General features: G+C 66.3%; 48 protein-coding genes, 2 tRNA genes and 1 pseudogene (2 of these 51 cut by a window edge). 19 read left to right on the forward strand and 32 right to left on the reverse strand.

Annotation, left to right across the window (positions count from 1 at the left end; all coding sequences use genetic code 11):
* The 9 genes from E4J89_RS07095 to E4J89_RS07140 form a co-directional block, all read left to right on the forward strand.
* Positions 1-31, forward strand: partial view of a metalloregulator ArsR/SmtB family transcription factor gene (locus E4J89_RS07095; protein ID WP_169303936.1) — the end only. Its footprint begins 335 nt before the window's first position; 31 of the gene's 366 nt are visible here — the last part of the coding sequence; its start codon lies beyond the left edge, outside the window; it ends in the stop codon at positions 29-31.
* Complete coding sequence (locus E4J89_RS07100) at positions 28-1,164, forward strand: cation diffusion facilitator family transporter (protein ID WP_136785431.1); 1,137 nt, start codon at positions 28-30, stop codon at positions 1,162-1,164. The genes E4J89_RS07095 and E4J89_RS07100 overlap by 4 nt, the downstream gene beginning before the upstream one ends.
* A 1,120-nt stretch (positions 1,165-2,284) precedes the next feature.
* Entirely contained in the window at positions 2,285-4,615 is a 2,331-nt protein-coding gene (locus tag E4J89_RS07110; RefSeq protein WP_136785432.1) for a glycogen/starch synthase, read from the forward strand.
* 5 nt (positions 4,616-4,620) lie between these two features.
* Positions 4,621-5,763, forward strand: coding sequence for a hypothetical protein (locus E4J89_RS07115; RefSeq protein WP_136785433.1), 1,143 nt, complete (start codon positions 4,621-4,623; stop codon positions 5,761-5,763).
* Positions 5,760-6,785 carry a phosphotransferase gene (locus E4J89_RS07120; RefSeq protein ID WP_136785434.1) on the forward strand — a complete coding sequence of 342 codons (1,026 nt, stop codon included), beginning with the start codon at positions 5,760-5,762 and terminating at the stop codon, positions 6,783-6,785. The genes E4J89_RS07115 and E4J89_RS07120 overlap by 4 nt, the downstream gene beginning before the upstream one ends.
* Before the next feature lie 77 nt (positions 6,786-6,862).
* Complete coding sequence (locus tag E4J89_RS07125) at positions 6,863-8,725, forward strand: ABC transporter ATP-binding protein (protein WP_136785435.1); 1,863 nt, start codon at positions 6,863-6,865, stop codon at positions 8,723-8,725.
* Positions 8,722-9,939 carry a phosphotransferase gene (locus tag E4J89_RS07130; protein ID WP_136785436.1) on the forward strand — a complete coding sequence of 406 codons (1,218 nt, stop codon included), beginning with the start codon at positions 8,722-8,724 and terminating at the stop codon, positions 9,937-9,939. The genes E4J89_RS07125 and E4J89_RS07130 overlap by 4 nt, the downstream gene beginning before the upstream one ends.
* Positions 9,936-10,970 carry a phosphotransferase gene (locus E4J89_RS07135; protein ID WP_136785437.1) on the forward strand — a complete coding sequence of 345 codons (1,035 nt, stop codon included), beginning with the start codon at positions 9,936-9,938 and terminating at the stop codon, positions 10,968-10,970. Before E4J89_RS07130 ends, E4J89_RS07135 begins: the two co-directional genes overlap by 4 nt.
* Complete coding sequence (locus E4J89_RS07140) at positions 10,967-12,004, forward strand: phosphotransferase (protein WP_136785438.1); 1,038 nt, start codon at positions 10,967-10,969, stop codon at positions 12,002-12,004. Before E4J89_RS07135 ends, E4J89_RS07140 begins: the two co-directional genes overlap by 4 nt.
* Before the next feature lie 81 nt (positions 12,005-12,085).
* Here E4J89_RS07140 and E4J89_RS07145 read toward each other — a convergent pair.
* Positions 12,086-12,468 (reverse strand): annotated as a pseudogene (locus E4J89_RS07145) (aldehyde dehydrogenase family protein); the annotation flags it as partial.
* Positions 12,469-12,843: 375 nt separating this feature from the next.
* Between E4J89_RS07145 and E4J89_RS07150 the strand changes: the two are divergent.
* Complete coding sequence (locus E4J89_RS07150) at positions 12,844-13,494, forward strand: hypothetical protein (RefSeq protein WP_136785439.1); 651 nt, start codon at positions 12,844-12,846, stop codon at positions 13,492-13,494.
* 177 nt (positions 13,495-13,671) lie between these two features.
* Here the strand turns inward: E4J89_RS07150 and nrdF are convergent, their stop codons facing one another.
* From nrdF to nrdH, 4 genes are all read right to left on the reverse strand, one after another.
* Positions 13,672-14,649 carry a class 1b ribonucleoside-diphosphate reductase subunit beta gene (gene nrdF / locus E4J89_RS07155; protein WP_136785440.1) on the reverse strand — a complete coding sequence of 326 codons (978 nt, stop codon included), beginning with the start codon at positions 14,647-14,649 and terminating at the stop codon, positions 13,672-13,674.
* A gap of 162 nt (positions 14,650-14,811) precedes the next feature.
* Positions 14,812-16,932, reverse strand: a complete 2,121-nt coding sequence (gene nrdE, locus E4J89_RS07160) for a class 1b ribonucleoside-diphosphate reductase subunit alpha (protein ID WP_136785496.1) — start codon at positions 16,930-16,932, stop codon at positions 14,812-14,814.
* Positions 16,933-16,949: 17 nt separating this feature from the next.
* The gene (nrdI, locus tag E4J89_RS07165) at positions 16,950-17,420 is read right to left on the reverse strand and encodes a class Ib ribonucleoside-diphosphate reductase assembly flavoprotein NrdI (RefSeq protein ID WP_136785497.1); all 471 of its coding nucleotides are present in this window, start codon (positions 17,418-17,420) and stop codon (positions 16,950-16,952) included.
* Between the two features lie 45 nt (positions 17,421-17,465).
* Positions 17,466-17,708, reverse strand: a complete 243-nt coding sequence (nrdH, locus tag E4J89_RS07170; RefSeq protein ID WP_127513743.1) for a glutaredoxin-like protein NrdH — start codon at positions 17,706-17,708, stop codon at positions 17,466-17,468.
* A gap of 669 nt (positions 17,709-18,377) precedes the next feature.
* Here nrdH and E4J89_RS07175 point away from each other — a divergent pair.
* Complete coding sequence (locus E4J89_RS07175) at positions 18,378-19,301, forward strand: LysR family transcriptional regulator (protein ID WP_136785441.1); 924 nt, start codon at positions 18,378-18,380, stop codon at positions 19,299-19,301.
* Between the two features lie 219 nt (positions 19,302-19,520).
* On the opposite strand, the gene E4J89_RS07180 is transcribed toward E4J89_RS07175, so the two are convergent.
* The 3 genes from E4J89_RS07180 to E4J89_RS07190 are packed head-to-tail and all read right to left on the reverse strand — an operon-like array spanning position 19,521 to position 22,680.
* Positions 19,521-20,426: a glycine betaine ABC transporter substrate-binding protein gene (locus E4J89_RS07180; RefSeq protein WP_136785442.1), complete on the reverse strand. Its 906-nt coding sequence runs from the start codon at positions 20,424-20,426 to the stop codon at positions 19,521-19,523.
* A gap of 59 nt (positions 20,427-20,485) precedes the next feature.
* The gene (locus tag E4J89_RS07185) at positions 20,486-21,373 is read right to left on the reverse strand and encodes an ABC transporter permease subunit (RefSeq protein ID WP_136785443.1); all 888 of its coding nucleotides are present in this window, start codon (positions 21,371-21,373) and stop codon (positions 20,486-20,488) included.
* Positions 21,373-22,680 carry a glycine betaine/L-proline ABC transporter ATP-binding protein gene (locus tag E4J89_RS07190; protein WP_240691769.1) on the reverse strand — a complete coding sequence of 436 codons (1,308 nt, stop codon included), beginning with the start codon at positions 22,678-22,680 and terminating at the stop codon, positions 21,373-21,375. Before E4J89_RS07190 ends, E4J89_RS07185 begins: the two co-directional genes overlap by 1 nt.
* 694 nt (positions 22,681-23,374) lie before the next feature.
* Here E4J89_RS07190 and E4J89_RS07195 point away from each other — a divergent pair.
* On the forward strand, positions 23,375-24,574 hold the full coding sequence (locus E4J89_RS07195; RefSeq protein ID WP_136785444.1) for a cysteine desulfurase-like protein: 1,200 nt from the start codon (positions 23,375-23,377) through the stop codon (positions 24,572-24,574).
* 97 nt (positions 24,575-24,671) lie between these two features.
* Here the strand turns inward: E4J89_RS07195 and E4J89_RS07200 are convergent.
* The 12 genes from E4J89_RS07200 to E4J89_RS07255 all read right to left on the reverse strand — a co-directional run bounded on the left by E4J89_RS07200 (position 24,672) and on the right by E4J89_RS07255 (position 37,227).
* A tRNA-Ala gene (locus E4J89_RS07200) sits at positions 24,672-24,747 on the reverse strand.
* A gap of 73 nt (positions 24,748-24,820) precedes the next feature.
* A tRNA-Ala gene (locus E4J89_RS07205) sits at positions 24,821-24,893 on the reverse strand.
* 154 nt (positions 24,894-25,047) lie between these two features.
* The gene (gene rsfS, locus E4J89_RS07210) at positions 25,048-25,434 is read right to left on the reverse strand and encodes a ribosome silencing factor (RefSeq protein ID WP_136785445.1); all 387 of its coding nucleotides are present in this window, start codon (positions 25,432-25,434) and stop codon (positions 25,048-25,050) included.
* A gap of 39 nt (positions 25,435-25,473) precedes the next feature.
* A complete protein-coding gene (locus E4J89_RS07215; RefSeq protein WP_136785446.1) occupies positions 25,474-27,006 on the reverse strand; it encodes a hypothetical protein in 1,533 nt (510 codons plus the stop codon).
* A gap of 34 nt (positions 27,007-27,040) precedes the next feature.
* Positions 27,041-27,685 carry a nicotinate-nucleotide adenylyltransferase gene (gene nadD, locus E4J89_RS07220; RefSeq protein ID WP_276606337.1) on the reverse strand — a complete coding sequence of 215 codons (645 nt, stop codon included), beginning with the start codon at positions 27,683-27,685 and terminating at the stop codon, positions 27,041-27,043.
* 45 nt (positions 27,686-27,730) lie between these two features.
* Positions 27,731-27,964, reverse strand: coding sequence for a hypothetical protein (locus tag E4J89_RS07225; protein ID WP_136785447.1), 234 nt, complete (start codon positions 27,962-27,964; stop codon positions 27,731-27,733).
* Between the two features lie 125 nt (positions 27,965-28,089).
* Positions 28,090-29,406, reverse strand: a complete 1,317-nt coding sequence (locus E4J89_RS07230) for a glutamate-5-semialdehyde dehydrogenase (protein WP_136785448.1) — start codon at positions 29,404-29,406, stop codon at positions 28,090-28,092.
* Positions 29,407-29,486: 80 nt separating this feature from the next.
* Positions 29,487-30,632, reverse strand: a complete 1,146-nt coding sequence (gene proB, locus E4J89_RS07235) for a glutamate 5-kinase (protein ID WP_136785449.1) — start codon at positions 30,630-30,632, stop codon at positions 29,487-29,489.
* Complete coding sequence (gene obgE, locus E4J89_RS07240; RefSeq protein ID WP_136785450.1) at positions 30,610-32,160, reverse strand: GTPase ObgE; 1,551 nt, start codon at positions 32,158-32,160, stop codon at positions 30,610-30,612. The genes proB and obgE overlap by 23 nt, the downstream gene beginning before the upstream one ends.
* A 126-nt stretch (positions 32,161-32,286) precedes the next feature.
* Entirely contained in the window at positions 32,287-32,547 is a 261-nt protein-coding gene (rpmA, locus tag E4J89_RS07245; RefSeq protein ID WP_136785451.1) for a 50S ribosomal protein L27, read from the reverse strand.
* 53 nt (positions 32,548-32,600) lie between these two features.
* Positions 32,601-32,909, reverse strand: a complete 309-nt coding sequence (gene rplU / locus E4J89_RS07250; RefSeq protein ID WP_136785500.1) for a 50S ribosomal protein L21 — start codon at positions 32,907-32,909, stop codon at positions 32,601-32,603.
* A gap of 358 nt (positions 32,910-33,267) precedes the next feature.
* Positions 33,268-37,227: an Rne/Rng family ribonuclease gene (locus tag E4J89_RS07255; RefSeq protein WP_136785452.1), complete on the reverse strand. Its 3,960-nt coding sequence runs from the start codon at positions 37,225-37,227 to the stop codon at positions 33,268-33,270.
* Positions 37,228-37,676: 449 nt separating this feature from the next.
* Between E4J89_RS07255 and E4J89_RS07260 the strand changes: the two genes are divergently transcribed.
* A complete protein-coding gene (locus E4J89_RS07260; protein ID WP_240691778.1) occupies positions 37,677-38,297 on the forward strand; it encodes a vitamin K epoxide reductase family protein in 621 nt (206 codons plus the stop codon).
* Positions 38,298-38,392: 95 nt separating this feature from the next.
* Here the strand turns inward: E4J89_RS07260 and ndk are convergent, their stop codons facing one another.
* From ndk to E4J89_RS07290, 6 genes are all read right to left on the reverse strand, one after another.
* A complete protein-coding gene (ndk, locus tag E4J89_RS07265; protein ID WP_136785453.1) occupies positions 38,393-38,809 on the reverse strand; it encodes a nucleoside-diphosphate kinase in 417 nt (138 codons plus the stop codon).
* A 221-nt stretch (positions 38,810-39,030) separates the two neighbouring features.
* Complete coding sequence (locus E4J89_RS07270; protein WP_136785454.1) at positions 39,031-39,510, reverse strand: DUF4233 domain-containing protein; 480 nt, start codon at positions 39,508-39,510, stop codon at positions 39,031-39,033.
* Positions 39,511-39,518: 8 nt separating this feature from the next.
* On the reverse strand, positions 39,519-40,871 hold the full coding sequence (locus tag E4J89_RS07275) for a cyanophycin synthetase (protein ID WP_136785455.1): 1,353 nt from the start codon (positions 40,869-40,871) through the stop codon (positions 39,519-39,521).
* 13 nt (positions 40,872-40,884) lie between these two features.
* A complete protein-coding gene (gene ileS / locus E4J89_RS07280) occupies positions 40,885-44,235 on the reverse strand; it encodes an isoleucine--tRNA ligase (RefSeq protein ID WP_136785456.1) in 3,351 nt (1,116 codons plus the stop codon).
* A 968-nt stretch (positions 44,236-45,203) separates the two neighbouring features.
* Entirely contained in the window at positions 45,204-45,734 is a 531-nt protein-coding gene (locus tag E4J89_RS07285; protein WP_136785457.1) for a DUF4395 family protein, read from the reverse strand.
* A 617-nt stretch (positions 45,735-46,351) separates the two neighbouring features.
* Positions 46,352-46,762: a four-helix bundle copper-binding protein gene (locus E4J89_RS07290; protein ID WP_136785458.1), complete on the reverse strand. Its 411-nt coding sequence runs from the start codon at positions 46,760-46,762 to the stop codon at positions 46,352-46,354.
* Between the two features lie 185 nt (positions 46,763-46,947).
* On the opposite strand from E4J89_RS07290, the gene E4J89_RS07295 reads away from it, so the two are divergent.
* The 5 genes from E4J89_RS07295 (at position 46,948) to E4J89_RS07315 (ending at position 51,934) form a co-directional block, all read left to right on the forward strand.
* Positions 46,948-47,412: a cation transporter gene (locus E4J89_RS07295; RefSeq protein WP_240691771.1), complete on the forward strand. Its 465-nt coding sequence runs from the start codon at positions 46,948-46,950 to the stop codon at positions 47,410-47,412.
* A 61-nt stretch (positions 47,413-47,473) separates the two neighbouring features.
* On the forward strand, positions 47,474-49,720 hold the full coding sequence (locus E4J89_RS07300) for a heavy metal translocating P-type ATPase (RefSeq protein ID WP_136785459.1): 2,247 nt from the start codon (positions 47,474-47,476) through the stop codon (positions 49,718-49,720).
* Positions 49,721-49,735: 15 nt separating this feature from the next.
* Positions 49,736-50,209, forward strand: a complete 474-nt coding sequence (locus E4J89_RS07305) for a DUF6153 family protein (RefSeq protein WP_136785460.1) — start codon at positions 49,736-49,738, stop codon at positions 50,207-50,209.
* A 113-nt stretch (positions 50,210-50,322) separates the two neighbouring features.
* A complete protein-coding gene (locus E4J89_RS07310) occupies positions 50,323-50,964 on the forward strand; it encodes a DUF305 domain-containing protein (RefSeq protein WP_136785461.1) in 642 nt (213 codons plus the stop codon).
* A gap of 94 nt (positions 50,965-51,058) precedes the next feature.
* Entirely contained in the window at positions 51,059-51,934 is an 876-nt protein-coding gene (locus E4J89_RS07315) for a F510_1955 family glycosylhydrolase (RefSeq protein ID WP_136785462.1), read from the forward strand.
* A gap of 163 nt (positions 51,935-52,097) precedes the next feature.
* On the opposite strand, the gene E4J89_RS07320 is transcribed toward E4J89_RS07315, so the two are convergent.
* The 6 genes from E4J89_RS07320 to E4J89_RS07345 all read right to left on the reverse strand — a co-directional run bounded on the left by E4J89_RS07320 (position 52,098) and on the right by E4J89_RS07345 (position 56,813).
* The gene (locus tag E4J89_RS07320; RefSeq protein ID WP_240691772.1) at positions 52,098-52,664 is read right to left on the reverse strand and encodes a sulfocyanin-like copper-binding protein; all 567 of its coding nucleotides are present in this window, start codon (positions 52,662-52,664) and stop codon (positions 52,098-52,100) included.
* On the reverse strand, positions 52,661-52,906 hold the full coding sequence (locus E4J89_RS07325) for an SHOCT domain-containing protein (protein ID WP_136785504.1): 246 nt from the start codon (positions 52,904-52,906) through the stop codon (positions 52,661-52,663). Before E4J89_RS07325 ends, E4J89_RS07320 begins: the two co-directional genes overlap by 4 nt.
* A gap of 265 nt (positions 52,907-53,171) precedes the next feature.
* Positions 53,172-54,713, reverse strand: a complete 1,542-nt coding sequence (locus E4J89_RS07330; RefSeq protein ID WP_136785463.1) for an HNH endonuclease signature motif containing protein — start codon at positions 54,711-54,713, stop codon at positions 53,172-53,174.
* 254 nt (positions 54,714-54,967) lie between these two features.
* Positions 54,968-55,711, reverse strand: a complete 744-nt coding sequence (locus tag E4J89_RS07335; RefSeq protein ID WP_136785464.1) for an SDR family oxidoreductase — start codon at positions 55,709-55,711, stop codon at positions 54,968-54,970.
* A gap of 168 nt (positions 55,712-55,879) precedes the next feature.
* Positions 55,880-56,239: a hypothetical protein gene (locus tag E4J89_RS07340; protein WP_240691773.1), complete on the reverse strand. Its 360-nt coding sequence runs from the start codon at positions 56,237-56,239 to the stop codon at positions 55,880-55,882.
* 205 nt (positions 56,240-56,444) lie between these two features.
* Positions 56,445-56,813, reverse strand: coding sequence for a DUF488 domain-containing protein (locus E4J89_RS07345; protein ID WP_136785466.1), 369 nt, complete (start codon positions 56,811-56,813; stop codon positions 56,445-56,447).
* Between the two features lie 91 nt (positions 56,814-56,904).
* On the opposite strand from E4J89_RS07345, the gene valS reads away from it, so the two are divergent.
* Positions 56,905-57,671, forward strand: partial view of a valine--tRNA ligase gene (gene valS, locus E4J89_RS07350; RefSeq protein ID WP_136785467.1) — the 5' end (the start) only. Its footprint extends 1,858 nt past the window's final position; the window shows 767 of its 2,625 coding nt (coding positions 1-767); its start codon is at positions 56,905-56,907; its stop codon lies beyond the right edge, outside the window.

A 57,671-nucleotide genomic window follows, 5' to 3' on the forward strand; every position in this document is an offset into this window, starting at 1 on the left:
CCACCGAGTCACCCCGGTCCAGGACTCATGAGCGGGCCACGGGAGGAGGCCGCACTGCAGACCTCGCATCATCATGATCAGACCCATGGCCATGACAATCACGGGCACGGGCACGGGCCTGACGATCACGGCCACGGCCACGGGCCTGACAATCACGGGCACGGGCCAGACGATCACGGGCACGGCCACGAGCACGTGCACCCCAAGGGCATCCGCGGATTCTTCCACGACCTGTTCGTCCCTCACAGCCACGACACAGCAGATTCCATTGACGACGCCTTGGAATCGAGCGCCCGCGGCATCCGTGCTGTCAAAATCAGCTTGGTCGTTCTGGGCCTTACCGCCCTGCTACAGCTGGCCGTGGTGGTCATCAGCGGATCGGTGGCGCTGCTGGCGGACACGATCCATAATTTTTCGGACGCCCTCACTGCCATTCCGCTGTGGATCGCATTCCTGCTGGGAAGGCGCAAGGCAACGCGTCGCTACACTTTCGGATTTGGCCGGGCCGAAGACCTTGCCGGACTGTTCATCGTAGCCATGATCGCTGTCTCGGCCGTCGGTGCAGCGTGGCAGTCGATCGACAGGCTGCTAAACCCCCAACCACTGCACAACCTGGGTTGGGTCCTCGTCGCGGGTCTTATTGGCTTTGCCGGCAATGAACTCGTGGCCGCCTACCGGATCAGGGTCGGCCGCAGCATCGGCTCCGCCGCGCTGGTGGCCGACGGGATCCATGCCAGAACCGACGGTTTCACTTCGCTTGCCGTCATTCTGGGCGTCATCGGCGTTTGGGCCGGCTTCCCGCTGGCCGATCCGATCATCGGGCTGATCATCACTGCGGCCATCGTGGTACTGCTGTGGGGCACCGGCCGCGATATTTGCCGCCGATTGATGGACGGGGTGGACCCGGATCTTGTCGACCGCACAGAAAGCATCCTGCGTGCCGCTGACGACGTCAGGGACCTGAACGAAGTGCGACTGCGGTGGAACGGGCACCGGCTTGAGGTCAGCGCCACCTTGGCGGTGGACCCCAGGATGTCCGTCGACGGCTACCACCGGCTCGAAGCCACCTTGGTCAGCCGGCTACGCGGCGAACTCCCCGGGGTGGGCCACATCACCCTCACTCCCGGCCCTGCCGCACACCGGTTCATCAGCCCCGGCGAATAGACTCGGCCGGACGCATGCCGGGCAGGTCCAGCAGTGGCTCAATCCCGACGTCCCGCAACTCCTCTGCGGGGCCGATGCCGGAACGCAGCAACTACTCGGGCGAATTTATGGCGCCGGCGGCGAGCACGGTCTCCCCCGCGACGAGGGTGTGAAGTTGACCATCCTTCTCGTATTCAACGCCGGTACGGCGCAAACAGTAGCGTCTGTCTTCCTCCCGTGTTTCATGGTCAGCGAAACACATAGTCCACCGCCGTGCCGCTGGGCGTTTCAAGCTACCCGGCCCCATACAGCCCTGCCGGCCCGCCAGCCCAAATTCCAGCGGTGTCCGACTCTTGACAGCAGCGGTGAGCAGTAGGAGCGTGGAGGGACGTTATTACAGTTCTATTGGCCCAAACTTAAAGTTTCATTAGAGGTTTGGCCACTAACTGTTAACCCGCAATCACCCAGCACCAAACGATCCCGGCAGCAGGTCGGCAGGGGCTTCCGGAGCCGTTCCGGAAGACGTCGCCGTTACCCCGAGCGTTCTTGAGGTCCGCATCGGCAAGTCGCGAACGGATGGCGGCAGGTGGCATGGAGCGGGACACTGAATCGTCCTTGTGGAGCGGTCCGAGGGTCACATTCGCCTCGGAGCATCACTGTTCGCGCCAGGCCCAGCCGCGGTGTGTCAGCGAGCAACTGAGCTGGCACGGCACCCTGGTCCACACCCACGCATTCGCCGGTGGCCCGGTTTCGGCCGCCGGAGCACGGTTGGAGGCGGCCCGGCCATGAAGATCGCCTTCCTCGTGCGCAGGCCCGCTGAGGAGGGCCCGTCCATCACCCGGGATGTCGCGCAGCTGCTGCGGGCCTGGCGGGCCGGGGTCGACCTGATCAAACTGGACCCCCCGGCCCGGCAGCCTCGCCGACATCCGGCCGGAGCACGATGTCTACGTGCTGCGGACCGTGACCGATGCTTCGCTCAGCGTGGCCGACATCCTGGAGCGGCAGGGGCCCGCTGCGTCAACCTAACGATCACGTCGGCCCGTAATGGCACGAGACGCGATGAGGTCATGACAGCGGTAGCCATAGGACCAGGACCGGCGGGTATACCGTGATCCGCAGCAACGGAACTACAGGCAGCGCGGTGTCCCAAACCGACCCTGCAGAGGAACTCCCAACTGTCCTGCCGCACCGGGCGCGGCGCATTATGTTCGCCAGTGCCGAGGCGTACCCGTTCATGAAGGTAGGCGGGCTGGCTGATGTCAGCAGCGCGCTTCCGCAGCGGCTGGCTCAGCTGGGCGTCGACGTGCGCCTAGTGATCCCGGCGTACCCGGGACTCAACGGAGACCCGTTGTTGACGTTCGACATGGACTATGGCCCCGTCGCCCAGATGGTCGTCGTCCGCAGCCTCCCGCCGCTGGGCGGAGTGGAGGTCCTCGCGCTCGACCTTCCGGGGTGGTTCGAACGGGCGGTCCCCTACAGCTATCAGGACGACGACGTGATGCCGTTCGTGCTGTTCTCGAAGGCAATCGCCGCTTTGGCGGCGCAAGGCCCTTGGCGTCCCGACGTCATCCATTGCAATGACTGGCACTGCGGTTTGATCGCCCAGGAAGCCCGTCAGGGACCCCATCAGCGAGAACTGGCAGACACGGGCATCGTCTTCACGATCCACAATATTGCCTATCAGGGGCGGGTCGGGGCCGCCACCGACCGGCTGATCGGGTTGCCCCCCGCAGGAACTCTCCTCGAGCGGGGCATCGCTTTCGCCGACAGGGTCAACACCGTCAGCCCCCACTACATGCAGGAAATCCTGACCCCAGCACACGGAGCGGGTGTTGACGGGCTGCTTCGTGCGAGGGTCGAAACCGTGCGGGGCATTCTCAACGGGGTCGATTACGAGGAGTTCAACCCCTGCCGGGACCCGTGGATCGAGACCCACTATGACAATTCCTTCATCGCCGGCAAGCGCGCAAACAAGGTGGCCCTGCAGCGAATCAGCGACTTGGAGCCCGCACCGGACCGCCCGCTGTTTGGCATGGTCGCCAGGCTTGTTGCGCAGAAGGGCATAGGGCTGTTGTCATCGGCCCTCGACCAGTTCGTAGCGCGCGGGGCGCAAGTCGTCGTGATGGGCGAGGGGGCGCACCGGTACCGGCGCGAACTGAAAGCAGCGGTCCGGCGTTTCCGCGGCAGTGTGGCATTCCATCCCACGTCGCGAGAGTCCCTGGCCCGGCAGGTCTATGCGGGTTCGGACCTCTTCCTTGCTCCGTCCGTTTTCGAGCCCTGTGGGCTCACGCCGCTGATCGCCCTTCGGTACGGCACCATCCCCGTTGTCCGCCGAACGGGAGGACTGGCGGACACTGTGAAGGATTACGTCGAGGATCCAGCCGAGGGGCTGGGGTTCGTCTTCGTGCAGCGCCGTGTCTCCTCCATGCTGTCGGCTGTGGATAACGGACTGGCGGTGTACCGGCGAGCGCCGGAGTGGAATCGGCTGCAGCAACGGGCGATGAGGGCTGACTTCTCCTGGCGGGGACCTGCACGTGAATACGTGGCGCTGTACGAGGAGGCTGTGAACTCCCGCCGGGCAGGGAACGTCGTCAGCAGCGCCGAATCACCCGCCATCGCGATGTCCCGGTCGCGGCAGCGTTCCACTCCACTACCACTGGCGCTCGTCCAGCATGCAAATCAGTTCCTGGTCACCGACGGCTATCGGGACCGGGAAGGCCTGACTGCGCTCGTAACCGGTTACGCCGCCCTGCTGCGGCTGCATGAAAAGTACCGCGTCCCACTCAACCTCCATCTGTCCGGGACGATGGTCGAAGCAGCCGCCTGGCACGATCCCTGGTTCCTCGCGGAAGTCCGCCGGCTGCGCGACGTCGGCCTGATCTCACTCATCGGCGGAACGTACTCCGAAAGCATCCTCACGGTCTTCGACCGGGAGTTTATCCGGCGGCAGCTGCATGAACTGTTCTGGCTTTACCGGCGCCACCTTGGATGTCCCCCGGCGGATTTGGAAATCTGCTGGATTCCCGAACGGGTGTGGGACACGGACCGCGTCGCGAAGGTGCTGACTGACCCGGCCCTGCCGAATGGCGGCTACCGGTATGTCCTGCTCGACGACCGGCTGCTGTACCCCACAGATGGCGCCCACGGCGGCAGTGACAGGGCGGACTTTGACGGCGCCGACCCAGCCAGTCCCCCTCCAGCCGACGCCCTGCGCCCTTACCGCATCGAAGGCGGCCACGGCCTGCAGGTGGTGCCGATGTCCACCCGGTGCGCTACTGGATTCCTCCGGATGACCGGAGCCACTGGCGCAGCCTGTCCCGGACAGCCGATCTTCCAACCGCCCCCGGTGACGACACCATTCTGGTTTATGCCGACGACATGGAAAAGAGCGCCGGAGTGGGCCCATGGCACCCCAGCGCCCTTGGGAGGTACGAGGAGTTCCTCCGCTGGCTGGCCACCCAGCCGAACCTGATACCGGTGGATCTGCCGTCTTGGCTCGATCAACGCCGGAGGTCAGCCGGCGCCCGTGTCGTCGAACGCGGCACATTTGTGGAACTGGCCCAGGACTGGCACGCGGGAGAAGACTATGGTGGCTGGAACCGGGACGAGGCGTGGTGCCCCTACCAGAAGCACCTCGCCCGGGCACGCCGTGCAGTGGCCGAGGCAGAGGGGGCAGGGGCCGAACCACGGCTGACGGCACTGGCCTGGAAGCACCTGCTTGCTTCGGCATATGAGACGGCCTGGCACGACGTCGACCGCCCGGACCGGCCGCCTGCAGCCTGGGCCAAGGCAGTCGCGAGCCATGGGCGCGCAACCGGCGTGTTGGTTGCCGCCGCCCAATGGTTTGGCAGCCAGGCGCGCTCCCTCGGGGCCGAGCTGGTCGATATCGACGACGACGGCATTGAGGAACTGGTTCTGAGAAGCGAGCACCTGTTCGCTGTGCTGGCCCCGGCTCACGGCGGTCGGCTGGTCTACCTCGCGTGGCACGGCCCCGACGGCGGCGTCCTGACGGTCGGAAACCCGACCGACGACTGGAACCGCCAAGAGGAAATGAACAGCTACATGGAAGTACCCGCCAACCATCCAGGCGGGCTCGCCGACAGCGGCGGGGTGCACGACCGCCACGAAGTGACCCTCCACCGCGAAGACGGGGTGCTCCGGGCCGAGCTGACCAACGTGCAAGAGGGCAGCCAGTTTCACGGCCTCCGCAAAGAGATCGTCTTGGACAACGTCAGCCCTTCCTTGCTGGTGGCCTACCATCTGCCTGCGGCCGTACCTGCGATCACCGTCGATACGTGTCTGTCACCCGACTACTGCGGATTGCTCCGCTACGGCGCGGCAGAGCTGCAGCGCCAGGGAGGACCGAACTGGCGTGGTGTCCGCAACTGTGGGACGGCGGTGTGGGTTGCGCTGCCCGGCGACGAAGGCACCACCTGGTGCGACCCGGACGGTCCGGATCCCGGGCACGGCGTGCTTGTCCGCATGTGCGCCGAGGCGCGGTCGTTCCATCTGCTCATCGGGATCGGCGACATTGGCGACGATACCGCTGAACGGGCGGTGAGAGCCGGACGGGAACGGCTCTCCTACCTGGCTGCGGAAACGACGGGAGACCTGACATGAGCTACACCGGCGCGGCCGCGCCTGCCACTGCTACTGGGGCCGAACGGCTCGCGATCGCCGAATCATTGCTTGCCTCACCTCCGCCACTCGATGCCCTGCCGCCCAGCCGGGTAAAGGTGCTGACCCGCTCCGTCGTACATGCCTCCCGGAGCCGGCCGGTCGTCCGGTGGACGGTGACGCTCGACCCAGGATCCGGCCCCTCAGCACCGCTCCCGGTAATCGGCAAGGCCTACCGCATGGGTGGCGGCGAGCAAGCTTGGCAACTGCTCAACGGCCTGCGCCATGCCGGCTTCGACGCTCCCCAACTTCGCGTTCCCGCACCGTACGGCTTCGATCCCGCCCGCCAACTCTTCGCACAGGAGGAGGCACCGGCCACCATCCTGCACTCGCTTCTAGAGGGCGATCCACAGGCAACAGCGCTTGAGGCCAGCCGGGCGGGCCGCTGGCTCGCCCGGCTGCACAGTATCCCGGATATGCGGGGCCTTCGGATCCCTGTCCTGGCGGAGGACTTCGAACACGCCAAGCTCACCGAGTACACCAGGGCATTGGCCGACCTGCTGCCGCAGGCCGCCGTCCGGCTGGGAAGGCTCGCCGCGGGGACTTTGGCGGGACTTCAGCGGGTCGATGGAGGCCGCGTGATGACCCACGGTGACTTCCAGCCTAAAAACATCCATTTGGACCGGCACAGCGTTGTTGTCATCGATTTCGACCGGGCCGCCTGGGCCCCTGCCGCACGCGACCTTGGTCACTTCATCGGGCAGACCCTCACGATGGGCGCCGCGCGCCATGGGACCCTGCGAGCCGCCGCACCCTGGGTTGAGGCGTTCGAGGACGGCTATATCACGAGCGGTGGCGATGCGGGTGCCGTCAGTACAGCTCCTGCCTACGTTGCCCGTACTTTCGCAGAGGTGCTCTTCTACCGCCTTGTAGTCCGCCCTGTCAGGAACTCGTCGTTCGTGCCGGACTGGCTTGACGCGTGGGAAGCAGCCGTTGAGGCCGCATCGGGGTGTGGGTACCGGTGAGGCGGTCCCGTTCGGGGGCCAGAGGGCCCGGCACCGCCTCTCGTCGCCACCCATCGGGTACCCCGGGCGAGCCGGTCATGAGTGCCCGGCTGATCCTAAAGACCTTCGGACCGTTCCTGCGGCCGCAGTGGCTCGGGTGCGTGCTGGCCGCGTTGCTGGCAATTGCCGGCGCGGGTGTGGCGCTGCTCAAACCATGGCCGCTGAAGTACCTTTTCGACAAGGTACTGTTTCCCAGCGGTAGTCCGGCTCCCCAGAACGTGCAAACCATCCTTCTCCTCGTCATCGCTGCGTTGGGCGGCATCGCCATTCTGGACTCGCTGGTCAGCTCCGCGCGGAGCTACGTTCTCACGGTGGTCGGCGAACGTGTCGCAGCCTCCGTCCGGACGAAGCTGTACGACCGTCTCCAGCGGCTCCCGCTCCGCTACCACGAGCGGATGCCAACCGGTGAACTGACCACCCGCCTCACCGGAGACGTCGATAAAGTGCAGGCGCTGCTCACCGGAACGCTCGTGGACGCTTCGACGAATATCATGACGCTGGCGGGCATGGCAGGGGTGCTGCTGATCCTTGACTGGCAGTTGAGTCTGGGGCTTCTGCTCACCCTGCCGCTGCTCCTGCTGACCGTCGCCGGTTTCCGCGCCCGTATCCGGGCTGTTGAGGAAAAATCCCGTGTAGTTGAGGGCGACATGGCCGCCGTGGCGCAGGAGGCGTTGGTGGCGATTAAACTCATCAAAGCCACGGGGAAGGAAGATCACGAGTCCCGGCGCTTCCGGGACCGTTCCAACGATTCTGTCGCCGCAGTGCTTCGCTCTGCGCGCACCAGCGCCGTCTTCGGAGCCGCGGTGGATGCTGTGGTGGCCACGGCCACGGCTGGTCTCATCTGGCTCGGCGCCCAGCGCGTACTGACGGGTGACCTTACCCCGGGCGATCTGGTGATCTTCACGTCGTACCTGCGTGACTTCTTCAGCCCAACGCGGGCCTTGTCTAAACTGCCGGCCCAGTTGACCCGGGCCGGTGTCCGCGCAGCACGCATCGCGGACACTCTGCAACGCCCCCTGGAGCTGCAGGACAAGCCCGGGGCCCGTCCCGCGGCTCCGCCAAAGGAGAAGCTGAGCCTTGAGCGCGTAAGTTTCGCCTACACTGCAGACCGCCTCGTTTTGCGAAGCGTGGATTTGACCGTCCCCGTGGGCACCACTCTAGCTGTCGTCGGCCCCACGGGTGCGGGCAAATCGACGATCGCGGCCCTGATGTGCAGGCTTCAGGATCCCACCAGCGGCCGCGTCCTGCTCGACGACGCGGACTTACGCGACCTGACAGGCGAGAGCGTGCACACCCACGTCGGGCTCGTCACGCAGGAGGCATTGCTGTTCCGGGCGACGATCCGGGAGAACATTGCGTATGGGCGTCCTGACGCCTCACTGGACGAGATCAAGCGAGCCGCCCGTGCTGCCCTTGCCCATGACTTCGTGACAGCCCTCCCGCACGGCTACGACACGGTGCTGTCCGAGCGCGGGGCGACGCTGTCCGGAGGCCAAAGACAGCGGCTGGCGCTGGCACGCGCGGTCCTGCAGGACTGTCCGATCCTTGTTCTCGACGAGCCCACCACCGGCCTTGATGCCCGCTCCGAGCATTCCGTGCTGCGCGCACTTCGCCAGGTCGCCTCCGGACGGACGTCAGTAATTATCACGCACCGGATGACCGCAGCAATGGCAGCCGACGATATCGTTGTCCTTGACGGCGGGCAGGTGGTGGAACACGGCACGCACCGCACACTCATAGCGGCGGGCGGACTCTACGCCGAGATGTGCCTGCTACAGGGCATCACAGGTCCACGGCCGGTGCTGAAACGCAAGGGCGCCGGCTACAGACGCCCCGCTAACCCTCCCCGCGAAATCGAAGCGGACGAGCCCACTACCCATTTAGGGGAGTCCCGGCCATGACGGAGCCTAGCTTCCAGCCAGTGCCGGGTCGCGTCGCGGGTTCCACCGGCGGCTCCGCGTCGGACCCCGCCTCCATTGGCGGCGTCGGCAACGCGCCCTCCGGCAAGGCGGAGCCGGGTGCCGGCCTGACCGGCCGGCGGCTGCACAACTCGGTGCCCCGCCAAGACTGGCGCTTGACGGCGGCGGCGGACGAACCACTGCTGTTCCGCGTGTTGGAGGCCGCGTACGACCTTGGCCGCTGGCGGGTGTGGCACCGCGCCAAAAGGGGTACCTCAAACCTCAGTTGGTTTGTCAGCACGGACGCGGGTGAGGTCGTGCTGCGCCGCTCGCACAACCTGAAGACGGTGGCGGGCGCACAGTTCGAGTGTTCGCTCATCGATCACCTGCGCCGCCACGGCTACCCGGCCCCGCCCATCCAGCGCAGCCGTGACGGCGCGATCTGTGTCCAAGTCGGGGGTGTCCTGCATACGGTCATGCACCTGATGCCCGGCCATGCTTTCGATCCCGGCAACACCGACCAACTGGCCGCCGCTGCGCAGGGTCTTGCCCGATACCACGCCATCGTGTCCAAGCTGACGCCGGCGGAGCAGGACCGCTCCTCGGGCCTGGCTGCCCTTGGGCACATGGGCCAGGAGCATCTGTTCGCCGCGATCGACGTCGTGTCGCCACTGCTGGACGTCAACGCCGGAGCGGAGGTGCAGGAAGAAGCCCGCTATCTGGCCGGCAGAATGGAGCAACTGAACATCGGGCTCGGGCAGCGGCAGAAGGACCTAACCGCTCTGGCGATCCACGGATCCTACGGCCAGTCGGCTCTGCTGTTCGACGGGGGCCTGCTGACCGGTGTGCTTGACTTCGACAGGTCAGCCCATGACCTGCTTACTCTGGATCTGGCCTATGCAGTGAGGTCATTCTGCCGCCAAGACCCGGTCGGCGGCCCCGGGGACGACATCGATAAAGACCTCTGCCGGACCTTCCTCCGGCATTACCGCAGCCACACCCCGCTGGCGGACACGGACTTGGCCGCCCTGCCGGAAGTCTTCCAAGCCCACCGGCTGATCAGGATCGCCAAGAAGTGCAACAACTTGCTGATCAAGCAGGTGATCGCGCCCCGGCAGCCCAAGGACGCCCACAGTTTCGCGCGGTTGCTGAAGCGCGAGGGCGCACTGGTGCGCTGGCTCACCGAAAATCCCATCACCTTAGCGGAGGACGCATGAACCGCACCGAAATCCGAGCCCAGAGCCGTCAAGTCAAAGAGGAACAGGTCAGCCGTGCAGCATGGGTCTGCACACCAGAGTTCCTTGACCGCTACATCCGCCCGCACCTCGGCGCTGCAGGCGCAGACGCCACGGCCGACGGCGGCACCTGGACCACAAACGTGATTCAGCTGGACGGCTCGGGGGCCGCCACGGTACAGGTCGAACTCGACGGCAGCGCCCCCGTCTTCGCCAAGCTGTTCCCCTTCGACGACGGACCTGCGGTGCACGCAAAACTGCAGACGATGCGTCACGCCGGGCTGGGAGCAGGGTCACCGTATCAGGTCGTCGAGCCCCTGGCCTGGTACGGGACAGAGAAGATCCTGCTGTGTCAGGGAGCCCCCGGCCGGCCGCTCTCGGCGCTGCTCGACGACGGCGCTGGACTCGTCGAGGGGTGCGCCCGTGCGGGAGCGTGGCTTGCCCACCTGCACGGCATGGAACCGCGGATCGGTGCCCCCCAATCCCTCCTGGTGACGGGGGAACTGACGAGCCTGGCCAAACGCCTCGCCAAAGTGGTGACCGAGCGCCCGGATTATATCGATACGGCTCTGGGCATGCTCAGCCGCCTGGACGCCCTCAGCCACGACACCGTGGACGGCATCCTGGCACAAAGCCACGGGCAGTACCGCCCTATCCATGTTTTCCTCACCGACGACACGGTCACCGTGATCGACCTCGACCGCAGCGCGCCGGCAGACCCCGCCCGCGACGTGGCCGAGTTCCTGCACCGGGTGCGCCAAGGCGTTCACGCTGCCACCGGCGACTTTTCCCGCGCCGATCAGCCATGCGCCGCGTTCCTCGACGCATACCGGGCGGCCGCCGGCGGTGAACGGCTGGCGAATTTGCGCTTCCACTGGGCGCGATACATCTTCCACAGCCTCAACCGGGAGATCAAGAGCGGCGAAGCTGACTGGCGGAACGGCGGTAACACCGCATTCCGGCACTACCGGGACGAGTTCTATCGGGTGGCGGAAGGACGGGCAGGAGCATGACGCCCTCTGTGAGCATGCTGCTGGACCGTGCCGGGCAGGAGTTCCCGCTGGCCGAGCTCGCGAATTTATGGCCCCTGGGCGGCTGGACGTCCGTTACGCCGGTCACAGGCGGCAAAAACGAGCACCTGCGCGTCACCGCCGGAAACGGCATCCACTACCTGCGCCGCTCGTACCGGTCCAAACCGCATGAGGAACTCACCCGTCAGTTGTATTTGATGCGGCTGCTCCGGGACAGGGGATTCCCGGCACCGGAGGTGGTGCCCGCCTGCTCCGGAGAGAATCACGTCGACCTTGCCGGTCGTCTGTGGATTGCTACCCGGGCCGTCGAGGGGACGCCGTTCGACAACGAGTCGCCGGCCCATGTGCGCGCCTTGGGACAGACGCTCGCAAGGTACCACCAGATCGTTGCCGACCTGCCCGCTGTGGTGATCGAGCCGCCGGTACTCATCGAGTTGCGCAGGCTGAGCAAGGAAGAGGGGGTGGATCCGTCACTGCGTGCCCGGACGGCGCACTTGGTGGAGCGGCTGACCTGCCTGTTGCCGGGCCTGCCCCGGGTGGTGGTGCACGGCGGCGCCCGGCGCGGCAGTCTCATCTTCAACGGCGATCAGCTGGCAGGAGTTCTGGATTTCGACAGTTCCCACCCGGACGTGCGGGTTCTCGATCTTGCGGTCGCCGTCCATGATGTCAGCAAGGTGTACACGAGCCAGGGGCAGGAGGACCACAAAGTGGCGCTCAACCTCAACCGGGTTACCGACCTGTTGGCCGCCTATAGCCGGGAGATGCGGCCGACGGCTGCCGAGGTGGAGGCGCTGCCGCTGCTGCTGGAGGCCAAACGCCTGAAGCGGGACCTGGGGCGCCGCAGCCGGGCCCGGAGCGGAGAAGCCCTCTCCGAAAACGATCATGCAAAGATCCGGCTGGAAGACCAGCGGCTCGCCTGGCTTGACGGGCATCGGGACGCTCTGTTGGCCGCCTGCGACAGTGCGCTAGCACGGGTCCCCGAGTCATCCCAGGCACGCCCTCGCGAAATCCGCTAGTGACAGATTTCTGGTTGGGTGACTAGTTGTGTGACGTCATCCACCTTGACAGTTAGGTTCCCTCTGCCCGTCTCATAGGGTTTAGCCGGCGATGACCTGCGGCGAGCCGAGCTGCTTGAGGCCCTCGACGCCGAACTCCCGGCCGCAGCCGGACTGCTTGGCACCGCCGAACGGCACGCGCGGGTCGATCGCACCGTGCTTGTTGATCCAGACCGTGCCGGCCTCGATCCGGGCCGCTACCTCGCGGGCCTTGGCCGGCTCGGAAGGCCAGACCGAGGCACCCAGGCCCACCTTGAGTCCGTTGCCATCTGCACGGCCTCATCCACCGTGGAGTACTTGATGACCGGCAGCGCCGGACCGAACTGCTACTCGGCCACCAGCGTGGCCGGGTAGAAGCTGCCGGCCTGGCCCTCCCCCGGGTTACCGCCGGTCAGCACGCGGGCACCGGAATCCTGCGCGGCCTGTCAGGATCCGGAACTTCTCAGGTTTGCGGACATTCTCAAGCGGGACTTTATTGATAAGGGTCGAATGGGACGAGCCACCGGAAGCAGGTTCTACGACTACGCGTAGTCCCGACGGGACCGGCCTGTCTGAGCGATGTTCAAAAGTCTTGTTGTTCAAACAGGTCGGCGTTTCACGGCGAGGAGGGGACCTGCGACGAGGACTGTAGTTGCCAGGCCATTTGGTCCCAAGGACCATTCCGCTCCCCGCGTTGACGCGGCGGCACGAGCCCGGCCATATCTTCCCGTGGTCAAACTAAAGGAGATTCATTCGACAGCTGCGACCTCGATGTTGCGCAACGGCGTGCGGCGGGCCGGCCGGAGCCGTACGGTAGCCGGATGGAACGCTTTACGGGGTTCATCACGGGTCTGGGCACCAGCGCGGGTCGCAGGCTGGTGGTCGGGCACTGGGTGGACTCGCCGCTCGGCCCCTTCACGGACGTCATGACCGAGGACCGCGACGGGCTGCGGACGCTGCTGGCCCCTAACCGGGCGGTCGCCGACTATGTGTCCGCGACCTACCGCTTCGACGAGGTGGTGGTGGCGCCGCTGGACGCCAGCCTGAGTCCCGCCGGGGAACGGAGGGCGGAACCGGGGAACGAACCTTGGACCGCCGCACTGATCCTCCGCGTTAACGGCGGCCCGCTGGAGCTGCGCGCTGAACTTGGCCCCGTGACAGCGCTGGGCTGGATCCTGCAATTGGTCCCCGCCCGGATCGCCGTCCACCCGGCGTGGCTGACAGCCGTGAACCGCGCCGCGGGCATCCTGCTCCCGGGTGTGTCCACCGCTGGCTCCGCCGGAAGCGGACGTCGGGAATACTATGGCGTGCGCTCCATCCGTGGCGTCGAGCGCGCGGAGGCGAGCTGGAACGGGGCCGGCCTCGGGCCCCTCACGCCAGTGGATCCGCCCGTGCACTTCGGCTTCAGTTCCGTCCCCCGCACGCCGCAGGCCGTGGCCGTTACGACGACGATCCTCTCTGCCCGCCGCTGAGGCGGGACCGGTTGCGGAAGGGTTGGTGGCGTTCGTCGTCGACGGGGCCACGGCGCTGCTTTCGCTTACGTCGTCGCCGCTGCCGCCCCGACAACCGTCGGACCTCCCGACGGCTCTAGGCCGCCGGGAGGAGACAATGGCAGAGGCTAGTCACGACCGACGACGATCGTCGTCGACTTAGAAGTCCCAGTCCTCGTCTTCGGTGTTGACGGCCTTGCCGATCACGTAGGAGGACCCGGAGCCGGAGAAGAAGTCGTGGTTCTCGTCGGCGTTGGGGCTCAGGGCGGAGAGGATGGCCGGGTTCACGTCCGTGACGGTGGACGGGAACATGGCCTCGTAGCCGAGGTTCATCAGCGCCTTGTTGGCGTTGTAGTTCAGGAACTTCTTGACGTCCTCGGCCAGGCCAACGGAGTCGTACAGGTCGTGGGTGTACTGGACTTCGTTCTCGTAGAGCTCGTAGAGCAGCTCGAAGGTGTAGTCCTTCAGCTCCGCGCGACGCTCCTCGCTGACCTTCTCCAGGTTGCGCTGGAACTTGTAGCCGATGTAGTAGCCGTGCACGGCCTCGTCGCGGATGATCAGCCGGATTAGGTCCGCGGTGTTCGTCAGCTTGGCGCGCGAGGACCAGTACATCGGCAGGTAGAAGCCGGAGTAGAACAGGAAGGACTCCAGCAGGGTGGACGCAACCTTGCGCTTGAGCGGATCGTCGCCCTGGTAGTAGTCCATGATGATCTGCGCCTTCTTCTGCAGATTCTCGTTCTCGGTGGACCAGCGGAAGGCTTCGTCGATCTCCTTGGTGGAGCACAGGGTGGAGAAGATCGACGAGTAGCTCTTGGCGTGCACCGATTCCATGAACGCGATGTTGGTGTAGACGGCTTCCTCGTGCGGGGTCAGCGCGTCCGGGATCAGGCTGACCGCGCCCACGGTGCCCTGGATGGTGTCCAGCAGGGTCAGGCCGGTGAAGACGCGCATGGTCAGCGTCTGCTCGTCCGGGGTCAGTGTGTTCCACGACTGCACGTCGTTGGACAGCGGGACCTTCTCGGGCAGCCAGAAGTTGTTGCAGAGCCGGTTCCAGACCTCAACGTCCTTCTCGTCCTCGATCCGGTTCCAGTTGATCGCATCCACGTGGTGCAGAAGCTTGACCTTCTCGGCTGACATCGCGTCCCCTCTTCCCAAAGTCTGTGTTGTTCCATGGTGCCCGAATGCCGGCCGCAGTGCGGCCGGCGGTCGCTCCCGCGGGCCGGATTGCCGGCGCCGCGTCGGTGCAGGTACGACGGCGGGCGGGCACCCGCCGTCGTACTTTTCAGTTGTTGGGGACTGCTACAGCATGCAGCTGACGCAGCCTTCCACTTCGGTTCCTTCCAGCGCGAGCTGGCGGAGACGGATGTAGTAGATGGTCTTGATGCCCTTGCGCCACGCGTAGATCTGCGCCTTGTTGATGTCGCGGGTGGTGGCGGTGTCCTTGAAGAACAGCGTCAGCGACAGGCCCTGGTCCACGTGCTGGGTAGCGGCCGCGTAGGTGTCGATGATCTTCTCGTAGCCGATCTCGTACGCATCCTGGTAGTACTCCAGGTTGTCGTTGGTCAGGTACGGGGCCGGGTAGTACACGCGGCCCAGCTTCCCTTCCTTGCGGATCTCGATCTTGGACGCCACCGGGTGGATCGAGGAGGTGGAGTTGTTGATGTAGGAGATCGAGCCGGTCGGCGGCACGGCCTGCAGGTTCTGGTTGTAGATGCCGTGCTCCATCACCGAAGCCTTCAGCTCCCGCCAGTCGTCCTGGCTGGGGATGTCCACGTTGGCGAACAGTTCCTTGACCCGCTCGGTCTTCGGCAGCCACTCCTGCTCGGTGTACTTGTCGAAGAACTCGCCCGAGGCGTACTTGGACTTCTCGAAGCCGCCGAAGGTCTGGCGGTGTTCGATCGCCAGCTTGTTCGAAGCCCGCAGGGCGTGGAACAGCACCGTGTAGAAGTAGATGTTGGTGAAGTCCAGGCCCTCTTCGGAACCGTAGTGGACCCGTTCGCGGGCCAGGTAGCCGTGCAGGTTCATCTGGCCCAGGCCGATGGCGTGCGACTGCAGGTTGCCTTCGGCGATCGAGGGCACCGAGTTGATGTAGGACATGTCCGACACCGCGGTCAACGCCCGGATGGCGGTCTCGATGGAGGTGCCGAAGTCGGGCGAGTCCATGGTCTTGGCGATGTTCATCGACCCGAGGTTGCAGGAGATGTCCTTGCCGATCTCGGAGTAGGTCAGGTCCTCGTTGTACAGCGACGGCGAGGAAACCTGCAGGATCTCCGAGCACAGGTTGGACATGATGACCTTGCCGTCGATCGGGTTGGCCCGGTTCACCGTGTCCTCGAACATGATGTACGGGTAGCCCGATTCGAACTGGATCTCGGCCAGCGTCTGGAAGAACTCGCGGGAGCTGATCTTGGTCTTCTTGATCCGGCTGTCGTCGACCATCTCGTAGTACTTCTCCGTGACGGAGATGTCCGAGAACGGCACACCGTAGACGCGCTCGACGTCGTACGGGGAGAACAGGTACATGTCCTCGTTCTTCTTGGCCAGTTCGAAGGTGATGTCCGGGACCACCACGCCGAGCGAGAGCGTCTTGATCCGGATCTTCTCGTCCGCGTTCTCGCGCTTGGTGTCCAGGAAGCGGTAGATGTCCGGGTGGTGGGCGTGCAGGTACACCGCGCCGGCACCCTGGCGGGCACCGAGCTGGTTGGCGTAGGAGAAGCTGTCTTCGAGCAGCTTCATGACCGGGATGACGCCGGAGGACTGGTTTTCGATCTGCTTGATCGGCGCGCCGTGCTCGCGGATGTTGGTCAGCGACAGCGCCACGCCGCCGCCGCGCTTGGACAGCTGCAGGGCGGAGTTGATGCCGCGGGCAATGGACTCCATGTTGTCTTCGATGCGCAGCAGGAAGCAGGAGACCAGCTCGCCGCGCTGGGCCTTGCCCGCGTTGAGGAACGTCGGGGTGGCCGGCTGGAAACGGCCGTCGATGATCTCGTCCACCAGCTGGGTGGCCATGGCCTCGTTGCCCCGGGCCAGGTGCAGGGCCACCATGCAGACACGGTCTTCGTAGCGCTCCAGGAAGCGCTTGCCGTCAAACGTCTTGAGCGTGTAGGAGGTGTAGAACTTGAACGCGCCCAGGAAGGTTTCGAAGCGGAACTTCTTCTTGTAGGCCCGGTCGTAGAGCGAGCGGATGAAGTTCATCGTGTACTGGTCAAGCGTTTCGCGCTCGTAGTACTCGTTCTTGATCAGGTAGTCGAGCTTCTCTTCCAGGTCGTGGAAGAAGACCGTGTTGTTGTTAACGTGCTGCAGGAAGTACTGGTGTGCAGCCTCGCGGTCCGCTTCGAACTGGATCTTGCCGTCCGGCCCGTAGAGGTTAAGCATGGCGTTGAGCTCGTGGTAGCCCAGCCCCTTGAAGGCGGCCGGCAGCTCTGCCTTGGCGTCGGCTACGGGCGCGTTTGCAACTGTCGTTTCCAAAAGAGTTCCAATCCTTGCTTGACCCGGTCTACGTCCTCGGACGTGCCCATGAGTTCGAATCGATAGAGAAGGGGCACCTGGCACTTGGCGGCGATTTTCTCCGCCGCCAAGCAGTAGGTTGTGCCGAAATTCGTGTTGCCGCCACCGATCACACCGCGCAGCAGGCGCCGGTTCTCCTCCAGGTTGAGGAATTTAATCACCTGCGGCGGAATAGAGTTCTTGCCGGATTCCCCGCCGTACGTGGGCAGCACCAGCACGAACGGCCGGAGCGCTTGCAGCGTCTCCTGCTGAGTGCGCAGCGGGATCCGTGCCGCCGGCAGTCCCAGCTTCTGCATGAAGCGGTCGGTATAGCCGGAGGCGGACGAGAAGTAGATCAGGTCCGTGTCGGCGATCCCGCCGGCCGCCGGATCTGCCTGCTGCTTCCTGGCGTCCTCACTCATCAGCAGCTCGGTCATGACGTGTGGTTCTGGTTCGCTCGGTCCGGGTCAGGCCACGGAAGCGGCGGCTTGGGCCAGTTCCTCGATCTTGTCGGGGCGGAAGCCGGACCAGTGGTCCTGCTCGGTGACGACCACGGGAGCCTGCATGTAACCAAGGGAACGGACACGCTCCAGCGCTTCCGGATCCTGGGACAGGTCAACGCTCTGGTAAGCGATGCCCTTCTTGTCCAGAGCCCGGTACGTGGCGTTGCACTGCACGCATGCTGGCTTGGTGTAAACCGTTACAGTCATGGTCCTTCTCCCCTAATGATCGGTACGACGTTTCTGCTGTTTTTCTTGGCTGCGCGGCCTCCCCTGGAAGGACCCGGACTCACTGCCCAACAGCTGCTCCAATACTACATCTAGTGGACTCGGCCAATCGGAACCCCAAGATGATGTATTACAAGTATGTCATTCCTTTCCCGGCTTCGTCCACAGCCCGTGGGGATATCTTTCAGCGGTTAAACAGTTGATATTCCGGCCTTCCCGGGCCGCCGTCCACAGCCTGTGGATTCCCTGCCCACAGCTTGGGAAAGTATCGTGTCGCAGCTTCATCGGCGTGTCGCTCGTAGTGCGGCCAGCACTAGATGTTGTGGTCCCTGGTTCTGATGGTGTCCGCCCTCACCGCTCGAGGGATGATCTGGAGGATAACCGCCCGGTCGGACACTTCCGGCACGCCCGGCACCTGTCCGGCACCTGGTGGCCGCGGCGCCCGGGTCCGTTCCAGCCAAAAGGGCCCTCCTCCTGCGGACCCTCCTGCTCCCCATTAATAGAACAAATCAAGGTGCCGGCACATTCCTCCGGACAACCACCAAAGGCACCCGGATCTGCCCGACCTCCGTCCATCTTTTCGGGGGCCTCCGACGCGGCATCAGCCCAAGGTAGGCTTGGCTCAATCCCCCATATGCAACAGGAGAGCTGATGGTCAACACGGTGCACCTGCGGACCCTGCTTGAGGTCACCCGGCGCGGCTCGTTCGCCGCGGCAGCCGCCAACCTGGGCTACACCGCCTCGGCGGTTTCGCAGCAGATGTCCGCGCTGGAGCGCGAAACGGGCGCCAAGCTGTTTGAGCGGTCTGCCCGCAGCGTCCAGCCGACCGAAACAGCGCTGGTGATGTCCCGGCACGCGGCCAAGGTGCTGACGGACATCGATGCCCTGCTGGCCGCCACCGCCCGCAGCCAAGACACCAGCACGCAGGAAGTCCGGCTGGGCATCTTCCCCAGCCTCGCCACGTATGTGCTCCCCCGCCTGCTGCAGGCGCCCGAATGGCCGGGCCTGGGGATCAATCTCAAAGTATCTGTCGCCGAACCCGGACAGACGATCCAGGGGCTGCGCGCCGGCGGTGAACTCGACGTCGCCCTGGTCTTCCAGGTGGGGCAGGGTGGTTTGGCCTGGCCCAACACCGTGAGCCGGCAGTGGATCGGCGACGACAATTTCCGCGTGGTGCTGCCCGAATCGTGGGGCATCCGCCCCGGTGCCTCGGTGACGGCCTCTCAACTGGCCGAGATGCCGTGGATCATGCACCACCCGGGCACGGCCGACGCGACCGTGATCGAGCGGCTCTTTGCCAGCTGCAACCTTCATCCCCGGGTGGTGGCGTACTGCGACGACTTCAACGCCAGCCTGGCCATGGCCGGTGCCGGACTAGGGGCCGCGCTGGTCCCGGAGCTGGCCATGCACAACGGACCGGACGGGATTGTGGTGTTGGACGTTCCGGAAATCCGGCTGGCCCGCAACATCTTCGCGCTGCTGATCAACGACAGGCAGAACGCGCAGCTGGGCCTGTTCATGGACCAGCTCTCCGTGATCCTGCGCGACATGAGCATCACCACCCGGCGCGCCTGAGCGGAATCGCCGCCGGCCATCTGGCGCATCGGTGCGATGCCCGGTGTACTGATCGCTCGACGCGCCGACGCACCGCCGCCCCGACGCCGCTGGTGACGGTTCGCCGTCCCCGGGGCACCGCCGTCGTTATTCAGTGCACCGGGCAACAACAGGCGCCGCCGGTACCCGTGCTAGGACGGGTACCGGCGGCGCCATGTGGTTAACGCTGGCGAAGACGCCCTACTGCGCGGTCAGGCTGTCCACGTACTCCTGGTTTTCACCGATCCACTTTTCCACCACGGGGCCGTAGTCGTCGGTGTCTGCCTCGTTGAACATGGCGTTCTCCAGCGAGTACAGGGTCTCGGAGTCCATCTTGAAGTTCTTCAGCCAACCGGCCAGCGTCGGGAAGTCCTCGGCGAAGCTGGTGCTGGAGTAGGCGTAGATGCCCTCGGCGTCGCCCAGGGTTCCCTCGGGGTCTTCAAGGTCCTTGAGCGGGAAGGCGTCGTAGGCCCAGTGCGGGCGCCACAGCGTCACGGCAATGTTCTCGCCGGCTGCAGTGGCCGACTTCAGCTCGGAGAGCATGGCCGGCGTCGAGGAGGTCTGGTACTTCATTTTGTCCAGGCCGTAAGTGGGGATGACGTTCTTGGTGGTGGCCTCGGTCAGGCCGGCGCCGGGCTCGATGCCCACCAGGCGGTTGTCGAACTGGTCGGCGTTGGCCGCAAGGTCCTTGAGCGAATCGACCGGAGCGTCCTCGTTCACCGCGATGGTCAGCTTGGCTTCGTCGTTCCACTGGCCCAGCTCGGTGATCTTGTCGCCGTACTCTTCCAGGTAGCTGGCGTGCGTGACCGGCAGCCAGGTATCCAGCGTCAGGTCGTAGTCGCCGGTGGACAGGCCGGAGAAAACCGGGGCCGGGTCGGCGTACTCCAGCGTGACCTTGTAGCCCTTCTCCTCCAAGATGGCCTTCCACAGTTCGGACGCGGCGATGCCCTCATCCCAGCCGTTGAAGACCGCGATGGTGACGTCCTGTTGGTCCCCGTTGTCCACCCCGCTGGCTGCCTGGCCACCGGCCTCGCCGCCGCTGCCACAGGCAGTCAGTCCGAGTGCTGCAACGGCGGCCAGGGCCGCAAGCTTGCTGTAATGCTTCATAGTGTTCCTTTCGTAATGCCCACCGAGGGCACGTTGATTGGTCTTGGAGCCGCGCCAGGTCAGGCGTTCTGCAGGCTTTGCTTGGCCAGCCGGCCGGCGCCCGCGCGTCCGCCGGGCTCCGAGGTCTTGCCCACACTGGCGGTGACCCGGTCCAGGAAGATGGCCAGGATGACCACCGCCAGTCCTGCTTCGAAACCGAGGCCGGCGTCGATCCGGTTCAGGCTGGCGACCACCTCGCCGCCCAACCCGCCGGCGCCGACCATCCCGGCGATGACCACCATCGACAGCGCCAGCATGATCACCTGGTTGATGCCGGCCATGATGGTGGGCATGGCCAGCGGAAGCTGGATCTTGCGCAGGATGCTGCCGGGACTGGAGCCGAAGGCGTAGCCTGCCTCCACCACTTCCTTGTCCACGCCGCGGATGCCCAGCTCGGTGAACCGCACGCCGGGCGCCATCGAGAAGATGATGGTGGCGATGATGCCCGGGACCACGCCGACCCGGAACATCACCAGAGCGGGAATCAGGTACACCATGGCGGGCATGGTCTGCATGAAGTCCAGGATCGGCCGGATGATGGCCGAGGCGGTGGCGGAGCTGGCGGCGAGGATGCCGGTCGGGACGCTGAGCAGGATCGCCACCACGGTGGCCACGATGACCAGCGCGAACGATTCCATCGCGTTGTCCCACTGGTTCACGCCGACGATCAGCAGGAAGCCCAGCGCAGTGCCCAACGCGAGCTTCCAGCCCCTGGCCGCGTAGGCGATGGCGGCGAACACGATGATGATCGCCCAGGATGGCGGCGTGGTGAGCAGCCACTCCAGGCTGTCGTAGGCGGCCAGGAAGACGGTGCGGATGAAGGCGAAGACCGCGGCGAAGGTCGCCAGCAGCCAGTCGAGCCCGACGTCGACCCAGTCGCCCAGCGGGATGCGGAATTCGAGATCCATTAGCGGGTTCCCCCTTCGGCCGACGTCTTGATGCCCATCGAGGTCTTGTTCAGCGTCCGCGTGACTTCTTGTTCGGGAATCGGCGCGGGGGCGCTTTCTACGATGGGAATGTCCGTGGTGCTGGAAGGCACGTTGCCCAGGGCGGCCAGCAGCGTGACCCGGGGTATCGCGCCGACCAGCCGGCCCTCGTCGTCGACCACGGGCAGCGGGATGGGACTCTCAACGGCCAGGCCGAAGAGCTCCGAGAGCGGGGTTTCGGCACGAACCGCCCCGTTGCCGTTGCGCACGGCGGCGGCCAGGTCAGGTGCCCGCGATTCGACCAGATGCATCACGTCCCGGTCGCGCACCGTGCCGAAGAAGGTGCGCCGCTGGTCCACCACGAAGGCTGCGGACGTCTGCAGATCGCGCATGGTGCGCAGCGCGTTCCGCGGACCGCCGGAGAGATTGACGACGGCGCGGGCCGGTTCCATCACGGATCCTGCGGTCAGGACGCGGGTACGGTCCACGTCCTGGACGAACTGCGCCACGTAGTCATTTGCCGGGTGCGTGAGGATGTCGTCGGGTGTGCCGATCTGGACAATCCTGCCGTCCCGCATCACGGCAATCCGGTCGCCGAGGAACATGGCCTCGTTCAGGTCGTGGGTGATGAAGACAATGGTCTTGCCCAGATCCGCCTGCAGCGCGACCAACTGCTCCTGCATCTCACGCCGGATCAGCGGGTCCAGGGCAGAGAAGGCCTCATCCATCAGCAGGATGTCCGTCTCGGCGCACAGCGCCCGGGCCAGACCGACGCGCTGCTGCATGCCGCCAGAAAGTTCCGCCGGGAACTTGTCGCCCCAGCCCTCCAGCCCCACCAGCTTCAGCACTTTCTCGGCACGCGCCAGCCGCTCTGCCTTGGCCATGCCCTGGACTTCGAGGGCATAGGCGGCGTTGTCCGCCACGGTGCGGTGCGGCATCAGCGCGAAGTGCTGGAACACCATCGAGATCTTTTGCTGGCGGACCTTCCGGAGTTCCGCGTCGGAGATGGTCGAAATATCCGTGCCGCCGACCACCACGTTGCCCGCGGTCTGCGGCTGCAACCCGTTGAGGGTGCGGATCAGCGTCGACTTACCGGAGCCGGAAAGCCCCATCACCACGAAGATTTCGCCGGCGCGGACGTCGAATGACGCGTCGATCACTGCGGCGGTCCCCAGCGCGGAGACCTCATCCCGCGTCTTTCCGGCCTTCATGCGCTTAACGGCTTCGGCCGGTCGCTTGCCGAAAACCTTGTAGACATTCTGTACGCTCAGTGCGATTTGTTCGTTCACTTCGGCCCGTCTACGCTGCGTCGCCGCCAGGAGCGGGCGGAGTTGCAACGATTGGTGCTTGGTCTTTTGCGGACAAATACACGCGTCAAACTCATAAGCTCCTGGCTGCCGCGGTCACGGCGCCCAGAAAGACGGTTTCGCCGAAGCGATGACGGGAAGCTCCCCCAACCGCCAGTTCGACGTTCAGCACATGTGGACTCCGCCACGGGTCTGCATAGCTCGCCCACATGCCGTTCGTATTACTGGTTGTTCGTCCTCCACCGTAACAATCCGCTGTTCACTGTGAGCTGAATTTTGGACTGAAATCGGTAAAGTCATTGCAGGCTAGCAGCGGTTTGGCCTTGAAATTCCGGGGCTGCGAAGGAGTTATGCCATCGTGACCACCGGCGCAGCAAATCGCACTTTTTCGCAAATGGATGCGTCCTGCGCAACACGCTGGGCCCACTTGGAGGGTGGGTGTCGGGATCCCCCGCGGACGGCACGCATTCCCGGCCAGTCCTCCTCCGGCCCGCTCAGCGATGACACCAGAAGGGCCGCCCGAGCCTGCGCACTTCCGGGCCTGAATACCGGAGAGACACAGAGCAACCATGGAAGGCTCCTTGGCAATGGACGCCGGTAGTGTCACGCTCGACACACGCGAGCAGTCGCGGTCGTCGTCTACAAGCACAAGCGCACTCAAAAACTAAGGAGCAGCATGACGATCGAAGTTTCCGCCCTCCGCGCCGAGTTCCCGTCACTGACGTCTGGACTGGCTCATTTTGACGGCCCCGGAGGCACGCAAACGCCAGCGGTTGTGGGACAGGCGATTGCCCGCACCTTGACCGGTCCGTTGTCCAACCGCGGCACATTGGTCGCCAGCGAACGCAATGCGGAGAGCGCCGTCTCGGGTTTCCGCATCGCCGTAGCCGACCTGCTCGGCGCCTCTCCCGAGGGGATCGTCTACGGGCGCAGCGCCACCCAGATTGCCTACGACTTCTCCCGCACGCTGGCAAAGACGTGGAAACCAGTTGACCAGATCGTCGTCTCCGGGCTCGACCACGACTCCAACATCCGGCCCTGGCTCCAGGCCGCCGAAACAGCAGGCGTCACCGTCCGCTGGATTCCATTCGACCCCGGCACAGCAGAACTTGATCTATCCGCTGTCGACGAGATCATCAACGAGCGCACTCGGCTGGTTGCCGTCACCGCCGCTTCCAACCTGCTGGGCACCATGCCCCCGGTCGCGCGAATCGCGGCGCGCGCACACGAGGTCGGCGCCCTCGTTTATGTCGATGGCGTGCATTACACCGCCCACGCCGCAGTCGACGTCAAGGCGCTGGGTGCGGACTTTTTCACTTGTTCGCCGTATAAGTTTTTCGGGCCGCACTGCGCCGCTCTCGCCGCCGAACCGGGCCTGCTGGAGACCCTGAAACCGGACAAGCTGCTACCTTCTACCGACAATGTCCCGGAGCGATTCGAGCTCGGCACTTTGCCCTACGAAATCATGGCCGGCACAACCGCGGCTGTGGACTTCATCGCGCGCCTCGCGCCGGACAAGGGCCCGCGGCGGGAACGGCTCATCGCTGCCCACCACCTCATCGAGCAGCACGAAGTGCGGCTGCGTCAGCGCATCGAAGAAGGTCTCGCCGACCTCGGGGATCGCATCACTATTCACTCGACCGCAGCAGAGCGCACCCCGACACTGTTCTTTACCTTCCGCGACAAGAACGCCAACGAAGTCTCTCAGTTCCTTGCAGAGCAGGACATCCTCGCTCCCGCCGGCAGCTTCTACGCCCACGAGCCCTTCCAAGCCCTCAGGCTCGCCGTCGATGCCGGCATGCGCATTGGACTCGCACCCTACAACGACGACGCTGAGATCGACCGCCTCATCACGGCACTGTCAAAGTTCCTCTGAGGACGGCGCAGGCCGGACAAAAGAAAAACACCCCGGTCCGAAGACCGGGGTGTTTACCATCAGCGTAGTCATCCGTGCAGAGGATGTCTCACCATCTTGGTGGAGCTGAGGGGACTCGAACCCCTGACCCCCTGCATGCCATGCAGGTGCGCTACCAGCTGCGCCACAGCCCCTTGAATGGAAGTCTCTGCCAACGTGTTGGCGTGTATTCCACAGCGTGAATATCACCGATGGTGTCCTCACGAGTGGAGCTGAGGGGACTCGAACCCCTGACCCCCTGCATGCCATGCAGGTGCGCTACCAGCTGCGCCACAGCCCCGTTATCCTTGCGGATTCCGTGCCGCTTCCTTCGAAGCAACTTGAATATTCTATGCAGAGACCGGCACGGATTCCAAATCAGGGACCGGCTCGGAACATGCCGCCCGGCGCCGCGCAGAACGGAACCAGGCGGCAGGTGCCGCGCTCCCCCTCGGCTACTCGGTTTCCGTTGAGGCCGGCTTCTCGTCCAGCTGCAGGTCGATGGCCGGGCAATCCTTCCACAGCCGTTCCAGCGCGTAGAAGACGCGGTCTTCCTGGTGCTGCACGTGGATGACAACTCCGGCGTAGTCCAGCAGCACCCAGCGTCCCTCGGAGCGTCCTTCCCGGCGGACCGGGCGCAGGTCCTGCTTGTGCAGTTCCTCTTCGATGCCGTCGACGATCGCGTTGACCTGCCGCTCGGTGGGCGCAGAGGCGATCAGAAACACATCGGTGATGGCCAGCCGCTCGCTGACGTCGATGGCAACGATGTCTTCGGCGATTTTATCGCTGGCTGCCTTGGCGGCGGTCCGCGCAATGGCGATAGAGCTTTCGGGTGCGGTCATGGGTCTCCTTGAAAATGAACCAGCTATTGATTGACGGCTTCAGCCGCCGAAGAATCCAAGCATCATGGCGATGCCCGCGGCGAACGCCGCGGCACCCAGCACCAGAGCGGCGCCGACAGCAAGCCGGGTCCGCTGGACCCGCCCCAGCCCCGCTGTCCGGGCGTCCAGTGGGTCAAGTCCGTGGGCGCTGCTGGCCTTGAGCGGGTGGATGGCCTCGCCGCGTCCTCCGGCCAAGGCTTCGGCCTGGGCCAGGATCTTCGACCGCGGAGCGGCACCTGCGCTTTGGGCTGCCCGGGGTGCGGACGCCTCCCGTGGCTGTACCGGAACGGCACGGGTGGTGGCGGAACCTTCGGTCTTCCCCGTCTGTGCTGCCGGCCTCCGCTGCGCCGGCGCAGCTTGCCGGGCAGGAGCGCTCTGGGCCGGAGCCGTCGGTTTGGGGGCCGGCGATTTGGGTGCCGTCACTTTGGCAGCCGGTGTCGCCACCGGCGTCGTCACCACGGGAACATAGGACGTCGACGACGGCCGGAGGATGTGCTGGTCGGATCCCGGAACGGCCACAAACTCCATCGGCGCCGAGGCGATGTCAGCGATCGGGCGGTCCGAGGCGGAGTGCCGGCGCTGTTCGTTCTCGTCGCTCAGCCGCTTCTTGTCGGCGGCCCGGCGGTTGAGGACTGCGGCGCGCTCGGCCAGGGCCTTCTGCTGTGCCAGCAGTTCCAAGTCAACGTCATGCGGTGACTGCTCCTGCCGGGACTCCATCATGGCGACCATGTTCTTGGCCTGGCCCATCAGCAGGTCGCGGGCAGCCAAGGCCTGCTCCACGGTCATCTCGCCGGCGTCGACGGCCTCGCGTCCGGCAGTGGAGAGTTGCTCTTGCCCGTCGGCCGCCGGCTGGACCGGATGCCGGCCGGTGTCGCCGCTGCGCCGGGCGCGGCGGCCACCTTCGATCGGCGGACGCTGCGGCTCATACGGGGTATCGGCCGGTGCAGCCGAGGTGCGGGCCCCGCTGTCCGCAGGTTTGGCAGGGCTGCGGGCGGGGTCGGCAACCGGAGCGCCGGAGGCACCGGGACGGGATCCGGCAACCGGAGCGCCGGAGGCACCGGAACGGGATCCGGCCGAAGCACCTTCGGAAGCGCGTCCGGCCGAGGCTCCGCCCGAAGAAGGCCCGGCCGAGTCACGGCCAGCCCCTTCAGCCGGGGCATCCGTAACCAGCCAGGGGTTTTCGCGCTGCAACTGCTGTTGGCGCAATTGTCGCCGGGTCGGCACCTGCTCGCGGTCCGGAGCAGGAACCTGGGGCAGCGCGGCGGTCAGGGTCTTGAGCGCGCGGCGTGCCTCGCGTTCACGGGCGCGGGTCTGCGAGGACCGCTCGCCCTGGCGTTCGCGGGGAGCTGCAGGGCCGTCACCGGGAACTGCAGCGCCGTCACCGGGAGCTACTCCCCCGCGCTCCAACGGTTCATTTGCCTGGGCATTCGGAATCTGCGGGCCGGCTCCGGAGGCAGACTCGGGCCCCGTACCGGCGCCATCGCGCTGCCGCCGGATGTCCCGGCGGCTGCGCGGCTGGGATTGATTGCTCATGCTTTGCTGATCACCCGGTAGTAAACGACTATTTTCATTGGCTCGGTTCAAGTTGGCTCGCCATTGCGGCGCCATGCGACGAGCGCCGGTAGAGACCGTACTTGGCTATGTACTGTACTACGCCGTCCGGCACCAGATACCAGACCGGCTGGTCCTCGGCCACGCGGTCCCGGCAGTCCGTGGAGGAAATCGCCATCGCCGGGACCTCCAGCAAGCTGACGTCCTTGCGGCCCAGGTTGTGCAGCTCATGCCCCGGCCGGGTCACGCCCACGAAGTGCGCCAGTGACCACAGTTCGTCGATGTCTTTCCACGACATGATCTGCGCCAGCGCATCCGCGCCGGTGATGAAGAACAGCTCCGCATCGGGACGCGCCGCACGCAGGTCCCGCAGGGTATCAATGGTGTACGTCAGCCCGGGCCGCTCGATGTCCACCCGGCTGACCGTGAACCGCGGGTTTGACGCCGTGGCGATCACCGTCATCAGGTAACGGTGTTCGGCCGGGCTGACATCGCGCCCGGTCTTCTGCCACGGCTGCCCGGTGGGCACAAAGACCACTTCATCCAGGCCAAACACCGACGCTACCTCGCTGGCCGCCACCAAGTGTCCATGGTGGATCGGGTCAAACGTTCCGCCCATGACGCCAAGCCGGAGCTTGCGCCCCGGGTAAGTGGGGCGCAGTTCTCCGGCTGGCGGGGCTTTAACAGGCAGCGCGGGCACGAACGACTAGTGGCGCTCGGCTTGGCCGTGATCGTGCTTGTTCGGGAACTGGCGGTGCGGATCCACCTGTTCCTCCACGGCCGAGTGGCGCTGGCCCACACTGGTGAACGCGATCGTGGCAAACATCAGGAGCACGAACAGCGTCATGAATCCGACGCCGATGGCCCACGCGGGGACCGGAAGTTCGACGTGGGCGGCTTCGCTAGCCACCAGTGCGGCGTCGAGGACCTGAGACAGCATGATTCTCCCTTGATGTTTTCAGCCCGGCCGCGCTCAGGCGGACGGGATATGGCTTCGTACCCATGGTACGCGTTCCGGCAGCGGAACCGTGATTCAGCCGGGCACAGCTCCGGCTCGCTCAAGGATCAGTCGCGGACCTGGCCGTCGCCCTGGACGATCCATTTGGTGGTGGTCAGTTCCCGCAGGCCCATCGGGCCGCGGGCATGCATCTTCTGTGTGGAAATCCCCACTTCGGCCCCCAGACCCAGCTCCCCGCCGTCGGTAAAGCGGGTGGACGCGTTGACGATCACCGCCGCCGAATCGATCTCGGCGATGAAGCGCTCCGCGTTGCGCAGGTCGTTGGTAATGATCGCCTCCGTGTGCCCGGTGGTCCAGGCGCGGATGTGCCGCAGCGCGTCGTCCATCGAGTCCACCATGGCCACCGCCAGGTCCAGGTCCATGTATTCGCGGGCCCAGTCCTCGTCGGTGGCGGTTTCGGCCTCGACGCCGGCCGGCAGGATGCCGGCCACGCGCTGGTCCACGTGCAGCCGGACTCCCGCTCCGGCCAAAGCCGCGAGGACGTCGGCCGAGGCGGCCGCATCGCGGTGCAGCAGCAGGGTCTCCACGGTGTTGCACACCGACGGCCGCTGGGTCTTGGCGTTGAGCAGGATGTCCACGGCCATCTCGGTGCCTGCCGACTCGTCCAGGAAGATATGCACGTTGCCTTCGCCGGTCTCGATCACCGGGACCTTCGCGTTGTTCACCACGGACTGGATCAGTTCGCGGCCGCCGCGCGGAATCAGCACGTCCACCAGCCCGCGCGCCTGCATCAGGGCGTTGGCTCCGTCGCGGCCGTAGTCGTCCACGCTCTGCACCGCGTCGGAGGGCAGGCCCACCCGGTCCAGCGAATCCCGGATGATGCCCAACAGCGCAACGTTGGTGTGCCGGGCCGCGCTGCCGCCGCGCAGGATCACGGCATTGCCGCTCTTGAGCGCCAGACCGGCGATGTCCACGGTGACGTTCGGCCGGGCTTCGTAGATGGCGGCCACCACGCCCATCGGCACGTGGACCTGGCGGAGCCGCAGCCCGTTCGGCAGCGTCTGCCCGCGCATCACGGTCCCCACCGGATCCGGCAGCGCGGCCAGGTTTTCCAGAGCAGCGGCCAGTCCATCGATCCGCTTGGTGTCCAACGTCAACCGGTCCAGCAGCGCGGCGCTGGTGCCGTTCGCCTTGCCCTCGTCCAGGTCCTGGCGGTTGGCCTGCAGTACCACGTCCCGCTTGGCGACCAGGGATTCGGCGATCTCCCGCAACGCCTTGTCCTTCCACGCCCGGTTGGCCCGTGCCATCCGCCGCGCGGCGTTTCGGGACCGGACCGCGATGGCCTCTACGGCCTCGGCGGCATCCGGCTGTTGGCCGTTCTGGGTCGCTTCGGCCGTGGACTGGGAAGAGGCTGTCTGGGTCATACAGGCGATTTTAGCCCGGACGCCGCGGGAAGCACGACGACGGAGGTCACGTTACGTTGCACGCCCACCGACGGCCTGGTTCAGAGCACCACCAAATCGTCCACGTGGATGATTTCGCGTTCGTATTGGCGCCCCAGCGACGCCGCCAGTTCCTTGGTGGAGCGGCCGAGCATGCGCGGCAGTTCATAGGAGGAGAAGTTGACCAGTCCGCGGCCCACCACCCGGCCGTCGCCGTCCGCCAGTTCCACCGGGTCGCCCGGTTCGAAGTCGCCTTTGACCGAAACAATGCCGGCCGGCAGCAGCGAACGGTGCTTGTCCCGGACGGCCTGCACCGCGCCGTCGTCAAGGACCAGCCGGCCCTGCACGGAGGCCAAGTGCGCCAGCCACAGCAGCCGCGGCGGGCGGCGGGTGCCGCTGACCGCAAACCAGGTGCCCACGTCTTCGCCGGACAGCGCGCGGGCCGCGTTGGGGGTGGACGTGACCAGTGCCGGGATGCCCGAGCCGGCGGCGATTCCGGCGGCCTCGACTTTGGTCATCATGCCGCCGGTGCCGACGCCCGCAGCCCCGGTGCGGCCGATGTTCACGCCGTCCAAATCCTCCGGCCCGGCCACCAGCGGGATCCGCTGAGCGCCATCCTTGGGCGGACCGTCGTAGAGCGCATCGACGTCGGACAGCAGCAGCAGCGCGTCGGCCTTGACCAGGTGGGCCACCAGCGCGGCCAGCCGGTCGTTGTCGCCGAAGCGGATTTCATGGGTGGCCACGGTGTCGTTCTCGTTGACCACCGGCACGACGCCGAGGTGCAGCAGCCGGTGCATCGCCCGGTAGGCGTTGGCATAGTGCTGGCGGCGCATCAGGTCCTCAGCGGTCAGCAGCACCTGGCTGACCGTGATGCCGCGGGCACCGAAGGCCTGTGTGTAGCGGGCCATCAGCAGGCCCTGGCCCACGCTGGCCGCGGCCTGCTGGGTGGCCAGGTCCCGCGGCCGGCGGCCCAGGCCCAGCGGCGCCAGTCCGGCGGAGATGGCACCGGAGGACACCAGGATGACTTCGGTGCCGGCATTGCGGCGGGCCGCCAGTACTTCCACCAGCGACAGCAGCGCCTCCTCGGAGATGCCGCCCGCCACCGAGGTCAGCGAGGACGAGCCGACCTTGACCACCAGGCGTTCGGCGGTGGCCAGCAGGGTCCGGTCGGCCGTCGTGGCCGGCTCAGAGCTCATCGTCGTCGTCATGGTCTTCCTTCTCGGTCCAGACGTCTGACTTGCGCTCGGCCTCGAGTTCCGCGCGGGTGGCAGCCCTGGCCTGCTTGCGCTCCTCGTACTGCTCGCGCTTCTCCTCGCGGGTGGGCCGGATGTACTCCATCAGGCGCAGGTCGGTGCCGCGCGGGGAGGACAACAGCTCGGCGCCGGCAGCCATGGTGGGCTCCCAGTCGAAGACCACTGCGTCGTCCTCGCCGATCACCACGGTGTCCCCCGGCCGCGCACCGGACTTGAACAACTGGTCCTCGACGCCCAGCTTGGCCAGCCGGTCGGAGAGGTAGCCCACGGCTTCGTCGTTGTTGAAGTCGGTCTGCTTGACCCAGCGCTCCGGCTTCTCGCCGAGCACCCGGAACAGCGGTTCCAGGTTCTTCTCTTCGCGGCGGATGATGAAACCGCGGTCGTTCACGGACCGCGGGCGCAGCACGGCGGGGGCAACCTTCGGCGGGGCGGCCTTCACTTCGGCCCGTGCGGTGGCGACGATCTCGGCCATGGCAAAGCCCAACTGGCGCAGCCCCTCGTGGCTGGAGGCTGACACTTCGAAGACGCGGTATCCGCGCTCTTCCAGCTCGGGCCGGACGAATTCGGCCATGTCGCGGCCGTCGGGCACGTCCACCTTGTTCAGCGCCACCAGCTTGGGGCGCTCGTTCAGCGGAACCACGTCGCCGTCGGCACCGGCGTAGCTCATGTCCACCGCGTACTGTTCCAGTTCGCGCTCGATGATCTCCAGATCGGAGAGCGGGTTGCGGTCGGCTTCCAGGGCGGCGCAGTCCAGCACGTGCACCAGTGCGGCGCAGCGCTCCACATGGCGCAGGAAGTTGTGGCCCAGGCCCTTGCCTTCGCTGGCACCTTCGATCAGCCCGGGCACATCGGCGATGGTGAACCGGGTGTCCCCGGCCTGCACCACGCCCAGATTCGGCACCAGCGTGGTGAACGGGTAGTCGGCGATTTTCGGCCGGGCGGCGGACATGGCCGCGATCAGGCTGGATTTGCCCGCGGAGGGGAAGCCGACCAGCGCCACGTCCGCGATGGACTTCAGCTCCAGGACGATGTCCCGCTCGTCGCCCGGAATGCCCAGCAGCGCGAAGCCGGGGGCCTTGCGCTTGGCCGAGGCCAGCGCGGAGTTGCCCAGCCCGCCCTGGCCGCCGGCCGCGGCAACGAATTCGGTTCCCTCGCCCACCAGGTCGGCGAGTACATCGCCGTTCTTGGTCTTGACCACCGTTCCGTCGGGCACGGGCAGCACCAGCGTGGCGCCGTTCTTGCCGCCCCGCCAGTCACCCATGCCGGGACCGCCGTTGGTAGCGTGCCGGTGCGGGGCGTGGTGGTAGTCCAGCAGCGTGGTGGTCTGGTGATCCACGCGCAGGATCACGTCGCCGCCATTGCCGCCATTGCCGCCGTCGGGCCCGCCCAGCGGCTTGAACTTCTCGCGCTTGACGGAGACACAACCGTGGCCACCGGATCCGCCGGAAACGTGCAGGACTACCCGGTCAACGAATGTTGCCACGTGATCTATCTCCTCTATGCCGGTGGGCCAGAACCGAAACGGCCCACCAGTGATTCTAGTCGGGTTAAAACACCAGTGAGGCGGACCGACGGCCCGCCTCACTGCAAAGCTGTTTACTGCTGGAGATTACTCCGCAGCGGCAGCCACGATGTTCACGACGCGGCGTCCGCGGCGCGTGCCGAATTCAACGGCACCGGCCTCAAGGGCGAACAGCGTGTCGTCGCCGCCACGGCCGACGTTGGCGCCGGGGTGGAAGTGGGTACCGCGCTGGCGGACGATGATCTCGCCGGCGGAAACTACCTGGCCACCGAAGCGCTTGACGCCAAGGCGCTGTGCGTTGGAATCGCGACCGTTGCGAGTGGAGCTCGCACCCTTCTTATGTGCCATTTATTTTGCCTACCTTTTTGTCTGAAGGAACGTTTGAAAAGCCAGCGGACCGCTTAGGCGATTCCGGTGACCTTGACCTTGGTCAGTGCAGAACGGTAGCCCTGGCGCTTCTTGTAGCCGGTCTTGTTCTTGTACTTCTGGATGACAATCTTCGGACCGCGGAGATTCTCGACGATCTCGGCCGTGACCTTGACGTTGGCCAGGGCATCGGCAGCGGAGGTGACCTTGTCGCCGTCGACCAGGAGCAGAGCAGGCAGCTCGATGGTGCTACCAGCCTCACCGGGGACGCGGTCAAGGGTCACGAGGTCTCCAACGGAAACCTTTTCTTGGCGGCCGCCGGCGCGGACAATCGCGTACACCACTTGGGAACTCACTTCTCTAGACGTTTATTACAGTTTTTGCTCGAATACGCAGGCACGTTCATGACGACCTGGAAAGCACTGTGCATCCGCGCCTGCGGGTGGAAACCCTTCGAAGGCGTACGCACCGAAGATCTAGATTACGCTATTGCGGCTATCCGCCGCAAACCAGCGGCTCCGGGAGTGCCGGAGGGGCCTGCGTGATCCTTACCTGGCGCGAGCGGACTGGAATCCGCTCGGTCGCACCTAGCAATACTACCGCCGACACGCCCGGGACCCGCGCATTTCCGATCCGCGACACGGCGGATACAGCACAGGCCGCGGACCCGAGGATCCGCGGCCTGTGCTGGTGGCAGTTTTGCTACAGCTCCGAGGCGGGCACTCCCACGCCCAGCACCAGAGGAGCCGCGGCTTCGGTCTTTCCGGCGGCTGCCTCAGCCAAAGCGGGCCCGGCCGGCGCGGCCGCGGCGTGCCGGTGGCTGCCGTTGTTCTCCGGCGAGATGGCGGCATCCACCGTCTCCACCGGAGCGTCGGCTGCACCCTGCGGGCTGCTGGCAGCACGACGACGGCGCGGCTTGCGGACCGGCTCTGTGGCCTGAACCTGCGGCCCGGCGGCGGGCGCAGGCTGGACCTGCTCAGCCGGCACCGACGGCTCGGCTGCCCGGGACGTGCCTGCTGCGGCCGGTTCCGGTGCGGCTGCGGAAGCAGCCTCAGGTGCGGTTGCAGGAGCGGCGGCGGGTGCGGTCGCAGGTCCGGCCTGCTCCCGCTTCTCCACCGGGGCGACCTTGTTGAAGGCCTCGGTCAGGCTTTCCAAGGTCAGCGACGGCTCTTCCTGGGCGGCCGCCGGAGCGGACGTGGCCCGCGGGATGGCTACCGTTTCGCCGTTGATCTTCAGCACGCCGGCGCCGCTTTCCTCGGCGGCTGCAGCAGCCGAGGCAGCAGCAGCGATACCGGAATCATCGGCGCGGCGCGAGCGGCGCTTGCGGCCGGAGCCGGCAGGCTGGCCCTGTGCGGGGGCCGGACCGGCTGCGGTTTCGGGCTTGCCGGCAGCTTCGGGCTTGCCGGCGCCGCTGGCTGCGGGGACTGCTGCGCCGTCGTGCTGTTTGGCCTTGGCAGCCTCTGGGTGTTCCTCCGCCTCGTGGGCGGCATGGGCTGCGGCGGCGATGTTGGCCAGTGCTGCCCGGGCAGCCTCGGCCTTGGCCTTGCGCTCGGCGTCGTCCTCCTGCGCCACCGCAGCAGGCGCCTCGGTGGCCTGCTCCTGCGCCTGGCCGCGGTTGCGGCGCTTCTCGCTGCGCGACTGCCGCTCCGAACGCTTCTCGATCCGGGCCTGGTGGTGCTCGGTTGCCGCTGCGGGACGGCGGTGCTCCACCGGTTCGTCGTGGGTGATCACGCCGCGGCCGGCGCAATGCTCGCACTGCTCGCCGAAGACTTCCAGCAGCCCGGTGCCCATCCGTTTCCGGGTCATCTGCACCAGGCCCAGCGAGGTAACCTCGGCCACCTGATGTTTGGTCCGGTCGCGGCCCAGGCACTCGACAAGGCGGCGCAGCACCAGGTCGCGGTTGGACTCCAGCACCATGTCGATGAAGTCGATGACGATGATTCCGCCAATGTCCCGCAGCCGCAGCTGGCGGACCACTTCTTCGGCCGCTTCCAGGTTGTTCTTGGTGACGGTCTCTTCAAGGTTGCCGCCGGAGCCGGTGAACTTACCGGTGTTGACGTCTACCACGGTCATAGCTTCGGTGCGGTCGATCACCAGCGAACCGCCGGACGGCAGGAACACCTTGCGGTCCAGCGCCTTGTGGATCTGCTCATCCAGCCGCTGCGCAGCGAAGATGTCCGTCTCCGAGGTCCACTTTTCCAGCCGGTCCACCAGGTCCGGGGCCACGTAGGTGACGTAGGCCTCGATGGTGTCCCAGGCTTCTTCGCCGGACACCACCAGCTTGGAGAAGTCCTCGTTGAACACATCGCGGACCACCTTGATGGTCAGGTCCGGCTCCGCGTAGAGCATTTCCGGTGCCAGCGTCTTGGTGGAGCCGGCACGCGATTCGATGCCTTCCCACTGCGCGCGCAGCCGGTTGATGTCGTTCATCAGCTCTTCTTCGCTGGCGCCTTCGGCCGCGGTGCGGACGATCACGCCGGCGCCGTCCGGAACATGTTCCTTCAGGATCTTCTTCAGCCGGTTGCGTTCCACGTCCGGCAGTTTGCGCGAGATGCCGGTCATCGAGCCGCCCGGCACGTAGACCAGGAAGCGGCCCGGCAACGAGATCTGGCTGGTCAGGCGGGCACCCTTGTGGCCCACCGGATCCTTGGTCACCTGCACCAGCACCGAGTCGCCGGACTTCAACGCCAGCTCGATCCGGCGCGGCTGCCCGTCCAGGTGGGCGGCGTCCCAATTGACCTCGCCGGCGTAGAGCACGGCGTTGCGGCCGCGGCCAATGTCGATGAAGGCAGCTTCCATGCTGGGCAGCACGTTCTGCACCTTGCCCAGGTAGACGTTGCCGATCAGCGAGTCCTGCTGGGTCTTGGAGACGAAGTGCTCCGCGAGCACACCGTCTTCCAGCACGCCGATCTGAATCCTGTCGTCGCGCTGGCGGACCACCATCTGGCGGTCGACGGATTCGCGGCGGGCCAGGAACTCGGCCTCGGTGATCACCTGGCGGCGGCGGCCGGACTCGCGCGATTCGCGGCGGCGCTGCTTCTTGGCCTCCAGCCGGGTGGACCCCTTGACCGATGCCACCTTGTTGCTCGGAGCGGTCTCCGCCACCGGGCGCGGTGCGCGAACCCGGGTGACCGTGTTGGGCGGATCGTCCTCCGAGCCGCCGGTCAGTTCCAGATCCGCATCGCCGCGGCGGCGACGACGGCGGCGGCGCGAGGTCACCCCGTCCTTCTCCCCCGTAGCGCCCTCTTCTGTGGCTTCGGCGGCCTCGCCGGCTTCTTCCGTGCCGGCTGCTTCGCCGGTACCGGCCTCGACCTCGGCCCGGTTACGGGTACGGCTGCGGCGGTTCCGGCGGCTGCGGCGGGATCCGCCGTCTTCGTCTTCCTCGTCGGAGTCGGCTGCCGCGGCCGGCTGCTGCTTGGCAGCGGCGACGGCGGAAAGGTCCGGCGCGTGGAAGAGCAGCGACACCGGGGACGACGGAATCGCGAACGGATCCTGCCCGGCCCCGGCTGCCGTTGTTTCTTCGGCCTGTTCCTCTTCGGCGGGCGCTTCGGTGGCGGGCTCGGCGGGACCTTCGGTGGTGGGCTCGGCGGCAGCTTGGTCTGCGGCCGAGGTCTGCTCCTCGGCCTGCTCCGCGGCGGGTGCGGCTTCGGCTGCTGCCGGGGCGGCGGTGGCCTTGCTGGAACGACGACGGCGGGACGGCGCCTTCGCGGGCTGCTCGTCTGCTGCGTCGGCGCCGGTTGCCGGCTGGGTGCCGGCGGCCGGCTCGGTGGCGGCCTCGGCACCGGAAGCGGCAGCTTCCACGGCTGCGGGCTCCTGCTCGCCGGCCGCGGTTTCGCCTGCCGCGGTGGTCAGTTCGGCCGCGGCAGAGTCCGTGGTCTGCGCGGCGGCGCTGCGGCGGCTCCGCGTGGTAGCGGAGGTACGACGGCGGGCGGCCGGCTTTTCGGCGGCTTCCTCCGCGCCTTCGGCTTCCAGAATGCCGTCCGCGTTCACGGGCTGCTCAACCGGCTGCTCGGCACGGCTGCGGCGCTTGCGCACCGGTTTGGCTGCGGCCTGATCGGACTGCGCATCGGCTTGGGCATCGGCTGCGTCCAGCACACCGTCCGGGGCGGCTCCGGCGGCGGCCTCGGCCTGCTCGGCGGCCGGGGCGGCAGCCTGCTGCGCGTCGGTGCCTTCCTGCAGCGCGGCTTCCTGGGCCGCTGCTTCGGCGGCCTTCTGGGCGGCGGTCTTGCGCGGCTGCCGGGTCCGGGTCTTGGCAGCAGGTGCCGCTTCAGCAACCGGGGCAGCGGCGGAGTCTTCCGCCTGCGCCTCTTGGGCGGCCGCTGCTTCCGCGGCCTTCTCTGCGGCGGTCTTGCGCGTCCGGCGTGCCCGGGTGGCGGCAGCCGGTGCTTGGCCTTCCGGCTGGCTGGCTTCCGTGGCTACTGCGGCCTGCTGCTCCCCCGCGGAAGACGCATCGGCGCCCGGCACAGCGGCGGAGGCACCGCCGTCGTTAGTGGAACCAGCGTCACCGGGCTCGGTGGCTGCGGCGGGCAGTTGCACATCCAACTGGTCCTGCGACGGTGCGGACGCAGCGGGCTTGCGGCGAGGCCGCGGCGGTTTTTTGGCTGTTCCCTCGGGCGAATCGGCCGGAGTGGAGGTAGCGGGTATTACCTGTTCATTGTCCATTTAAAGTTATGCTCCAACCCTTGCGGCACCGGCCACATCCCGGTGCCCTCGGGGGCATGTAGCCGGGTGTCCGGGTGCCCTAGGCTGCCCGACACCGAAAGTCGTCTTGGTATCACCCGAGCTCGCGCCATCACGTGGGGCGCGGCACACCCGGGGACCAGCGGCGCTTTTCCGTCTGCCGTAACGTTCTCTTCACCGGCAGGGCCGCCCGGCGGATTCCCAGCGCCCATCCGGATTGATGGGCTCCTTGTTCGGGAAGCATCGCCGACGGACCTGGAAGCCTGTCGCTGGACCAATAGCAGCATGTGGGGCCGCTATCAGCCACGATCATTCTCTCACACCGGGTTCGTTTTGGTGAGTATTCGCCTCATCTCTCCGGCGTAGAATCGAGCCAACTGCCCCCGAGCTCGAGGAACACGGTGCACACCGACGCGCAACGCTCCACATCCCTGGCCGCCACCGCCTCCGGACACCGTCCGGACAGCGAGGTTCCCGGCATTGCCCGGGAAAAACCATTTGCCTGGCTGCTGCTGGCCACCGGCGTGTTCGGCTGGATCATGTCCGGCATCCTGGTGCTTGAACGGCTGGCCACCTACCAGGACCCGGGCCATGTGACCAGCTGCGACATCAATCCGTGGGTCTCCTGCGGCAAGGTGTTCCTGCACTGGCAGGCCTCGCTCTTCGGCTTCCCGAACCCACTGATCGGCATCGTCGCCTTTGCCGTTCCGATCACGACGGCGGTGGCGATCCTTGCCGGGGCGCGGTTCCGCCGCTGGTACTGGATCGGCCTGCAGACCGGTGTCACACTGGGCTTCATTTTCGTCGTCTGGCTGTGGAGCCAGGCGCTGTACGACATCCACATCCTGTGCCTGTACTGCATGGGCGTGTGGGCCGCGATGATCGCGATGATCGTCCACACCACGGCCCGAAACCTGGCCCACGGGGTCATCAAGGCGCCGGCCAGTGTGGTGCGGTTTGCCGGCAGCTGGGCCTGGACCATTACCGTGCTGCTGTGGGTCGTGACCGCCGGGACCATTTTCCTGGCGTTCATCGACGCCTTCCTGGGCTGATCTGCGGCCTTCTGATGGGCTGATCAACGACCTTCTTTAACGGCCAGAGGCCGCGTCCCCGTCCGGGGTCGCGGCCTCTGTGCGTTGGGCTCAGCCTAGGAGAACCAGATGCCGATCTCGCGCTCGGCGGACTCCGGCGAATCCGACCCGTGGACCAGGTTCTGCTGCACCTTCAGGCCCCAGTCGCGGCCGAAGTCGCCGCGGATCGTGCCGGGAGCGGCAGTGGTCGGGTCGGTGGTCCCGGCCAAGGACCGGAAGCCTTCGATGACCCGGTGCCCCTCGAACACGGCGGCGGCCACCGGACCGGACAGCATGAACTCGACCAGCGGCTCGTAGAACGGCTTGCCCACATGCTCCTCGTAGTGCTTTTCCAGCAGCTCGCGGGTGGCTTCGACCAGCTTCAGTTCAACCAGCGTGTACCCCTTGGCCTCGATGCGGGCCAGGATGCTGCCGGTGAGACCGCGGGACACGCCGTCGGGCTTGACCAGTACAAGTGTGCGTTCAACGCTCACAATTTCTCCTCTTAGCTTTCACGATTAGCTCCAAAAACCCCGTTTCATCCTACGGGACGGGCTGGCCTGGCCCGGTTTCCGGACGGGACCGCCTCCTCCGACGGGCGGCCCGGCCCGGCCACGTTGACGGCAGGGAGCGCCGGTCAACGGCCACGGCAGGCAGCCCAGGTCAGCTGCTGTCCCCGCCAGCCACACTGCCCGGTCGGGGCACGGAGCGCTGGTTAGCGGCCGTCGCTACCGGCGGTTCCGGCGGTCCCGGCAGCCCCTGCTTCTCCGCCGTGCTCGCGCTCCCATTCGGCCTGCTCAACGTCGCGCTGGGCGTTTTCGCGGTCCAGTCGGCCGCCGGTGCGCACCGCGTACCACCAGGACAAGGCGAACAGCAGCCCGACGACGAACATCACCGGCTCGACGAAGCCGGTCACGATCAGCAGCACCTGCAGCCCCCAGCCGATGGCATAGCCGGCCGGCCGGCGCAGCAGGGCGCAGCACAGCACCAGCACAACGCTCAGGCCGATCCCGAGCCCCAGAATCAGCGCCGGCGGTACCACGTCGCGGTAGAGCCCGAACACCACCAGCGTGGCGAAGAAGGCCACGAAGGCCTCCAGCAGCAGCACGGTGGAGGCGAACATGGCCTTGATCGAACGCCGTTTTTTGGGCATGTTCGGTCGCCATTCACGCTGGGCTTTGGTCAGTTTGGCCATGGATCTTGTTACTTTCCTAGCAGGATGCGGGCGTCGGCGACCAGGGTGATGGACCCGGTGATCAATACGCCGCCGGAGAGGTCGTTGTTGGCTTCGGCCCGGCCGACGGCCCATTCGATGGCATCATCCAGCCGGGGCGCGATGTGGACTGCGTCCTCCGGGAAGCCGGCGGCCATGGCGTCCTCCGCCAGCTGCTCGGCCGGAATGGCCCGGGGCGAGTTGGAGGTGGTGACGCAGATTTCGTCGGTCAGGTCGGAGAGTTGTTCGCGCAACTGCTGGAGCAATCCGACGGCGTCCTTTTCCTGCAGCACGCCGACCACCGGGACCAGCGTGGTGAAGTTGAACGCCTCCAGGATGGCCTGTGCGCTGGCCTTCATCCCGTCGGGGTTGTGGGCGGCATCCACAATGATGGTGGGCGCGGTCCGTACCACCTCCAGCCGGCCCGGCGAAGTGACCTCCAGGAACGCCTCGCGGAGCACTTCGACGTTGAGCTCTTTCTCCCCGCCGCCGAGGAACGCCTCGAGCGCCGCCACGGCCACCGCGGCGTTCTGGGCCTGGTGCGCGCCGTGCAGCGGCAGCATCAGGTCCTCGTAGCGACCGGCCAGCCCGTTGATGGTCAACTGTTGGCCGCCCACCGCCACGGTGCGGGACTCGACGCCGAATTCCACGCCTTCGAAGCGGAACGGCACCTGCAGGTCACGCGCCTGTTCCAGCAGCACCTCGGCCGCATCCAGCGGCTGTGCGGCGCTGATCAGGAATCCGCCGCGCTTGATGATGCCGGCCTTCTCCCGGGCGATGTCCGCAGTGGTGTCCCCCAGCAGGTCCGTATGGTCCAGCGAGATCGGGGTGACTACCGAGACCTGGCCGTCCACCACGTTGGTGGCGTCGGTGATGCCGCCCAGACCGACCTCGACCACCGCCACCTCCACCGGCTCGTCGGCGAAGATCGCGATGGCGAGGATGGTGACGCATTCGAAGTAGGTCAGCCGCGGTTCGCCCTCGGCGTTCAGCTCTTGGTCCACAATGTCCAGGTAGGGCCGGATCTCGTCCCAGACCCGCACAAACGTCTCGTCCGCCACGGGTTCGCCGTCGATGCTGATCCGTTCGGTGACCTTGGACAGGTGCGGACTCGTGTAGCGGCCGGTGCGCAGCCCATGTGCCCGCAGGCCCGCTTCGATGATCCGGGCCGTGGACGTCTTGCCGTTGGTCCCGGTCAGGTGGATGCTGGCGAAGGCCTTGTTGGGCTCGCCCAGGATGTCCATCGCACGGAACAGCGGTTCCATCCGCGGTTCCATCTTGTTTTCCGGGGCGCGGCCCAGCAACTCCGCGTAGACGCTCTCAACGCCGAATTCATCACTCATGGTTGGTGCCCCTTCAGGATCCGGTCTTTTCCACGGACACGGCATCGCCGTCCCCGGCCACCAGCACAAGGTCCACGGTGAGGGTCTCCTGCGAGACCAGCCCCTGGTGCAGCGTGAGCGCGTCCAGCACGGACTGGTCTGCGGTCACCGTGGTGCGGATGCGGTCGCTGACCACCAGTCCGGCATCCTTGCGGGCCTGCTGGATGGTGCGCACGTAGTCGCGCGCCACGCCCTCGGCTTCCAGCTCAGCGGTCACCGTGGTGTCCAGCACCAGGAAACCGCCGCCGGGCAGCATGGTGACGGCCGAACCCGCCGCGGCGTCCTCGGCGACCACCGTTTCCAGCGAGTATTCCGACGGCTCCAGCGCCAGTCCCCCGGCGGTGACCACGCCGGCGTCGTCCACTGACCAGTCACCGGACTTGGCCGCCTTGATGGCCTGCTGCACGTTCTTGCCCAGCCGCGGACCGGCGGCGCGGGCGTTGACCACCAGCTTTTGCGAGATGCCGAACTCTTCCGGCGAGGCGTCGGCGGAGTCGATCAGCCGCACGGACTTGATGTTGAGTTCGTCCTGGATCATCACGGCGTACTGGCCGGAGAGCCGTTCCGCGCCCGGCACCACCACGGTCAGCGACGCCAGCGGCAGGCGTACCCGCAGGTTCGCGCCCTTGCGCAGGCTGGAGCCGGAGGAGCAGATCTGCCGGGTGGTGTCCATCAGTTCCACCAGCTCGGCCAACTGCGGGAACTCACCGGCGTCGGGCAGGTCGGTCAGGTGCACCGACCGCCCGCCGGTGAGCCCGCGCCAGATCTCCTCGGTCACCAGCGGCAGCAGCGGAGCGGCCACACGGCACACCGTTTCCAGCGCGGTGTAGAGCACGTCGAACGCGTCGCGGTCCTCGTCGAAGAACCGCTGGCGGGACCGGCGGATGTACCAGTTCGTCAGCGTGTCCAGGTACTCGCGCAGCGCGTCGCAGGCACCGGAAACGTCATAGGCGTCCAGCGCGGCGGTCATGTCCCGGACGAGGTCGCCGGTGTTGGCCAGGATGAACCGGTCCAGCGATTCCATCGCCTCGATCCGGGCGGTATCGCCGAGGACGGAGACCGCCTCGTGCCCGGCGCCGTGGTTCGCGGAGTTGGTGTAGAGCTTGAAGAAGTGCCAGACGTTCCACAGCGGGAGCATCACCTGCCGGACGCCGTCGCGGATGCCTTGCTCGGTGACGATCAGGTTGCCGCCGCGCAGGATCGGGGACGCCATCAGGAACCAGCGCATGGCGTCGGAGCCGTCGCGGTCCAGCACCTCGGACACGTCCGGGTAGTTGCGCAGGCTCTTGGACATCTTCTGCCCGTCCGAGCCGAGCACGATGCCGTGGCTGATCACGTTGCGGAAGGCGGGCCGGTCGAACAGTGCGGTGGCCAGCACGTGCATGGTGTAGAACCAGCCGCGGGTCTGGCCGATGTACTCGACGATGAAGTCCGCCGGGTTGTGGCTGTCGAACCAGTCCTTGTTCTGCATCGGGTAGTGCACCTGGGCGTACGGCATCGAACCGGAGTCGAACCAGACGTCCAGCACATCCTCCACCCGGCGCATCATCGACTGGCCGGTCGGGTCGTCCGGATTGGGACGGACCAGGTCATCAATGTACGGACGGTGCAGGTCCACCTCGCCGTCGTGGTTGCGCGGCAAAGTGCCGAACGCTTCCTCCAGCTCGGCCAGCGAGCCGTAGACCTCGCGGCGCGGGTACTCCGGATTGTCCGATTCCCACACCGGGATAGGGGAACCCCAGAACCGGTTGCGGCTGATGGACCAGTCGCGGGCGTTCTCCAGCCACTTGCCGAACTGGCCGTCCTTGACGTTTTCCGGGATCCAGTTGATCTGCTGGTTCAGCTCGACCATCCGGTCCTTGAACTTGGTCACCTCCACATACCAAGAGGAGATGGCGCGATAGATCAGCGGCGTGCGGCAGCGCCAGCAGTGCGGATAGCTGTGCTCGAAACTGGCCTGCCGTACCAGTCGGCCCTCTGCCTTCAGCACCTTGGTGATCGGCTTGTTCGCCTCGAAGACCTGCATGCCGGCGATCTCCGCCAGCGGGCCCTCACCGAAGTTGGACAGGAACTTGGCGCCCTCGTCCACCGACACGATCACGGGGATCCCGTTGTCCTCGCAGATCTTCTGGTCGTCCTCGCCGAAGGCCGGCGCCTGATGGACCAGGCCGGTACCGTCGGTGGTGGTCACATAGTCGGCCACCACGATCTGCCAGCCGTTGCCGGTGCCCCACTTTTCGGCGTCTGTGTAGTAGTCCCACAGCGGCTCGTAGCGCAGGCCGGCCAGTTGGGAGCCCGAGTAGGTGGCGGTGACCGCTTCGGTGGCGGCAGCGGCGTCGTCGTAGCCCAGATCCTTGGCGTAGGAACCGAGCAGGTCCTCCGCGAGCAGGAACTTGGTCTCTGCGCCGGTCTCCACGCGGGTCTCCACGCGCTCGCTGGCGCTCGCTTGGTCGACCACCGGGGCGCCGAGCCAGCCGTGCGGACCGGCTGGCAGCACCGCGTAGCGGATGTCCGGCCCGACGGCGAGCGCTACGTTGGTGGGCAGCGTCCACGGCGTGGTGGTCCAGGCGAGGGCGTTGACGCCGGCCAGCTCCGCGGCCATGGAGTTCTCTGAGCCGTCCGCCCGGATCGGGAAGGTAACCGTGACCGTCTGGTCCTGGCGCATCTTGTAGACGTCGTCGTCCATCCGCAGCTCATGGTTGGACAGCGGGGTTTCGTCCCGCCAGCAGTACGGCAGCACGCGGAAGCCCTGGTAGGTCAGGCCCTTCTCGTGCAGCTGCTTGAAGGCCCAGATGACCGACTCCATGTACTCGACGTTGAGCGTCTTGTAGTCGTTCTCGAAGTCCACCCAGCGGGCTTGGCGAGTGACGTAGTTCTGCCATTCATCGGCGTACTTCATCACGGACGTACGGCAGGCGTCGTTGAACTTGTCGATACCCATGGCAACGATCTGGTTCTTGTCCGTCATGCCCAGCTGCTTCATCGCCTCCAGTTCGGCGGGCAGGCCGTGCGTGTCCCAGCCGAAGCGGCGCTCCACCTTGTGGCCGCGCTGCGTCTGGTACCGCGCCACCAAGTCCTTGACGTAGCCGGTGAGCAGATGGCCGTAATGCGGCAGCCCATTGGCGAAGGGCGGCCCGTCGTAGAAGACGAATTCGTTCTCGCCGTCCTGGCCGGCATCGCGGCCATCGACGGAGGCTTGGAATGTGCCGTCCTGCTGCCAGTACTTGAGCACCAGCTCCTCGATTTCGGGGAACTTGGGCGAGCTCTCGGCAGCGGCAGCGCCGGCGGTGGAGGCCTTGGGATAGATCTGTGGCATGTTCGTCATCCTGGAAAGACAGCTCGGCAAGTGTGGGTACTTCTGCGAGGACGTGCCCTGCTCCAGCGCACCGGTTCGGCTTGAAAGCCGAACCCGCTGCCGGGGCGGAACCCGCGGTACCACCTCACTTGCTGGCCTGCTGCGCCGGAATCGGTGCATAGGGACAGCCACTCGTTCGCTGCTGTGACGGGCTTACCCGTCCGGCTCTACTAGGCCCGCTGTTGGTCTGTGGGCTGTTCTTCCGGAAGCTCACCGGTGATGGCCGGGTCAAAGCTTGTAGCTCAAGTTTAGGGCCACACCGCCGCGACTGTCGAAACGCAGGCCGAGAGCAGGGCCCGCGGCGCGGCCGAGGGCCCTGCACCCCGAATTCCCCGCGGCCACCGGCAGCGAGGTCGTTGCCGACGACAGCCCAGCTCGCTTCCCGACGTCGTCACCCTGAGCCGGTCCCCCCGGCGCAGGACGCATTAGCTGCAACTTCCACCGGGCCAAAAGGTACGATCGCCCAACTACCCAGCGCCTGGCGCTGCCTCATGGCTGGACTTGGGAAGGTCTCGCAGCCCGGCATGTGGCGCAGCTCGGAGCGAACTCCGCGGCTTCGACCTCACGCAGCGGAGGTTGGGGTCATTTCCGCCAGGCCGGCCCCGGGGACTTCGACAAACTGGCCGCCAAGGCTATTGCCCCCACGACCTGGGCGACGCCGAAAGCGCGGGTCAGGCCCGGGCGCTGCCTGAACCAGCCCATTATTGGAGCCCACGGCCCCGCCTCCCATCGAGCGCAATGCTCCTCCGGGAACAACGCGGTAAGCACCCCGTCCCCGATCGCCAGCATGGCCAGTGACTCGACGATCCGCACATCCATGACGCGTCTCCTCCCGCCAAGGACCACCCCCTGCCGGCGGCCCCTGCTCACAGTTTAAGACGCACTCCGGCAGGCCTCCAGAGCGGCTGCGCAAAATGACAACGCGTCAACAGCTGCTACTACCTGACTATCCCTCGTCCGTCAGCCGCTACCCGCCGCCCCGACTGGCGGACGACGAGCCGACGGCTGAAAGTCATCCGGTAGATCCACGATCCAAGACACCACAGCGTTGTTGTGAGGATCGTTGCGCCGACGAGAACGAATCCTCCCAGCACGAACCCCAGCACCGGTAGTCCAAACTGGAAGGCCAGAGCCGCACCCACTCCCAACGTAGTCGAGAGGATGTAGGAGAACCGCCGCGGCTTTGGTGTGGGCGGCAGCGACGGGGCGCCAAATAGATGGCGGACGCCGAAGTTGTAGACCACGTCGGTGGCCATGCCCCTAGGAAACAGTGCCCCGCTGAGACCGATGGGAACCAACGCTGCAAGCCAGACAGGCGACTGCAAGGCCAATCCGATCGCGATGAGGACGACGCACAGTGCCGGCGTGAACCGCAGCGGCAACGCGTAGCGCGATTTGGCATCCAGATCGAGATAACTGAAGCCTTGGCCATTCAGGTTACGCTCCGTAAAAGCGCTGACCGTTGCCATCTCCGTACCTTCCGTTCCGGAGTGTCAGGTGGGCGCGATTGGGTTCCTTCCGGAACCCGTGCCACCACGCTGAGGTGCGTCACCACGATTCTTGCACTTGACGAACGACGCCGCGAGGGCCCAGCGGCCATAACTTGAGCGGACCGCCCTCTGGACCGATGCAGCTGATCCCGTTGTGGGCCTCGACGAGCTTGTTCATGCATCCCCCACGGACGCCGGCGGCCACTCCGCCGTGTCCCAGGCGAAGATCCCCCGCCGTCCGGTAGTTCCCGCCGTCGCCGCGACCCGCCAGCGACCGCGCCAGGGGTGCGTCGGGCCGAGGCCGGAACTGATCAGCGCCTGCAAATGAGCCCCCGGATCGGCAAGCCGCAGCCCGGGGACAGTGACAGCCGTGCCGAAGCTGCCCATCAGCTCAGATGCCGAGCGATCCCTGCACTGTCCCATCCATCACGGTCTCTCCACCTTGCGCGGAGGAACAGCCTCCGGCCCAGCAAGCCCGCGTGCGTGGGGCGGCTCATTTCATCGGTCCAAAGACAAGGGTGCGCGATCTCCGGCGGACGTATTGAATGGTTTTCCGCCGGCGACCACGTCGGTGTGCGAAACCGGAGGGAAGGCCGCTACTCCAAGGATGCAAGCAGTTCGGCGCAGGCTGTTTCACAGCGGCGGCAGGCCTCTGCGCAAATCCGGCAGTGCTCGTGCATCCCGGCGTGCTGTTCGCATTCGTCCGCGCAGGACTTGCATGCAGCGCGGCACGCTTCGAGCACCGCGCGGGTGACGTCTGCGTTGTAACCGGTATGCCTGGACAGGATTCTCCCGGTGGTGGCGCAGATATCGGCGCAGTCGAGGTTGGTGCGGATGCACGTGGTCAGCTCCGCGACCATCCCCTCGCTGAGGCAGGCATCCGCACACGCGGTACATGTCTGAGCGCATTCGAAGCAGGCGGTCATGCACTCCGCCAGTTTTTGGCGGTCCAGTCCGTCCAGGTCCTTGGGGTAGGTCTCAAGCATCGAGGTCACATGGTGTGTCATCACTTTGGTCCTTTCGCCTGTTGTCGGTCGCCGGCGGGTACCGGCCGCCTCTTGCGACAGTAGTCTTAACGCCAAGGATGGAACAGGGCGGGCCCTGCCCACACATCCGTTGACTTATACCCCCTGGGGGTATAAGTTGTGATGACCGGAAAACGCCGTCACGGCCCCATCAAGGGCTCAACGCATTGAAGGTCCTCACCGCCGTGGCAGTGCAGTTGCGACCTCCTCTGGGCTATCAGCTCATGCTGACGCTTCTCGCCCCCGCGGTCGACTACGAGCGTGAGGAGATCGCCATGTGCGGCACAGAGAACCGCGAACTTTCCCTGAGGGATGTATCCTCATCCGGCTGCGCCTGCTGCGCGCCGGCTGACACGGAAAGCGTTGAAACATCGATCCCTGCGGTTGCGTCTGGGGGCGCACCCGCAGAAGCCACGGTGCGCGTCGAATATCAAGTAGCTGGAATGACCTGCGGGCACTGCTCGTCCAGCGTCGCCGGCGCGCTGGCCGGTCTTAATGGTGTCAGCGATGTTCAGGTAGCGCTCATACCCGGCGGCGTTTCCACCGTCACCATCGCGGCCACCCGGGCGGTAGTTGACGCGGAAGTTCGTGACGCCGTAGCCCAGGCTGGCTACGAGCTTGTCCCTTCCTGAAGAACACGGCACCCCTGACAGGCCGCATATTCTCGACAGCATTCGTCATGAACGGAGAGTCATGAGTACCCCAAGTTCGCACGACCGGCACCATCACCACGGACATCCGCCGGTCTCTGAAAACCACCAGCACGCGGCCGGCGGGTTGGAGGACCACAACACCCACGGCCAAGCCATGCCGTCCGGGCACGCCGCGCAGGCTCATTCAGCCGTGGACGACGAGCACGCGGTCCACACCCATGGCCAGCATGCAGGGCACAGCACGGCCATGTTCAAAAACAAGTTCTGGCTGTCGCTGGCGCTCTCGATTCCGGTTGTGTTCTTCAGCCCCATGTTCGCCATGCTGCTGGGCTACACCATCCCGGACTTTCCCGGCGCCACCTGGATTCCCCCGGTGCTGGGCACCGTGATCTTCTTCTACGGCGGTATGCCGTTCCTGAAGGGCGGGCTGAGCGAGCTGAGGACCCGCCAGCCCGGCATGATGCTGCTGATCGCCATGGCCATCAGCGTCGCCTTCGCCGCCTCTTGGATAACCACCCTGGGCATCGGCGGGTTCGACCTGGACTTCTGGTGGGAACTGGCCCTGCTGATCGTGATCATGCTGCTGGGTCACTGGATGGAAATGCGGGCCCTGGGCTCGGCACAAGGAGCCCTCGATGCCCTGGCCGCCCTGCTGCCGGACGAAGCTGACCGGGTGAACGACGACGGCAGCGTCACCACCGTACCCATCGGCACCCTGGCGGCCGGCGACGTCGTCCTGGTGCGCTCGGGCGCTCGGGTTCCTGCGGACGGCCGGATCATCGACGGCGAAGCCGAGTTCGACGAATCCATGATCACCGGTGAGTCCAAGGCCGTTGCCCGCGGCGTCGGGGCGTCCGTCGTCGCGGGCACGGTCGCCACCGACAATGCCGTACGGGTAGAAATTACCGCCGTAGGCTCCGACACTGCTCTGGCAGGCATCCAGCGGCTCGTCGCCGAGGCCCAGGCCTCGTCCTCCCGCGCCCAGGCCCTCGCAGACCGCGCGGCGGCCCTGCTCTTCTACTTCGCACTCGGCGCCGGCATCATCACCTTCGTGGCCTGGCTGTTCCTGGGCAGCCCGGACGAGGCCGTGGTCCGCACGGTAACTGTCCTGGTCATCGCCTGCCCGCACGCGCTCGGGCTGGCCATCCCGCTGGTTATCGCGATCTCCACTGAACGCGCCGCCCGCTCCGGGGTGCTGATCAAGAACCGGATGGCGCTGGAACGCATGCGCACCATCGACGTCGTGCTGTTCGACAAGACCGGCACCCTGACCGAAGGCCAGCACGCCGTCACCGGTACCGCGGCAATCGGGGGCGTCAGCGAGGCAGACCTCTTGGCCGCCGCGGCCGCCGTCGAGTCCGACAGCGAGCACCCGGTGGCCCGCGCGATCGTCGCGGCGGCCGCGGCCGACCCCCAGGCTTCAGCACTGCGGCTGACCGGCCGGGACTTCAGTTCCATGACCGGCCGCGGCGTGCGCGCCGTGGTAGACGGCACCGAAGTAGCCGTGGGCGGACCGAACATGCTGCGCGAGCTCGGCCTGGCACACCCCGGAGAGCTGGCCGCCCGGACCGCCTCGTGGATGGAGCGGGGTGCAGGGGTTTTGCATGTGGTCCGCGACGGGCACATCATTGGCGCGCTGGCGTTGGAAGACAAAGTCCGCAACGAGTCCCGCGCCGCAGTCGCCGCGCTGCAGGAGCGCGGCGTGAAGGTCGCCATGATCACCGGCGACGCCCGGCAGGTGGCCGAGGCTGTCGGCCGGGACCTGGGCATCGACGAGGTCTTTGCCGAAGTCCTGCCGCAGGACAAAGACAAGAAGGTAACCGAACTGCAGGAGCGCGGCCTGCAAGTCGCAATGGTCGGCGACGGCGTCAACGACTCCCCGGCCCTGGCCCGGGCCGACGTCGGCATCGCCATCGGCGCCGGCACCGACGTCGCAATGGAATCGGCAGGCGTCGTGCTGGCCGGCAACGACCCGCGGGCGGTGCTTTCGATGATCGACCTGTCCCGGGCCAGTTACCGCAAGATGATCCAGAACCTGCTCTGGGCCACCGGCTACAACATCATTGCCGTCCCGCTCGCTGCCGGCGTGCTCGCCTTCGCCGGTGTGGCGATCTCCCCTGCGGTCGCCGCGATCCTGATGTCTATTTCAACCATCGTGGTCGCACTCAACGCCCAACTCCTGCGCCGGATCAATCTGGACCCGGAACGGATCCAGCTCGATGCCGGTCCCGACACACGCGTTGCGGCCGCGGTTCCGAGTGGATTCGATTCCGCCGGCAAGCAGTAACTAGGCTGGATGCAAATGGTTGTCAGGAACACGGCGTCAGGAACGGTGGCCGGGAGCATCCCGCGGGTCACCGCTTCGTCGCCCGCCCCAAGGATCGGCTTGCTGCTCGGGCTCCTCGCGATCATCGCCGGCGTCCTCGGCATGCACGTGTGGACCGGCGCACACCACCCGGACTCGATCGGGACGCAGCACGTCGCCGAAATCGGAATTGGCGCCAGCCACACCCAGCCAATAGCCGGCCCTGCGCTTTTGGCCCAGGACAACGGCGGAACCATGACAAGCCTCTGCGCCAACTGCGGGGACACCGACATGGCTGCGGGCATGTGCATCCTGGCCCTGTTCATGACCGGTATCGCCGGCCTGCTCGGCCTCAAACCCGGCCTGTTCATTTCTGCCGCGCGACGCCGCGGGCCGCCCCATATTCTGCCCCGCACTTTGCCGCCTCTGCGGCCACCTTCACTGGTTCAGCTCTCCATCAGCCGCATCTAAACCGGCCGGCACCGCTGCCAAACGGCATGCACCGGTACACCCTGCGCGCGCCCTTGCGCACCGTGGGGCGATGGATAAACCCTCAGCAGAACCACAGATTGAAGGAACCCCTAATGAAACGCCATCTGACTCTGTCCGCAGCCGCCCTCGCCACCGTTTTGGCACTGGCCGGGTGCGCAACCAGCGAAAACGGCACCGAGGCGGCCGCACAGACACCGGCTGCCACGTCGACGACAATTGCAGCCGACGCCGAACACAACGTCGAGGACACGATGTTCGCCCAGATGATGATTCCGCATCACCAGCAGGCCGTACAGATGAGCGAGATCATGCTCTCCAAGGAGAACCTGGACGCGCGGATCACGGACCTTGCTACGAAGATCAAGGAAGCCCAGGGGCCGGAAATCGAGAAAATGAACGGCTTCCTGCAAGCCTGGGGCGAGCCCGGCGGGACCGGCGCCATGGAAGGCCACGACACGGGCAGCACGGAAAGCACTATGCCCGGCCACGACATGTCCAGCATGGACGGCATGATGAGCGAAGAAGATCTGGCGAAGCTGGAGGCCGCAGAAGGCGCTGAAGCCGCCAAGCTGTTCCTGACCCAAATGATCGCCCACCACGAGGGCGCGGTGAAGATGGCCGAGCAGGAAGCGGCGCAGGGCTCCAACCCGCAGGCGGTGGAACTGGCCCGGGCCATCGTCGCAGACCAGGAAGGCGAGATCAAGCAGATGCAGGACCTGCTCAAGACCCTCTAACCCGCGCCGCTGTACCAGGCCGCAGCGGCCGGACCTGGCGTCCGCCGCTGCGGCCTCACCCCGCCCAACCCTTTCCTGACGGAGTCATACACCCATGCCCCGAATGATTTCCACTCGTGCCCGCGTCCTCCAAGCGCTCACCGGTGCCGCCGCCCTCGCCCTGCTGGCAACCTCCTGCGCCTCCCCCGGCGACGCGGCTGCAACCTCCGTGCCTCCCGCCGCCAATTCGAATCCGTTCGGCCATGTGCACGGCATGTTTGCCGACGCAGACACCGGCCAGGTCGTGCTGGCCACCCACAACGGGCTGTTCGATGTCAGCGCGGAGCCCGCCGAAAAACTCAGCCCGACCATCGACCTCATGGGCTTCGCCCCCATGGCCGAGGCCGGCCACTTCTACGCCTCCGGCCACCCCGGCGCAGGATCGGATCTGCCGAACCCCGTCGGTCTCATCCACTCCAACGACGGCGGAAAGACGTGGAAACCGCTGTCCAGGCAGGGCGAATCCGACTTCCACGCCCTGACCACCACGCGAGCCGGAATCATCGGCTTCGACGGCCAACTGCGGATCAGCGCCGATGGCCATGACTGGAGCACAGTCCAGACCTCCCTCCAACCGCTGGCGTTGGCCGGCTCGCCTGAGAGCGACATCGTCTTGGCCACCACAGAAGACGGCGTCCAGCGCTCCACCGACGGCGGCAGCACCTGGTCCCTGCCGGACGGAGCACCACTGCTGTTGTTCACCGCCTTCGCCGATGCTGGCACTGCCGTTGGCGTTGCGCCCGACAGCACCATCCAGGTCAGCCGGGACGCCGGAATCACCTGGGAACAGGCGGGTAAGGTTTCTGCCCCGGCAGCGGCAATCACTGCCGCGGCCGACGGCGAAGGACGCTTGCACATCTGGGTGGCCACGGACAATGGTGTCGAATACTCCGTCGACGGCGGGGCCACTTTCAGCACCGACATCAGCTAAGAACTGGCCGTACCGAAGGACACCGGGGCGAAATATGACCCGGTGGGCCCCGCACCCGGACGATGGTTGGCGCGCCCACGGCATCGCAGTGCGGGCGCCGCATCGTGTTCTCCTTGAGACGCCCGCTGCCCATCGACCAGAGCTGACCCGCCTCCAGTTGGGGCTAGGTGACGGTCAGCTGCGTATACATTCCGACTTGGTAGTGGCCGGGGAAGTTGCAAACGAGTTCATAGCGGCCAGCCGGTAGGTTGACTGTCACCCATGATGCCGTCCGGGGCAGAATCCCCTGGCCTTCGCCTTCGGCACAGGTAGCCGATGCCTCGCCGAGACTGCCGGCCTCATCGACCTGCCCGTCTCCGCCGATTGGCCGCGTTCCGGCAGCCCGGGTACCGGACAGCGGCAGGATCACCATCTCGTGACTGAGCCGGCCAAGGTTGGTGACCAGGAAGGTCACCTCGCCGTGCGCCACGGTGGCGCGGTCGGCCGACAGGCGCATGGCGCCGTCCATCATCCCGCCTCCCGCCATGCGGCCTCCCATGTCCGTTGCGGACACGTTGACGACTGTGCCCGGAAGGTTCGGGATGCTGCACCCGCCAGCTTCTGGAAACCCGCGCCCGCCCGGCCCGGGGGCTCCGTGAAGGAGTGCAACCGCTGCCAGGGACACGCCCGTCAGCAGCAGCGTCATGACTACGCCCAGCAGGATCTGCGCCCGGCCGGAGAGCCTGTTCACTGCCGGCGCCTCAACGCAGCCCGGCTGGCGTTCAGCTCCTGCTCATCGATTTCACCACGCGCGAATCGCTCGTTGAGGATACGTTCCGCGTCATCCCCACGCTGTCCGTGCGCACCCCATCCTGCGTGCGGGCCGCGCAGCAACAGAATCACCACCGCGACCAAGCCTCCCCAGAACAGCAGCATCATCAGGGCCATGGCTATCCAGCCGCCGAAACCCCAGCTTCCATCCCATCCGTACATCACGACCGGACCTCCTTCTCGTCCTTCACCTACGTTCTCGGCCGGGCGGTCGACAGCGCCGGGCGTTGGCCCGGCTGGCCACCTCGGGCCGGGCATACTGAGGCGGAAATGGGACCCGCCTCAGTCCGCCAGACCGCCTGCGTCCATTCCCGCCTGGAGCATGCTGGGGTCCCGCATGCTCCTGTTGAACAGATCGCCAATGCTCCGAAGAGACTCGGTCGCCTGACGCGAATGGCCACCGGGCAACTGGGGCGGCCGACTTTCATCAGATCCCCATACATAGGTTTGTGGCCGCCATTTTATACCCCTGGGGGTGTCTTGCATATCCCTCGGGCCGGCGGTTGCGTCTCTTGCGGCGCTGCGGGTCTATGTAGCCGGGCGGGACGAACCAGGGGATGCTGTCTTCGACAACGATCTCCCAGTCGCCCTGTTCAACCAGATCGTGGTGAAAGATGCACAACAACACGCCGTTGTTCACACTTGTCCGCCCGCCCCGGTACCAGGGCACGATGTGGTGGGCCTCGCACCAAACCGCCGGCATCGTGCAGCCCGGAAACGCGCACCCGCAATCCCGTACGGCGAGCGCCTTGCGGACTGCCGGAGTGAAGAACCGCGAAGCGCGGCCCAGATCCAGCACCTCGCTCTGGGAACCCAGTACGACCGGAATAATCGACGCGTCGCACGCTAGTCTTCGCACGGTCTTGGCCGACACCGGATTGCCGAACATCGGATACGCCGGACCGGCCTGCTCGCCTGCCAGGTCCTTGTAATCGGTGGTGGCCATGATTTGTGCGCGGTGTCCGCCGGTGGCTGGCAGCCTGCCAGCGGCCAAAGCCACCAGGCAACCGGCCACCAGACCGGCCAGCTGCTTCTGCGCAATCGAACGCGGGTCCAACAACGCCGCGTCCGGATCCGTCGCTCCATTCTCGAACACCGCATCGGTTGTCCCGGAGACGGGAGCGGGCAGGAACGCAGCGGTCCCCGGCACCTCACCGTCACCATCGCCGGTGGGGCCGGCGGCAATGCCCGTGGCGCCGGCAGCCTCCCACATCCGTGCGACTTTGCCCAAAACGTCCTGATCGGCTTCCACCGCCTGAAACACCAGCGCCGTCTCCGTCTCCGACGCAGTATCCATCCCGGCAGTCGAACGCACCCGCGCCACTGCATCCGTGATCAGCGACGCAGCCCGACCCGCAATCCGGCCCTCGGCCCATGCCTTCCCCAGCACGGGCAGCCGGGCGCTCCCGGGCTCACCTGAGGGCAGCCGTCCGGCGAGCGCAGCCTGCCCCACCCTGATCCGCCGCCTTGCCTCGCCCGCACCGATCCCCAGCCGGGCCCGTAAATACTCCGCATTGGTGCGGAACTCCGTCCCCCTGCGGACACCCCCGGCCTCGCCCTTCGCCTCGCCCTGCCCGTCAGATGAGTCCGGACCCGCACCTGCGCGCAAGGCTTCCGCCGGATCAGCCCAACCGGGATCCCCCGGGCCGGCACCCCAGGCAGGGTCTAAGCCGCCGCTCGGTGAAGATTCTGTGCCGAGGCGATCGGCAGCCGAGGGGCCTCCGAAAAGTCCGTCCCGCTCCCCTACCCGGGCAACATCGGCCCGCTCGACCGCCCATGCTCCCGCCAACTGGAGAAATTCCACGATCTTGGAGACGTCCTCCACTGTGGCGACAGCAGTCGCCAGTTCGCGGGTGGACATGCTGTCCATCCCGGCGACAAAGCCACCCGCCCTGCTGGCCAGGTCGACGCGCACTCGCTCCAGGGAAGCGAGTATCCCCGGATCCTGTTCGAGCGGTGCAGCGGCCATACATCCATTTTTCTTCGAAGACAGATTCGAAGCAATCGAATTCCTCGATTGTTTAGGGATAGTCGGCTGGTGTGATTGGTCCGCGCCGCGGGGAGAAACGAGCCCTACCTAGCCAGCCCGAGCCCCTAGCTGGGCCGCTCCAAAACCGGAGTTGGACCACTCCGAGCCCGGAACTGGGCTAGCCCAAACCCGGCAAGGCCAATCCGAGCCCCGAGCCACGCCGGTCCGGACCCGGACAGCTCGAAGCCCTACCGCTATTTCCGAATCAGCTTGTGCGCGGCTGCCTGCGCGACCGGGCGCATGACTATCTGGTCCAGATTCACGTGATGCGGAAGGTTGAGCGAGTAGGCCACAACACCGGCGACGTCCTCGGCCAACAGCGGTTTCTCAACACCGGAGTAGACCTTGTCCGCTGCCGTCTGATCGCCGCCGAGCCGGTTCAGCGAGAACTCTTCGGTCTGCACCAACCCGGGCAGGATGTCGATCACCCGCACGTTGTGTTCTGCCTCTTCCAGCCGCAGAGTGCCGGCCATGGAGTGCTGCGCGAACTTGGCGGCCACATAGCCACCGCCTCCTTCATACGCCACGATGCCAGCCGTTGACGTCAGCAACACCACCGAGCCTTCGCCGTTCTCGCGCAGCGCCGGCAGGAACGCCTGGATCATCCGCAGCGAGCCGAGAACGTTGACGTTGTACATCTTTTCCCAGTCGGCGAACTTCCCGTCGGCGATCGAATCCACGCCGAAGGCGCCGCCGGCAATGTTGACCAGCGCATCGATCCCGCCGCCCGCGAGCACATCGGACACCAACTGGTCCACGGAGTCCTGATCGGTCACGTCCCCGGGCATCGCCACGGCGCCGGATTCTTCGGCGAGCGCGGCAAGCCGGTCAGCCCGCCGGGCCACCGCCACTACCTCCCAGCCGCTACCGCGAAGCGCCCGCACGGTGGCGGCGCCGATACCCGAACTTGCTCCCGTTACTACTGCGCGCTTGGTCATGGATCACAGCCTAATGGCGAACCAAAACGGCGGCCCAATGGACGACGACGCTGCGACTCGGTGGCATGCTTGGGGATCCGTCCGTCACTGCTAGGCCGCGAAGTGGCTGCGGGGCGGGAGAGAATAGTTCACCGAGCGCCTAAGCCCTGACCGACTGACCAGCAGGGGTTACCGCGTGATCAGGAGGGGCCTCAGCGGCAGTGCGCACGATACCCGCTCCAGATCGACGCCGGCTGCTCCCATAGCTCCCGGAACGCGGTTGTTCCGGCCGGTGTCATCGCACCAGTCGAGGTTGTAGGGCAGCGCCGTCACCGAGGCCTCGCCGGCCGCAGTATCGGACGGGACCGTGAATGTATACGTAAAGCCGCCGGCGTCGTTCATCGGGGCGGTTTCGTGAATGACTTCTGCGCCGGAAGCATCTGTCACGATCACTTCGATCTGGGCGTCGCTGCCGTAGCGCGGGTCGCAGCCGGCGTCCGGCGCTGACACCGTCACGGCCTGCCCTGGACTCGCGTTCGCGGGACTCACCGCATACTCCGGTGGGAGACACGGCGGAGCCTCGAGCCAGGGTAGAACCCCGCACCCCGCCATGGGACCGGCCAGAACCGCTGCACCCACGACGGCCAGGAGGGCACCGCGCAATATTCTGCCACCCGCGCCGCCGCTCCCGCCTCGCGACATCCGTCCCCGCGGGCCGCCCACACCAAACAACTCCCCCACCCGCCGCGGCATGTCAGCCGGATTTCCCGCCGAGTTCTTCCAGGATCATGTCCCGCAGGACCGCCGCCTGGTTGTGTGTCTGATCCTTGGCGCCATAGAGCAGGCAGAGCTTGGGGTGTTCGCGGGCCAGGTCCAGCAGGCGCTTGAGCGCCTCGGAGCCGTCCAACTCCTTTCGGTAGGCCAGCGTAAACGCTTCGAACTTCTCGGGCTGGTGGCTGAACTCCTTGCGCAGCTCGGCGGACGTTCCCGCTTCCTTCAGCCAGAGGTCCAGACCTGCCTCGTCCTTCTTGATGCCGCGTGGCCAGATCCGGTCCACCAGCACACGGTAGCCGTCGCCGTCGTCGGCCGGTTCATAGACCCGTTTGATGTGAACGTCCGTCATAGCCGCATGCTACGCGAGCCGGGCCGGGGCAGATAGGTTGCACCGCCGTCGCGAATCTTCATTCCGTGCCCGGCATGAAAGAATGGCCAGCATGGCAGAACATACCCCGGGCACAGACACGCCCGTTTCCGTAAACGTTCCCGACAAGCCCGCCCTCGAAGGCCTTGAGGACGCCCTGACCCGGCGCTGGCGCGGGGAGGGAACCTACAAGTTCAACCCCGAGACCACCCGGGAGCAGGTCTACTCGATCGACACTCCCCCGCCGACGGCGTCCGGCTCGCTGCACGTGGGACACATGTTCTCCTACACACAGACCGACGTGCTGGCCCGCTACCAGCGGATGCGCGGCATGAACGTGTTCTACCCGATGGGCTGGGACGACAACGGCCTGCCCACCGAGCGCCGTGTGCAGAACTTCTACGGCGTGCGCTGCGACCCGTCGGTGCCGTACAACCCGGACTACCAGCCGCCGGCCACGCCGGCCAAGAACCAGCGCGATTTCGACGTCGTCTCGCGCCGGAACTTCATTGAGCTCTGCGAGACCCTGGCTGTGGAGGACGAAAAGGTTTTCGAGAACCTCTTCAGCACGCTGGGCCTGTCCGTGGACTGGGACCTGACCTACCGGACCATCGACGACGTGTCCCGCTCGGTCTCGCAGCGCGCCTTCCTGGCCAACCTGACCGCCGGCGACGCCTACATGGCCGAAGCCCCGACGCTCTGGGACGTCACCTTCCGCACCGCCGTGGCGCAGGCCGAGCTTGAGGACCGGGAGATGCCCGGCGCCTACTACCGCTACGCCTTCGAGACGGCCAACGGCGAGAAGGTCCACATCGAGACCACCCGCCCCGAGTTGCTGCC

The sequence above is a fragment of the Arthrobacter sp. CAU 1506 genome (assembly GCF_005047635.1).
Lineage (GTDB): Bacteria > Actinomycetota > Actinomycetes > Actinomycetales > Micrococcaceae > Crystallibacter.

What these genes read in the sequence shown, in the direction of transcription:
- E4J89_RS07140 (WP_136785438.1), top strand. Translation starts at nt 10,967, where the DNA reads ATGACGCCCTCTGTGAGCATGCTGCTGGACCGTGCCGGGCAGGAGTTC.
- E4J89_RS07125 (WP_136785435.1), top strand. Translation starts at nt 6,863, where the DNA reads ATGAGTGCCCGGCTGATCCTAAAGACCTTCGGACCGTTCCTGCGGCCG.
- E4J89_RS07290 (WP_136785458.1), bottom strand. Translation starts at nt 46,762, where the DNA reads ATGACACACCATGTGACCTCGATGCTTGAGACCTACCCCAAGGACCTG.
- nrdI (WP_136785497.1), bottom strand. Translation starts at nt 17,420, where the DNA reads ATGAGTGAGGACGCCAGGAAGCAGCAGGCAGATCCGGCGGCCGGCGGG.
- E4J89_RS07315 (WP_136785462.1), top strand. Translation starts at nt 51,059, where the DNA reads ATGCCCCGAATGATTTCCACTCGTGCCCGCGTCCTCCAAGCGCTCACC.
- E4J89_RS07175 (WP_136785441.1), top strand. Translation starts at nt 18,378, where the DNA reads ATGGTCAACACGGTGCACCTGCGGACCCTGCTTGAGGTCACCCGGCGC.
- E4J89_RS07310 (WP_136785461.1), top strand. Translation starts at nt 50,323, where the DNA reads ATGAAACGCCATCTGACTCTGTCCGCAGCCGCCCTCGCCACCGTTTTG.
- E4J89_RS07335 (WP_136785464.1), bottom strand. Translation starts at nt 55,711, where the DNA reads ATGACCAAGCGCGCAGTAGTAACGGGAGCAAGTTCGGGTATCGGCGCC.
- E4J89_RS07305 (WP_136785460.1), top strand. Translation starts at nt 49,736, where the DNA reads ATGGTTGTCAGGAACACGGCGTCAGGAACGGTGGCCGGGAGCATCCCG.
- E4J89_RS07345 (WP_136785466.1), bottom strand. Translation starts at nt 56,813, where the DNA reads ATGACGGACGTTCACATCAAACGGGTCTATGAACCGGCCGACGACGGC.
- rsfS (WP_136785445.1), bottom strand. Translation starts at nt 25,434, where the DNA reads ATGACCGCACCCGAAAGCTCTATCGCCATTGCGCGGACCGCCGCCAAG.
- ileS (WP_136785456.1), bottom strand. Translation starts at nt 44,235, where the DNA reads ATGACGAACATGCCACAGATCTATCCCAAGGCCTCCACCGCCGGCGCT.
- E4J89_RS07255 (WP_136785452.1), bottom strand. Translation starts at nt 37,227, where the DNA reads ATGGACAATGAACAGGTAATACCCGCTACCTCCACTCCGGCCGATTCG.
- E4J89_RS07135 (WP_136785437.1), top strand. Translation starts at nt 9,936, where the DNA reads ATGAACCGCACCGAAATCCGAGCCCAGAGCCGTCAAGTCAAAGAGGAA.
- E4J89_RS07300 (WP_136785459.1), top strand. Translation starts at nt 47,474, where the DNA reads ATGAGTACCCCAAGTTCGCACGACCGGCACCATCACCACGGACATCCG.
- E4J89_RS07275 (WP_136785455.1), bottom strand. Translation starts at nt 40,871, where the DNA reads ATGAGTGATGAATTCGGCGTTGAGAGCGTCTACGCGGAGTTGCTGGGC.
- E4J89_RS07270 (WP_136785454.1), bottom strand. Translation starts at nt 39,510, where the DNA reads ATGGCCAAACTGACCAAAGCCCAGCGTGAATGGCGACCGAACATGCCC.
- E4J89_RS07285 (WP_136785457.1), bottom strand. Translation starts at nt 45,734, where the DNA reads ATGGCAACGGTCAGCGCTTTTACGGAGCGTAACCTGAATGGCCAAGGC.
- nrdH (WP_127513743.1), bottom strand. Translation starts at nt 17,708, where the DNA reads ATGACTGTAACGGTTTACACCAAGCCAGCATGCGTGCAGTGCAACGCC.
- E4J89_RS07180 (WP_136785442.1), bottom strand. Translation starts at nt 20,426, where the DNA reads ATGAAGCATTACAGCAAGCTTGCGGCCCTGGCCGCCGTTGCAGCACTC.
- proB (WP_136785449.1), bottom strand. Translation starts at nt 30,632, where the DNA reads ATGACGACGACGATGAGCTCTGAGCCGGCCACGACGGCCGACCGGACC.
- E4J89_RS07230 (WP_136785448.1), bottom strand. Translation starts at nt 29,406, where the DNA reads ATGACCCAGACAGCCTCTTCCCAGTCCACGGCCGAAGCGACCCAGAAC.
- E4J89_RS07120 (WP_136785434.1), top strand. Translation starts at nt 5,760, where the DNA reads ATGAGCTACACCGGCGCGGCCGCGCCTGCCACTGCTACTGGGGCCGAA.
- E4J89_RS07330 (WP_136785463.1), bottom strand. Translation starts at nt 54,713, where the DNA reads ATGGCCGCTGCACCGCTCGAACAGGATCCGGGGATACTCGCTTCCCTG.
- E4J89_RS07225 (WP_136785447.1), bottom strand. Translation starts at nt 27,964, where the DNA reads ATGCTGTCTCAGGTCCTCGACGCCGCACTGGTGGCTAGCGAAGCCGCC.
- E4J89_RS07215 (WP_136785446.1), bottom strand. Translation starts at nt 27,006, where the DNA reads ATGAGCAATCAATCCCAGCCGCGCAGCCGCCGGGACATCCGGCGGCAG.
- E4J89_RS07325 (WP_136785504.1), bottom strand. Translation starts at nt 52,906, where the DNA reads ATGTACGGATGGGATGGAAGCTGGGGTTTCGGCGGCTGGATAGCCATG.
- E4J89_RS07150 (WP_136785439.1), top strand. Translation starts at nt 12,844, where the DNA reads ATGGAACGCTTTACGGGGTTCATCACGGGTCTGGGCACCAGCGCGGGT.
- nrdF (WP_136785440.1), bottom strand. Translation starts at nt 14,649, where the DNA reads ATGTCAGCCGAGAAGGTCAAGCTTCTGCACCACGTGGATGCGATCAAC.
- E4J89_RS07195 (WP_136785444.1), top strand. Translation starts at nt 23,375, where the DNA reads ATGACGATCGAAGTTTCCGCCCTCCGCGCCGAGTTCCCGTCACTGACG.
- E4J89_RS07185 (WP_136785443.1), bottom strand. Translation starts at nt 21,373, where the DNA reads ATGGATCTCGAATTCCGCATCCCGCTGGGCGACTGGGTCGACGTCGGG.
- E4J89_RS07130 (WP_136785436.1), top strand. Translation starts at nt 8,722, where the DNA reads ATGACGGAGCCTAGCTTCCAGCCAGTGCCGGGTCGCGTCGCGGGTTCC.
- E4J89_RS07100 (WP_136785431.1), top strand. Translation starts at nt 28, where the DNA reads ATGAGCGGGCCACGGGAGGAGGCCGCACTGCAGACCTCGCATCATCAT.
- rpmA (WP_136785451.1), bottom strand. Translation starts at nt 32,547, where the DNA reads ATGGCACATAAGAAGGGTGCGAGCTCCACTCGCAACGGTCGCGATTCC.